Genomic DNA, 57,176 nt, shown 5'->3' with positions numbered 1-57,176 from the left:
ACTTCAGGCGTCACACTGTCACCAGATACCAAGCCACCTGCGTTTGACTCTTCCGCCTGGTCGCTATTTGTTGCTGAGGAGTCATCTTCAGCTGAGGAATCCTCTGATAATTTCTCAAAAAAGGAGGTAACCTTGCTTACCATACCCTGCTCACCAGAGCTTGAATCCTCTGTAGCAGCATCAGTTGCTGTAGCCTCTTCAGCTACAGCATTGGATGTATCGGTTCCAGAGGCCTCTTCTGCCACAGCATTGGATGTGTCAGCTACAGATGCCTCCTCTGTTGCGGTATTGATTGCATCAGATTCTGAAGCAGCCACTTCAGCTGCATCATCCCCTTCAGATTGAGATATAGTGGCCTCAACCTGCTCAGATTCTGTTACATCGCCAGTAGAATCTGTCACTGGGCTTTTCGCCAGCGAGCGGATATACATAAATCCAAGAATAATGATAATCAGCCAGAATGCGACTTTTATCCAAAAGCCACCCGAGCTTTTTGTTTCTGTTGACATTGGTGTTTCCTCCGAAGGTTTCTCTTTATCTTCTAATTTCATTTGAACCACAACATTCGATGAAGGCGCTTTGCTACTCTCATCAGCTGAGGATGAAGTCGACTTTGGTACCTCTGCTTGAGCACCTGCTGCGGCTACAGTCGTAGGTGTTGCCGCCTTGGTTTCAACAGTGGAAGACTTTTCCTCAACCGGGGCCGCTACTGCGCTGCTCTCAGTCGTCGATTTAGTGGTAACTTTTTTCTTCGCCGCAACCTTCTTCTTGGTTGTGGCTTTTTTCTTTGACGTGGCTTTTTTCTTCGCTACAACCTTTTTCTTGGCCACTTTCTTTTTAGCAGCTTTCTTTTTAACTGTGGTTTCGCTCTTTGCGGGTTGATTTTCTGCCTTTTCATCGGCGCTATTAGTCTCATCAGCCATCTTCACTCCCCTTTTAGCTGCTAGCTTCGTTACGACATTGTACCTTAAAACTTGTCGATTAAAGGAACCGCTGATCAAACCATGAATCTACGGTTTGTGACCTATTCAGGCCGCTTCTGGGTTGGATCATCGTAATAGCAGGCTATTACGGGCTATCCGCGCCTAGAATTGGCACATTTGGATCGAAAATCTGTTCAGCCCAGACTTATTCAGAGGTTCTCTTTAATAGAATATTACCACCACTATTAATCACTTAGCGTTGTTAACCAATCTGCAATCCAAGCTTGACTCAAATCCCCGGGATCAATGGTTCTGTACCATTTTCCATGGTGATCTATGGCAATCAGCTTAGTTCCCGCTTGAACGCTTTTCACGATTCGATGGTCAAGGCCAGGACCAGATCGTAAATTGACCTTATCTGCTTTAACAATCCTGAGTTCACCCAGCCAATCTTCCTGAATCACCTCTTTGAGCTGATCGAGCAGTTTTGTTTCAGGTTTGAGCAATTTGGATTTAACTATCTCCCGCGCATCTCCATGTCCACTATTCGCTGCCTTTCGATACCATTCGAAGGCCTGCCGATTATCCTTTTTAATCCCTTCTCCATTGGTATAGGCCAATGCCAAGGCAAACATTGCCTCACTATGATCATGAGCAGCAGCACGTTTCCACCAATAGATCGCCTTATCAATATTTACTCTAAGTCCATTACCATTAGCGTAGAGCCACCCCAGATGGAAAGCAGCTTCTACATGACCCTCCATGGCCAGTGGCCGCCAGAGACAAAATGCTTCTGCAAAGTCTCCCGACTTCAGCGACGCCATACCGAGTTCGAATGGGTCCCCATACGAGACGCGGCTATTAAATAGAATCAGGAGTAATAATAATCTATAACATATTGTTATTAAATAATTATTACTTTTTAAAACCATATTTAAACAATCTCAAACAAAAAAGTTAACAACCACTCTCCCGGAGTAGTGCTGTTAATAATAGTTTGACCTGTTCCATACCAAATATCAGATTTTTCTCAATCTCTTTCATACTGATAGGAGTCTGCTGTTTACCTGCAGCCCAGTTTGATACCACCGAACAGGATGCATAACAAAGTTCGAATTCTCTAGCCAATGCCGCTTCTGGCATCCCTGTCATACCTACAATATCACAACCATCCCGTTCCATTCGTGCAACTTCGGCAGCGGTTTCCAGACGTGGCCCCTGAGTAGCACCGTAGGTTCCACTTGAAACAGAGCCAACATCACTCGATTTTGCAGCCTCAATCAGCTGCTGTCTCAATTGCTCGCAATATGGATAGGTGAAATCTATATGTGTAACCTGCTGGAGGTCACTCTCATAGATGGTTTGATCCCGGCCAAAGGTATAATCAATGATCTGATCAGGGACAACAATATTACCAGGCGCCATCTCAGATGTGATGCCACCAACTGCAGCTACACCAATGACATTATCTATTCCCAGATGGTGTAAAGCCCAAAGGTTTGCTCGATAGTTGACGCGATGCGGGGGAATGGTATGAGTTGCACCATGGCGAGGTAAAAAAACCACTTCGCTACCGGCAATCTTCCCGTGGGTAAGCGCTGCGGAAGGCTCCCCAAAAGGAGTATGACAAACCTCACGATGAGTAATTTCCAGGTCAGGAATTTTGTTCAGCCCAGTACCGCCTATTATGGCCAGTTTCGTCATTTTACTCTTTATCTATTTCAGCCGAATTTGTTAATCCCTTTTGTAGCTGGTGCATATACCAGCCACAAAAGGAATAAAGGTGTTTTAGAGGCTTTTACTATGTGTCGCAAGATAGCTAGCTACACCCTCTGGTGTATCCTGCATACCCGCTTCCCCATTCTTCCAGCCTGCTGGACAAACCTCTCCATGCTCTTCATTGAACTGAAGTGCATCGACCATGCGTAGCATTTCGTCGATGTTTCTACCCAAAGGCAGATCATTGACCACCTGATGGCGCACGATACCCGACTTATCTATCAGAAAAGAACCGCGCAATGCAACGTTGCCGTCTGTTGTTTCTACATCATAGGCTTTACAAATGGCATGATTCAAGTCAGCAACCAACGGATATTTTACCGCTCCAATGCCGCCATCATTTACAGGTGTATTGCGCCAGGCATTGTGTGTGTAGTGAGAATCGATCGAACAACCCACCACTTCAACTTTCCGTTTTTTGAACTCATCCAGCCTGTGATCGAAAGCTATGAGTTCCGAAGGACAGACAAAAGTAAAATCGAGTGGATAGAAAAACAGTACGGCATAACTGTTCTTTATCGTCTTGCTGAAATTAAAATCATCGACTATCGTGCCGTCCCCAAGCACCGCTGCTGCTGTAAAATCTGGTGCCTCACGGCCTACTAATACACCCACAATCTACCTCCTGACAAATAAGTTAAGTTAAACCTAAAAAAATCAGTTGTCCGCTCCATTCTAATAGCAAGTTCCTGATTTTGTAGAATATAGCTTCGATGCACATGGTCACCCGTTGGGTGAATAACGCTACAGCGTGAATTGCACGCCGTCCTACTGACCTTTTCAGGTTAAAGGTGACTCTACACACTGGTTAGTTAAAGTCGGATGCTATCTTAGAGATTCTTTCGAAATGATGCCATGATTTATGTTATGCCCTATGAAGTAGGGAAAATCACTCCTACCATAGTCATGTAACAGTTTTTTCAATCTTGAGAGAAAATCAGGCTGGTCAGATACTACAGGTGGGATCTTCGTAAAGCGAACTATTGCTTGCAGGGAGTGGCTTCTTCCAGACAAAAAAATAGGGGGTTAAACAGCTACCCCCCATGACATTTCTCCTCCAACCGATCCTGATTTTATACGGCCTGGGCAAAAACCCCGGACTTTTCTAACGTTGGTATCAGGATCGTCTCTTCTCGCTGTATTCTGTCTTCGATCATGTCGAAAATCTCGAATGTGTCAGCAATAAACTCATCAGTAAAATTGAAATCGCAGTTCTTCAACCATTTTCCATGGTACTGCTCAAAATGTTTTCTTATTGGTTTTTGTCCGTTGAGGAAACCCCACGCCATCGATTTCAATTTTGGATCCTGGTGAGTCAACAGACCAGGATAAACACCCCTATCCTGTTCTGACATATGCCCCTTCATCAATTCTGCCAAATCACAAATCATCTTGTGGGTTGTCATTGCATTGGGGCGGATACTCAACTGCTCCTTAGTCATCATAGCTCTCAGGTCACTGATAATCTGTTGCATATCAGAATGGCTACCTTTCATGCTTTCCAGTGTACTCACTCTCTACCCTCCTTAAATTTAGGTACAGGCTCCGAGCATTTTCTTCGGAGACAAGTAATCTCTATGAATCGTCTCAGGACTACCCAATCTAAATGTTGAGTTTCGCCTATTGGAGTTAGCTTGTACCATTTATTGATAAATAGCAATAGGTGCCTAATATCTCTACTATTTTTCTAGGAAATTACGACAGGGTTTACCCTTGTATTGAATCTTTCAATATTAGGGATATTACTAACCCTGTGGGATGGCGTAGATACCAGGAGCATTTCTGTGATACCCCATATAGTCCATTCCATAGCCAAACACATAGCGATCTTCGACATACAATCCAACAAAATCAGCAATAAAACCAATACCTTTCTGATGTTGTTTCTCCACAAGAACAGCGCTCAATACTTTTTTTGCGCCCGCTTCCTGACAAGCTTTGACAATAGTTGAAAGTGTGATGCCGTGATCGAGAATATCGTCAACAACAAGTATCGTCTCGCCACTCAGAGATGCACTGGGACGTCCCTTCCACTCTAGCTCGGACCCACTCGTTCCACCCTGGTAGCGAGTTGCATGTATGTAGTCATGTCGCAAGGGAAAATCGAGGCGGGTCAATAGCTGTCCCGTTGGAATCAATGCACCATTCATAACACACAGCACCAGAGGGTCTTCTGTCGCCAGTTGCGCTGCAATCTCCTTAGCCATCTTATCCATTGCACGTTCTACCTCTTGAGTGCTATAGATCAGGTCTGCAGTTGCCAATACTTGAGCCGCTTGTTGTGCGTTTATAGTCATAACTCTTTACACTTAAACTTGTTAATTGATCAATACTTAGTAAGGCATTAGCAGTGGATGAAACAGTTCGCTATCCGATTGAAATGAACCGCGCTCATTAAGGGCTTATTCAAGATTCAGGTCGAGTCTATTCTCTTGAGGTATCACCGATAGTTTATTTACAGCCTGTTTCCAACGTGGGTCGAGATGAACCTGCTGTAAGGATCTATGCTTTCTGCCATGCATCCTCACCAGCCTTACGTGGGCAGCAGGATCATTGTAATCTTTCACTCTTTCCAGCACCTGCCACGCGGCCGGACGATTATTGCATACCAACACCATGTCACAGCCTGCATCAATTGCAGCTATGGCACGTTCTCCGTAGTTACCTGCTTCTTCGGCAGCTGCCATATCGAGGTCATCACTGAAGATCACTCCCTGGAAACCAAGCTGTTGGCGCAATACGTTCTTCAGCCAAAAACCAGAAAAGCCAGCAAGATTTTTATCTATTCGCTGATAAATCACATGGGCTGGCATTATTGCCTCCATACCCGCATCAATCATACGTTCGAATGGCCTGAGATCTTCCATTTTCAGGTCTTCAAAACGTCGCTGATCTATAGGCAAGGCATGGTGTGAATCGGCAGCAACACCACCGTGCCCCGGAAAATGTTTCCCTACTACGGCCATACCGGCTTCGTGACACCCCTGCATCCAGGATTGAGCCAAACGGGCAACTTCATCAGGTTGCTTGGAAAAGGCTCTGTCACCGATGACCTCACTAACCCCTAACCCAAGATCTAATACTGGGGCGAAACTGAAATCCACACCACAGGCACGTAGCTCAGAAGCCATAAGCCAACCACCCAGCTCGGTCAGTTTCAGCCCTTGCTCCTCATGCTGCCGGTACTGTTCTCCATACCATGAAGCAGGAGGTAACTCAGAAAAACCGGCTCTAAAACGCTGAACTCGTCCCCCTTCGTGGTCTACCGCGATCAACAAGTGGGGGTTTCTAACTTCATGGATCTGACTGCACAACTGGGTCAGCTGATCCATCGACTCATAGTTTCTAGTGAACAGTATCACCCCGCCTACCGCAGGATGATTAAGCATCTCCCGCTCTTCAGTGGTCATTTGCAACCCTTCCAGGTCAACCATTACCGGGCCGAGGCTCATACACACACCCCACAATAAGAGTCACAGAGGCGGATTCTGCAACTATCCGCGATGCGATTTTTGCACCGTTGTTGTGGTGGATTATTGTCAGCTATCGATTTAGTTCTCATTTAGATATATTCGGAGATTGCTTAATTTTTAACGCAGTATGCCGTAAACATAGGTGAAGTGAAAATCAAGGCTCAAACCATGCGATACCTACTCATTTTATGTTTCGTTTTTCTTTTCACCAGCCAGCCCCTTTGGGCAGAGGAGGAGGCTGAGGAGGAGGAAAAGGCGGCACCAACCATCAGTTATTATCAAATCAAACCATCCTTGGTTTCCAATCTGGCAAGTGGTGGAAAATATATTCGCTGCGACATTCAATTAATGACCCAGGACGAGGCATTCCTTGAAGAGCTAACACTTCATGGCCCGGCAATTCGCCATACACTACTACTTCTATTGTCCGAACAGGATGGTAAAACCCTTAAAACAGCTGCAGGTAAAGAGGCCTTACGCAAAAGCGCATTAGCTGAAATTCAGAAGCTGTTGCAAGAATCGAGCGGCAAGGCTGAAGTAAAAGCACTCTTCTTCACCACCTTTTTTGTGCAATAGCATATTCAATAGCTTAAGTACGCGTGGGCGACTGGCCTGCTATGGCAGCCATCAGAGGGGACGGTGATCCAGCCAATCCCGCAGTCGGTCTCCAAGCATATTCAGTGACAGCACAACCAACATAATCACTACACCTGGCGCCAACACCATATGCGGTGCCATTAACATATAGCTTGCGCCATCCCTGATCAGACTCCCCCATGAAGCATCAGGTGGTTGAATACCCAATCCTAAAAATGAGAGTCCCGCCTCAGCTATCACCATTCCAGCCATTCCGAATGTCGCTTCCACGATCAGAGGCGCCAGCAGTAGCGGTAAAAGATGGCGGGTCAGAATGTAACGACGAGGCGTTCCCAAGGCGATAGCAGCAGTCACATGATCACGTTGTTTGAGGGACAGAACCTGGCCCCTGGTCAAACGGGCGTAGCCTACCCAGCCGACTGCAGAAAGCGCTATGATCAGATTATCGACACCCGGCCCCATAACCCCTGCCAATGCAATTGCTAAAAGAATGCCAGGGAAAGCCAGAAACACGTCCATGATTCTGACTAGCAATAGATCGAACCATCCGCCTTGATACCCAGCCAGTAATCCAACTGTGGTTCCAATCAGTAAAGAGAGGGAAACCACACCAACTGAGACCAGGAATGAGATCTGAGCACCAACCCAGATTCTAGGCAGAATCGGACGACCCAAATCATCATATCCCAGTATCCCCTGAGCACCGGGTGTTAGCAAAATTCTCTCGAGATCTATCTGATTTGCAGATTCGTTGACCCACACGCCAGTGAGTGCAGCCAAACACCAAATGACCAGGATCGATAGTGGAAACCAGTACCTCAGCATCAGTCACTACCCAGACGAATCCGTGGATCAATAAGACCGTACAACAGGTCGGTCAAGGTATTTACCAGAACATACATTAGACTGATAAAAAGCACACAACCCTGTACTACCGGGTAGTCGCGCTTTTGAATCGCTTCGATCATCAATGAACCTATACCCGGCCAATCGAACACCACTTCTGTAACTACAGCACCACCCAGCAGAGCACCAAGCTGAAGTCCAACCAGTGTAGCCACAGGCAACCAGGCATTTCGCATCGCATGCCGCCAAATCACCTTTAACTCACTGAGACCCTTAGCTCTGGCTGTGCGTACGAAATCTTCTCCGAGTACTTCGAGCAAGCTGCTACGTACCATTCGAGCCAAAATTGCGGCAAACCCTGTACCGAGGGTAACTGCCGGCAATATCAGACTGGCCACACCTTCCCTGCCACTCACAGGTGTCCAGCCCAACCAAAGAGAAAAACAGAGTATCAACATCGGCCCCAGCCAGAAATTGGGAATTGAGACACCCAACATAGAGAAACCCATTGCCCCCCAGTCCCATGCCTTACCTCGCTCCACCGCTGCGATAATCCCTAGTGGAATGGCTAACAACATGGCGCATACCAGTGCCGCAATTGCTAATTCCAGGGTTGCTGGTATCCGTTCAGCAAGCATCTCACTTACCGCTCGTCTTGAATGGAGAGATTGACCAAGATCGAATTGGACGAGTCCAGTAAAGTAGTTCGTTAGCTGGGTGGCGATTGGTTGATCCAATCCCAGACTTGCTCGCAAGGCCTCTCTATCAGCCGGGCGTGCAGACTCTCCCAGCATCACATCCACAGGATCCCCTGGTACCAGGTGGATCAGAAAAAAAACAAGAGAAGCCACGCCAATCATTGCACCCAGCGCACTGAATAGACGTGACATTAAAAAACGTCCCATCAGTCGACAATCTCTACCAGCATGCCATTTTCAACCAGATCAAACAGCTGAATGAGATCCTGGTTGCGCATTCTGATACAACCATGGGATCGTGCAACACTCATAGGCTCGCTGTCAGGTGTGCCATGTATGTAGATATATCGACGAAGGGTATCGACCTCCCCTCCCCGATTGATGCCTGATTCTAATCCCGACAGCCAGATTATCCGTGTAAGCACCCAATCACGATCCGGCTGATACTCTGCCAGTTCGTTGCTATAAATCTCTCCTGTGGGACGCCGTCCCACGAAGACACTGTTTACAGGGCACCCCTCGCCAATTTTTATTCGCACACGATGCATGCCACGTGGCGTACAACCACTGCCGAAACACTCCCCTGCCCCGTTTAACCCAGTTGAAACAGGGTAGCTTGCTGCCACGAAATCTGCTTCGTGACAGATCAATTTTTGTCCGGAAAGCTCAATTCGTAGTTGCAGATTGGACATTATCCCTCTCCAAAGCTGTATTCAATTTTACTTGTGCGAGCCCATCATAATTACCATCCGGCATCAGTTGATAGCCGCTGATCCTTCTCCCTTGTGCTGAAATCTGATGTTCGTACCAGAGGGGTATATAGGGTAAGTCCCGATGTAACTCCCGTTCGACCAGCTGATATAGCGCTGCTTGCTCAGACAGCTTGGTCTGCTGCTCAGCCAGAGAGAGTAACTGATCAACCCGTTCGTTGTTGTAACGTCCTCTATTTGCCCCTTTCGGAGGTAGAGACTGACTGGCAAAAATATCCCGATAGATATCCGGGGTTCTGATTCCAACCCAGCTCAGACTGTAAAGTTGGAAATTACCCTGCTTGATATCACCGAAAAATGTTCCCCAGTCATAACTGCGTAGATCCACCTCGATACCTACGGCTTTAAGCTGGCTTTGTATTACCGTCGCAAGGCGTATCCGAAATGGATCGCTCGATGTTTTATAGGTCAACTTCAAGGGGCTATCGCTGTTGTAACCTAATTCTGAGAGAATCTTTTTCGATTTCCTCGGATTGAAGTCGTTTGCCTTTAAGTTGCCTGATGCCCAGTGTTCTGGCGGAAAAAGTGATTCTGCCGGACGTGCTGCACCCTGCATTACCCACTGAATAATAGCCTCTCTGTCAATGGCATGGGCAATGGCTTGACGTACACGCAAATCCCCAGTTACCGGATCCTCAAGATTGAAACCGATATAGGTGTAGTTACTACCTGGTGTCTGAGTCACTTTCATCTCGGTTTGATTACGTAGATAGCCAATCAATTCAGGTGATATATCGTTTTGCAGCAGATCTATCTCATTTCTCAGTAACTTCAACACTCTGACGGTGGGATTGTTGACACTGATAATCTCAAACATCTGTCTATCAGAGCGGCGTTGCAGATGAAGCTCACCCGGCTGCGGCCAGGAGATCAGGGTAAATGGACCACTGCCCACTGGCTCCCGGCCAAAATCATGCCCCTGGTTTATAAGTTCTGCAGGAAGAATGTCCAGGGTCAGGTAGGCGGGAAACAGGGGGTCAGCTCTCTTTAGGCTGAATTCTATGGTCTGTTCATCAATTTGATCAATTGATGCGATCAGCTTCAGGCTGGCCTGTTTTGGTGACCCATTGGCAGGATCAAGCACTTGTCTGTAGGTTGCAACAACATCATTGGCATCCAGCATCCGCCCATGACTGAATTGATTGGCTTGATCATTTAAATAGAAGCGATATTGTAAGGGTGTGATTGCTTCCCAGCGGGCAATGCCAGGCTTCGGCATACTTTTGGAGTCAAACTCAACCAGGCGTTGATAAAGAAGCCTGTTGATACGTTCTGATGTCGCATCAGCAGCAAACCTGGGATCAAGATTGAGCGGGGATGTGGCCACACCCATTCTAACCGTCTGATCAGGATGCCGCTGACATCCTACCATCAGAATCATGGCGATAAATAGCGTAACCAAGGCACGCCGACCAAGCATCTCTTTACCAGTCACAAAACGGATGTTTTACCAGACTGGCATTGTAATAGCGTGTATCCCCAGATACCTCTTCACCTGCCCATGCAGGCATTTCGAAAGACTCATCTTCATCGCTTAACTCAACTTCAGCGATCACCAGCCCATTGTTGGCGCCTTGAAACAGATCCAAGTCCCAGATGTGGTCACCACATTTAACTTTATAACGCACCTTATCGATAGCAGCCCCCGCAACTAAGTGCTGCAAAAGCTCTTCTGCATCCTGCATAGGTATGGGGTACTCATATTCACGGCGACTGATGCCTACAGTAGAACCCTTGATATTGATATTGGCCACATCACCATCCACCCTGACACGTACACTGGCTTTAGACGTCGTCGCCAGATAACCCTGCTTGAGCACCGCCTGGCTGACTACAGAGTCTTTCCATTTATCATTAATAACCAAGAATTTACGCTCTATTTCTAAAGCCATATATTATACCTTTTCAAATAGTGCGATTGACTCGACATGGGCAGTATGCGGAAACATATCCATCACCCCTGCACTCACCAGGCGGTAGCCATGTTCTTCGACGAGAAGCCCCGCATCCCGAGCCAAAGTGCCAGGATAGCAGGAGACATAAAGGATTCGTTCCGCACCCAGCTTGGGCAGATGGTGCAGGACCTCCTGAGCACCACTTCTGGGAGGATCAAGCAATACCTTGTTAAATGATTCCTGCAGCCATGGCTCATTTTCCAATGTTTCATAGAGATTCGCAGTATAGAAACTTGTGTTGGAAATCTGGTTTGAGAGGGCATTTTCTCTGGCTCTAGCCACCAACCCTGCATCACCTTCCACACCGGTAACATGCCCTGAATGACGGGCCAGAGGTAGTGTGAAATTCCCCAGACCACAAAACAGATCCAGCACCCTATCTTCAGGATCCAAAGCCAGCATTTCAACAGCTCGCAGGGTCATTTGCCGGTTGATGTCACTATTAACCTGGGTGAAATCATTAGGTAGAAAGTCCAAGCTCAGATCAAATGCGGGTAAGTCATAACTCAGAACTACAGAGTCTCCCTTAAGCGGCCTGACACTTTCCGGCCCTCCTTCCTGAATATAGATCTCAATTTTGTGCTGTGGTGCAAAGCGTTCGAGACACTCAAGATCCTCTTGGCTGGGCGGTTCAAGCATTCGAAAGATCAATACACAGAGTTCATCCCCCATCGCCATCTCAATCTGTGGAATCTGATTCCGAATAGAGAGCTGATCGATCAGTTGACTCAGCTCAGGAATTAGCTCGCCCACGCGGGGATGGAGAATATGGCAACAATCGATGTCAGTAATAAAGGATGAACCCCGCTCCCTGAAACCGACTAGTGTCCCGCCCTTTTTGGGTACATAACGTACACCTAATCTAGCCTTGCGCCGATAGCCCCATGTTGACTGACTGACCATCGGCGGCAGGATCTGCTCCGGAGTTACCTTGCCGATATGTTGTAAACTCTCCAACATCGATTGCTGCTTGGATAGCACCTGAGCCGAACCATCCTGGTGTTGCAAACTACAACCACCACATACCCCAAATTGGCTACAACGCGGTTCAACACGCTGTGGTGAAGGGCTCAATACTTCCACAACCCTACCCTCATCATATTTTCGCCAACGTCCGGTATAGAGGAAACGAACTTTCTCTCCGGGCAAAGAGCCATGAACAAAGGTAGCCTTACCATCAATATGGGTGACCCCTTTGGCATCGTGAGTTAGTGATTCGATCTCTGCTTCAACTGGCTCGGTCGGCAGCTGCTTTCGTCTACGTTTACGTGCCATGATCAGAATGCCGGAAAGACATCGGTGGAAAGGTAACGATCTCCACGATCACAGATGATTGCCACGATGACAGCATCTTCAACTGAAGCTGAGAGTTTAAGCGCTGCAGCAACAGCCCCGCCGGAGGATATACCGGCAAAGATGCCCTCTTTGGCTGCTAAATCCCGCGTAGTCTGCTCGGCATCCTGTTGGGATATATCTATGATCCTATCAACTCGACTGGCATCGTAGATCTTTGGCATATAGGCCTCAGGCCAACGTCGTATGCCTGGAATACTGGCACCCTCCATAGGTTGCACGCCAACAATCTCAATCTGAGGATTTTTAGATTTGAGATAGTTGGATGTACCCATGATCGTCCCGGTTGTCCCCATGGCACTGACAAAGTGAGTTATCTTGCCCTCAGTATCCCGCCAGATTTCAGGGCCGGTACCCGAAATATGGGCCTGTGGATTATCCTGATTAGAAAATTGATCAAGGATCAAGCCTTTACCAGCGGCTTCCAGTTCACGTGCCTTGTCGATTGCCGCCTCCATACTGCCCTCTTTGGGGGTCAATATCAGCTCTGCGCCATAGGCTCTCATCACTGCTCGCCGTTCAAGGCTCATGTGTTCCGGCATTACCAGAATCATCTGATAACCCTTGATCGCAGCGGCCATTGCCAGTGCAATTCCAGTGTTGCCACTGGTCGCCTCAATCAGGGTATCCCCCGGTTTTATGTTGCCACGCTCTTCCGCAAGACGGATCATGCTCAGCGCCGGCCTGTCTTTTACTGACCCAGCAGGATTGTTACCCTCCAGTTTCACCAGCACAGTATTGCTTGAGCCTGCCGCGAGTCGCTGCAGACATACCAGTGGCGTATTGCCAATAAAGTCTTCTATAGTTTTGTATTGCATAGGGCAATTCTACCCTGATTAAGGCAGAGAGATCAGCCCTATTTTTTCATATATTCTGGCCACAATTCAGCATTATCTGAAGCCGAACAGCAGTTGATGTTCTATTATTGAGGGAAAATCCGGCAACTGATACTGGTCTAAAGAGTTACACTGACTGGGAAGAACAATAAACATTAAGAGGGTCCAAATGCCTAGCATTAATCAAATATTGCAAAATAAGGGTTTCGACATTCACACTATCGATGCCAATGCGACTGTTTTCAGTGCACTTGAAAAGATGTCTGAGCACAGCATTGGTTCACTTTTAGTAATGGATAATGAGGAGGTGATTGGGCTGTTTTCTGAACGTGACTATGCCCGCAGTGTTATCCTAATGGGTCGAGCATCCAAGGAAACCAAGGTAAAAGAGATCGTCAGCAGTCAGGTAGCTGTGGTTACTCCTGAAGAGAGCGTCGAGGAGTGTATGGCAATCATGACCGATAAACGGGTTCGCCATCTTCCGGTCATGAAAGATGGGAAACTGGTTGGTATCATCTCAATCGGTGATCTGGTTAAAGCCATCATAGAAGAGCAGCAGTTTGTAATAGAACAATTGGTCAGTTATATCAATGGCTAACTCGTAGTTAGTAGCCATGAAATAACACTCTCTCTGCTATGCATTAACTCAATAAAAACGCCTTTGGAGTAATGATCCTGAGCAATTTAAAAAAATCATTCGCGTAAGGGTGCAGCCAGGTCTATATGCTGAATAGCAAGACACCGTTTATCGATCTCACCTGGATCGAACAAGCGCAAAGCAAGTCGAACCGACTTAACTGTTTATCACAACATAGTCGTGAAATATTAGAATATGATGGGTTCCGCTGGGTCAGTTCTCCAGATGGGGCCATACAGTCGATGATATCTCTTGATGATCACGCCTATCCTGTACTTCATTATGTCAAAGCCCTGCTCTGTTCCCTGGTGTTTGTGCAACACCCAAAAAAACTACTCAATTTAGGGCTTGGTTCAGGTGCCATCGAACGATTTGTAATCTCTTTACCTCATCAGATTCAGACAGTCTCAATTGAGCCTGAGGTCGATATGATCTCACTATCAAAAGAGTGCTTTTTTCTTAACACAGATTACCCGGTAAGAGAAGAGACAGCAGAATTATTTTTCTCTGAGAATAAACAGCAGTTTGACATAATCATTTGTGATATCCACCCGAAGCAAGGCGACATCAATCCAATTCAAAATGATCTTTTTTTACAGGACATAGAGAAATCCCTTACATCGAAAGGCGTCGCAGCAATTAATTTTTTACCTGAAAATAGTGATGATATCGTTAAAATGTTAGTAAGACTTCGCCATACATTCAGCTGGGTGATCGTATTCGATGTCCCTGCTCAACAAAACGTTGTGCTCTACTGCTCCAACTCTCAGTACCCTGATAAAACTGACCTCCAATCCAGGGCGATGATGCCTGATTTTAACAGCCTCGAAGCAGAGACAATCTGTTCACAACTGGTTTGGCTACCACACCAGTAATCAACTTCTCTTCTGCCTCCCCTCGGGTAGAATGGATTAATAATCAAAAATGATATTGAGTGAATGCAGTCATGAAGTTAATAGAAGTTATTGCCAAGGCAAGCAGCCAAAAAACCATCACCACAATTGCAGAAAAGTTTAAAGCGCGTGATTTTAGAATGGGTCGTGAAGGAGAAGATGGGCGTCAGGCAATAAGAATCCTGTTAACTGACGAGAATGTTCAGCCTGCGCTAGATGCGCTACAAATAGTTCTTGGAGCACAATCCACTGCAAGAATTATCGTCTTCCCGATTGATGCCACACTACCTCAGCCTTCAACTGAAAAAGAGAAGAACGAGGATAAAGCCATATCCTCCAGAGAATCGATGTACGCCACTGTAGACAGGAATACCCGTTTAGACAGTAATTTTGTTGTCCTGGTCATACTCTCCACACTGGTTGCCGCGATTGGACTGGTAAAAAATAATGTTGCTGTGGTTATTGGTGCTATGGTGATAGCCCCTCTATTGGGCCCAAATCTCGCATTTGGCTTGGGCACGGCACTGGGCGATATTCACTTGATGAAAAAATCACTGAAATCCCTTTTGTCAGGTATCTCTATCGCCATTCTCCTCGCCTACATCATCGGCCTTCTCTGGCCTTTTGAATTGACCAGCCCTGAACTGTTGGCCCGTACTGAGGTAGGACTGGACTCCATTGCATTGGCATTAGCTTCAGGCGCGGCGGCTGCTCTTTCTCTTACCAGTGGCCTGCCCAGTGTGTTGGTAGGTGTCATGGTCGCAGTCGCACTACTCCCTCCAGCTGCTGCACTAGGACTTACCTTAGGACATGCGCGAATCGATTTGGCGATGGGCGCAGGCTTATTGCTAGTGGCCAATATTGTCTGCGTCAACCTTTCGGCCAAATTGTTATTTCTTTTAAAGGGGATTCAGCCCCGTAGCTGGGCAGAAAAAGAGAAAGCCAAACGCTCTATGACCATCTACCTGGTAGTCTGGGCAATTACACTTGTATTGGTAGTTCTGGCCATAGTTGCACGATCCCATATTGATGGGTAAACCTAGTGTAGTGTCCTATATAAAACATACATTTAGACGAGGCCTATCTATAGGTTTGCGTTTAAATCGTATACCTCGCCCTGCGGGAAGCCACTCAAGCCACGATTGCGGCGTTGCACCCCTTGGTAAGGGAACAACCATTACCTGCGGGCTGCGCCTTGCACTCGCGGCTTGAGTGGCTTTCTAAATGCACGCTTTATATAGGACACTACACTAGAATCTGCAGTTGAGCATGGATTAGTGGTAAATATCAGCATTGAGTTACAGCCTGTTAACACTAATTTATTGTCATCTTGCCATTAGGTTCTTCATCTCCCGAACCGCCTGATCCAGACCAGTGAAGAGTGCCCGACAAATAATTGAGTGACCAATGTTCAACTCTGTTATGCCTTCAATGGCCACAACTGATGCCACGTTGTGATAATCAAGGCCATGTCCTGCATTCACTTGAAGTCCCAGACTGTTTCCATACTCAACAGCATCTACTATCCGTTTCAATTCAGTTTTTTGTGAAGCATCATGGCCTGCGTCAGCATAGTGTCCAGTATGAATCTCGACAACTTCTGCACCAGATGCCTTAGCTGCATCCAACTGCTTGAAATCGGCATCGATAAAGAGTGAAACACGAATCCCGGCTTCCTTCAGTTCACTACAATAGTCGGTCATGTAGTCAATGTTTGAAGCAACATCGAGCCCACCCTCGGTTGTTAACTCTTCACGTTTTTCTGGCACCAGGCAACAATCATGAGGTTGAAAGCGGGTTGCAATAGCAGCCATCTCTGGCGTCGCGGCCATCTCCAGGTTCATCCTTGTCTGCAAAAGATCTGTCAGAATCTCTACATCTCTATCCTGGATATGACGTCTGTCCTCGCGCAAATGCAGTGTTATGGCATTCGCACCCGCTTGTTCAGCCACCAGCGCAGCCTGTACAGGCTCAGGATAACGAGTTCCACGTGCTTGGCGCAATGTTGCAATATGATCAATATTGACCCCGAGTAACATTACATTTTTACCCATTTCTATACCTTTAATTCGATTACCGAAAGAGACAAATTTTTCGCCTTTGCGGTAAGCATATCTTATATGCCCTGATACTCAAATATATCCTTTGTCCATAATAGACAATCAAATATTTTGACCTGGAATTTCAGCCGGTAGGACCAATAAAAAGCTCTCTGCTCTTTAGAGGTTTGTCTCCCAGATAGTGTGACAGCACGAATCGCATTAATCGCTTTGCCTCATTTGCACTCTGTTTGTCCAGGGATTCACGTTGTTGCAGAGAAATTAATGTTCGACCATGTATTTTGAATCCCGGTTTATCAGATTGAGATAAAATTGGACCATGCTCAACAAAATACTCATAGAGCAGATCACTTTCCACTGGATCTCCTGTATCCGCGGTATGATCCAATAACAAGCCATAACCCAATTCAGTTAACAGCTCTATTTCAAATTCCCTCAGTATCTGATCCATGGCTTCTTCAGAGGCCAGGCGTGCCAGATTTTCGCAATAGTGCAGATAGAGAGAGGGATAAGGGTCTCCCCTTTCGATCAACCTCATGACTAATTCGTTGAGATAGAATCCGCAAAATATGCGGTCACCTGTGAGTTGGAAAGGGTGGCCATCATGCTCAACATCGGTGAGACTCTTTACCTCTCCACGTCCACTCAGAGAGATGCGCAAAGGAGAAAAGGGTTGCAGCAAAATAGCTTTGGTGGAACGACCGGATTTAGCGCCTCTGGATATAGCTGGCAAGCGACCCTCTGTAGGCGTAAACAACTCCAGTAGTAAACTGGAGTTTTGGTAGTCGCGCCTATGTAGTACGAAAGCAGGTGTTAATTCAATACGGGACATCTATGATGTCTCAAATATATCCGGTTGCTTTGTTATACCGGGTAGTAATCTTTATCGCCCACTACCCAGCAGACCAATAAGAGAAGAGAACTACTCTCCGTATCCGAGCCTGACCAATGCAGCCTCATCACTGGACCAGCTCTTTTTAACCTTGACCCAAAGTTCAAGGTGTACCTTACAGTCAAAGAAGGTCTGCATTGCTTTTCTAGCCTGTGTTGCAACCTCTTTCAAGGCCAGACCATCCTTACCGATAATTATGCCTTTCTGACCAGGCTTCTCAACCCATATCACCCCATTGATGCGATAGAGTCCGGATTGCTCTTCAAATCGTTCGATCTCAACTGAGACTGCGTATGGCAACTCTTTGGCATAGCGTCTGGTGATCTGTTCACGAATCAATTCAGCAGCGAAAAACTTTTCAGGTCTATCAGTCAACTGATCGTCCGGATAGACATTCTCACCTTCTGGAAGTGCCTTTAAGACCACCTCTTCGAGGGTTTCAAGATTACGCCCGTTTCTGGCTGATGATGGTATGATTTCCAGGAAGTCGAATCGTTCTGACAGTTCAGACAAATAGGGTAGCAACGCCTCTTTCTGCTTGATCAGATCAACTTTATTAACCACGGCAATGGCAGGAATACCACTCTCCTTGACCAGACTCAGTACCTTTTCATCCTCTTTTGTCCAACGTAATGCCTCCACAACGAAGATAAGAAGATCAACGCCAGTCAAAGCTGTTTTTGCTGTGCGATTCAGATAGCGATTCATCGCATTGTCGCTACGCTCATGAATACCAGGTGTATCGACATAGATAACCTGTCCACCACTGAGACTATTCACACCCAATATGGTATGACGTGTGGTTTGTGCCTTATGCGATGTGATAGCCAACCGAATTCCAAGGATTCGATTCAGTAAGGTGGATTTACCCACATTTGGGCGCCCCACGATTGCGGCATAACCACAGTGATTGTTTACCTTACTCATGACTCAGTTCCGTCAGCATATTCATTGCAGCATCTTGTTCAGCCTTTCTTCGGCTATTGCCCTGCCCGGTTACTTTCCTCCCAAGATCCTCGATAGCACACTCGACTTTAAAATGTTGCGCATGCGGATCACCACTCACATTCACTATTGTATAGCTTGGGAGTGAGACTTTGTTCGCCTGCAGGAACTCTTGTAGTTGGGTTTTGGGATCTTTTTGGTGGGTCTCAGGACTTAAAGTTGTTAGCCTGGTAGAAAAGACTCGCAGAATCACCGCCCTAGTCGCTTCATATCCTCCATCGAGATAGATTGCAGCAAGAACAGCTTCAAAACTATCGGCCAATATAGAGTCCCGGCTCTGTCCGCCACTGCGCAGCTCACCCTGTCCTAACTTGAGATAATCACCCAGTTTGAACTCTCTCGCCACGTCAGCAAGTGTTTCTCGCTTTACCAAAGCGGAACGCAAACGACTTAATTGACCTTCACTCGCCTCTGAAAAATGGTGGTAGAGCGCATCGGCAATAATAAAACCAAGAATTGCATCACCCAAATATTCCAGGCGTTCATTATTCTTTCCGCCTGCACTGCGATGGGTCAAGGCCTGATCTATCAACTCAGGATCATTGAAGGTGTAACCTAAATCACGACAGAATTTAGCGATATCTGCCTTCAATTCGAAGTTAACTCAACCGATTCATCAAATGTCATGACTACTTCAACGTTATAAGCAATATGGCGTCTAACCTCATATTTGATATTTACGTTAGTGCCATCACTGGAACGCTTGATAGTGATATGCTCCTTGGTCACATGTCTGATACTGTTTATATTGAGCCGCTTTAAAATCATATTACGTATTTCCACCTTCGATTTGCGCGCTGCAAATGGCTCACTCTTCACTGACTCAAGCGCTGTCTTGACCGCATAGTGATCGATATAGACAGGTACTAACTTTAGACCCACCATCACAAGAAAACCCGCAACGATTAGAATAACCAGCCAACTTATAAATGTAAGCCCGTACTGTTTCTTCATTGATTGCATATTAACTTCCTCAAATAATCTTCATTAGCGGCCCTTCAAGCCCATTCCATCGGCCACTCAGGCGTTAGCTTTACCAAACGATAGGCAACCTGCAGAATCCCACCCTTGTAGAATCTCCAGAATGTAAGTCCACTCTATCCCTGTTGAAACTATTATTAATCGATACCTTTACCCAGTCTCTCCCAGGCAATGGGAGGAAAACCACTGATATTGGAATCCCAGTTCATCCAAATTCCAAATGCCTTACCCACAAGATTCTCATCAGGCACTAATCCCCAACAGCGACTATCATTGCTGTTGTCCCGATTATCACCCATAACGAAATAATGTCCTTCAGGCACAGTTATCGGGCCCTGTCTGAGAACCTGGCACCCCATAGGTAAATCAGGCGCTAACGGATTGATTAGGATATTATGTTCAACGCCATCAAGATTCTCAACAGCTTGAACTGCACCAGTCATGCGAGTTCCACTACCTACACCGGTATATCTACCAACGAGTGTTTGAGTCATTGGTTCATTATTGATATAGAGCGTTTTATTTCGATAGTAAAGCGTATCCCCAGGTAGAGCCACTACCCGTTTGATGTAGTCAACCCAAGGCTGCTTAGGATAGCGGAATACGACCGGATCGCCCCGCTGAGGGTCTCCAAGGTCAACCACCTTTTTATTCAATACCGGCAGGCGAATGCCATAACTGAATTTATTGACCAGAATAAAATCCCCAACCAATAGGGTCGGCATCATTGAGCCAGAGGGGATACGAAATGGCTCTACCAGAAACGAACGCAGTATTAGAACGGCAAAAATCACAGGGAAGAATGACTTGGAGTATTCAACCAATATCGGCTCTTTTCTGACTACTCGGGTGCTATCATCAACCTCTTCCCCTACATCAGAAGCCAGCGCGTTGCGCTTATTGGCAAAGAAGATACTGTCTAAAAGCCAAATACCACCCGTAACCGCACTTGCGACTACAAGAAATGTTGGAAAATCAAAATTCATGGTCTACCTGCATCCTCTCCCGTTTAGTGCATTCAATTAAGGCCTGTCGACTCGTCCATCAGCCTTAATTATCCTTACCCACCTGAAGCACAGCAAGGAAGGCATCCTGCGGAATCTCCACCTTGCCTACCTGCTTCATGCGTTTTTTACCTGCCTTCTGCTTCTCCAGTAACTTACGTTTTCGGGTTATATCCCCACCATAACATTTAGCAGTTACATTCTTTCGCAGAGCCTTGACCGTTGTTCGAGCAATAATCTTACTGCCAATTGCTGCCTGGATCGCCACTTCGAACATCTGCCTGGGTATAATCTCTTTCATCTTCGAGGTCAGATCACGACCCCGGAATTGTGCTTGATCCTTGTGTACAATCAAAGATAAGGCATCAACCCGATCACCATTGATCAAAATATCGAGTTTAACCAGAGGCGCAGCCTGGAAATGGGTAAACTCATATTCAAATGAAGCATATCCTCTGCTAACCGACTTGAGTCGGTCAAAAAAGTCTAACACTACTTCATTCATCGGTATTTCGTAACTCAACTGCACCTGTCCAGCAAGGTATTGCATGTTTTTCTGGACACCACGCTTCTCGATACAAAGGGTGATTACATTACCCAGATATTCCTGCGGCACCAGGATGGTAGCCACAATAATGGGTTCACGAACCTCTTCAAATTTGCCCGGATCCGGAAGGGCTGCCGGATTTTCGATATGGATCAGTTCACCATCGTTTTTCAGTACTTGATATACCACCGATGGCGCTGTAGTGATTAAATCCAGATCGTATTCCCGCTCAAGTCGCTCCTGCACGATCTCCATATGAAGCATGCCCAGAAAACCACAGCGAAAACCGAACCCCAAGGCCTGTGAGGTTTCTGGCTCATAATGCAGTGCGGCATCGTTGAGGCGTAACTTCTGCAGGGCATCTCTCAGATCTTCGTAGTCGTCAGAACTGACTGGATAGAGGCCGGAGAATACTCTTGGGTGCATCTCCTCGAAACCGGGCAATGGAGTTTCTGCACTGCGGTTTTCCAGAGTTATGGTGTCACCGACGGGAGCACCATCAACCTCCTTGATACCGGCAATTACGTAGCCCACTTCACCAGCTTTCAATCCGGGCTGTTTTAGCTGTTTGGGGGTAAAAACACCAACCTGCTCCACCTGAAAGACCCGGCCGGTGGACATGATCTTCATCTTGTCTTTTGGCTTTATAGCACCATTGATCACCCGAATAAGGGATATGACACCAACATAGGGGTCAAACCAGGAATCGATGATCAGTGCCTGTAACGGCGCATCATAGTCCCCAGCGGGCGGTGGAATTGTGTCTACCAGTTGATCCAGAAGGTCTTTAATACCTATCCCGGTTTTAGCACTGACCCGGATAGATTCAGTGGCATCAATTCCTATGATCTCCTCAATCTCGTTTATCACCCTTTCAGGCTCAGCAGAGGGCAGATCTATTTTGTTGAGTACCGGTAGAACCTCCAGCCCCTGCTCAATCGCTGTGTAGCAATTTGCCACACTCTGAGCCTCAACACCCTGAGCGGCATCCACAACCAGCAATGCACCTTCACAGGCTGCCAGAGAACGGGATACTTCATAGGAGAAGTCTACATGTCCTGGGGTATCGATAAAATTGAGCAGGTAGGTTTCACCATCTTTAGCCAGATATTCCAGAGTTACACTCTGAGCCTTGATCGTGATACCCCGCTCCCGTTCAAGATCCATGGAATCGCACACCTGGTCGCCCATCTCACGGTCGCTCAAACCACCACAGGTCTGGATAAATCGATCAGCAATAGTAGATTTACCATGATCGATATGGGCAATGATGGAGAAGTTACGGATATGTTGCAGATCAGCCATAAAGCCTTATGTCGCTACTGAAAAAATGAGAAACGCCCCGTTTCGGGGCGTTTCAACGAATACGTGTTGCCACAGAGTCGCAGATGATAGCAAATCATAGGGCGCGCAAATAGCTCAGAAGTCGTGAACGGTCGAGATAGTGTTCACTGAGGGAGATTCCACCGGGCCCTTCCAGGCAGGGTATGCGGAGACGATAATCCTCCCTGATTTGAGGATTCCGGTCGATATCAACCATTGTGAGCTCAAATTTCTGTGCCTCATTGATCGCTTCAAGCTCCTGCCACATCTCATCACAGAGATGGCATCCCTGCCGGTGATAGAAGGTTAATTCAACCATTTCCAGGCACATGCAGGGCCAGGAAAATCGGGCCTGTGTTGCGATGCACAAGCAATGCTACGGTTTTTTCACCGGGTAACTCTTTTACCAATCGGTTGAAATGATCCACACCCTCAATATCGACATTATTAATCATGGAAATTACATCACCCTGCTGTATGCCTGCTTCACGGGCAGCCTGACCGGTTACGGATTCGACCACTACACCACGACGGGAAGTAAGGTTCTGCTGCTTTTTCAGTTGCTCGCTCACGCTCGAGACCATTAGCCCAAGACGGTTTTCCGATACTTTTGGGGCTGGATTTCTAGTCATACCCAGTTTGTCTTCGGCAGGCAGTTCCCCGATGTTAACTCTGATCTGTTTGATTTTACCCTTTCTCAAAATCTTAAGTTCTGCAGGCTTGTCGACATTACTGCGTCCAACCAATGGAGGTAGTTCTGAGGATGAACTGATGGAGGTGCCATTAAATGACAAAATTACATCACCCACCTGCAAATCTGCTTTTTCAGACGGACTCTCAGGAAGTACCCGAGCAATCAACGCCCCACGAGGATGATCCATACCAAAGCTATCAGCCAGATCCTTGGTCACATCCTGAATCAGAACGCCCAACCAGCCACGAGTAACCCGCCCACGTGTTTTCAGTTGATCAGCAACATTTATCGCCATTTCAATCGGGATAGCGAATGAAAGTCCCATAAATCCGCCTGAGCGACTATAAATCTGAGAGTTGACCCCAACCACTTCGCCTTCCATGTTGAACAGTGGCCCGCCAGAATTTCCCGGATTTATCGCAACATCGGTTTGAATGAAAGGTACGTAATTTTCACTCGGCAGGTTTCTGCCCTTGGCACTGACAATGCCTGCGGTTACTGAGTGGTCAAATCCAAAGGGGGAACCGATTGCCAATACCCACTCACCGACTCTCAGTGCATCAGAATCACCTATCTCTACCACAGGCAGATCATCAGCATTAATTTTGATCAAGGCAATATCGCTTCGCTCATCTTTACCAACCACCTCTGCAACAAACTCACGACGATCATTCATGCGTACCAATATCTCATCGGCTTCCTCTACGACGTGGTTATTGGTGAGGATATAACCGTCATCAGAAATAATGAATCCAGATCCCAAGGAGCGTTTTTGAACTTCACCCTCCGGCATACTATATCCATGATTACCAAAAAACTTACGCATCAACTCACCCAGAGGGCTACCTTCGGGCAGGCCTTGAAATTCAGGCATATTGAAAGGTGATACATCGCTCCGTGACGAAGTAGATCTGGTGCTTATATTAACCACAGAGGGTGCGTTTTGCTCGGCAAGGTCTGCAAACTGAGGTAGATCACGGGCGAACGATGACGTAGTTAGCACAAGCCCGGCAATAAGCGCCAATAGTATAAAAAACTGATATTTCTTATCTCTCATGAAACAACTCCTGGAGGAAAGAGTGATCTAACGCCCTGTAAGTGGGATATAACCAGCCTCAGACAAATTGCACAGGCACTTTATCAGCATGACGTAAAATGACGGCTTGATATCCTGAATCATGACGTTTTTTTTGAGCGAGTCCTCTAAGAAGAAAAAACCCGCTAATCAGCCCAAATAGACCACCAATAACTTGCGGGAGTTCCCCTGATGTCAGACCAAAATAATCTGCAAGTGACTGGGCCAGCATTGCAACCAAGATCATTGAGAAGAGAGGAAAAATATAGGCGAGAAATGAGATTTTCAGAAAGGCATGCTCTTGCATACCGATAATAACCTCTTCACCAGGCTTTGCAAAAACAGTATTGCGAACTTTCAGATGAAAGTAACGACGCTTGAAAAGTCCTGCCAAAACCGTCGTGCTGCAACTGCCTTGGCTTTGGCAAGAGCCACATGAAGCACGCTGCTCGGTCTCAACAAATGCGAATTCCCCATCAACCCGCATGACCCTGGCGGTCTCCTCAATCATTTGATTGCCTTTAACTTCATCCCCTGAACCACACCTAGCAGGGTGACTGCCGGCACTTCACCAACAGCGGTTACCTGATACCCTGAGACATCGCCGCCCCAGGCATTGATGGCACCTAATCTTGAAACGCCACTAAAGGCCTCATCTCTGGACTCAGCTTCGATGAACACAGATAACGAACCCAGTCCATCGCTAAAAACATACTGTTCAATCGGGGTGCTTTGGGTGGGATCATGCAACTGATGCTGCATACTGAGTCTAAAGCCCGCGGGAAGGCGTAGAAAATCCCATCGACTGTCAGTCTCATGGGAGAGATTAATCCCTTCACTATTTTTCAGACGATAGGTAAAAAGAGACTCTCTCTGATGCAATTCACTGATTTGTGCGACCCCAATCTGCAGGTTGGTGAACATGGTCTGTTCAACTGCATCACCATGTTCATTCATCAAGTCTGATTTCAGTGGTAAACCGCTCTCAGTATCTAGGTAGAAGCGATAGCCATAACGTAAACGGTCGTTGGGCATGATCACCACAACTTGGGCTTTGCGATTGGCAATCCGATCTTTACCCGCCATTTGGAAACTATAGTGATCTTTCAACTGAGTGAGATCTTGAGGAAGAATATCCAGAAATTTTTTACTAGGTGACCGCTTATCGACGGATACTTCGTTGCTATCAGGCAGGACACAGGTGACCGATTCCTCGTCGCGTATCACCTCTCGTGGGGCACCATTCAGAGACATCAGGCTCTCTCTTACTTTATCGCCTTTTACCTCATGGGCGATATTCATAATTTCAAGCTGATTATCATGAAGGTAGACAAATGTGCCCTGATAGTTCAGTTTTTGCACTGCCTCCATCATCCGCTCCAACCAATCTTTGGGTGTGAGCTCTTCACTGGCGAAGAGCGGCTGGCAGAGCGACAGCATCAAGTAGAAGAGAAAAGTCCGATAAATCACAGCATGATTAGTAGGTGAAAAACTCATCCAGTCGACTCTGAAGTGTTATTGCTTGTTTTCATCATAACTGACGAAATTGGCAAAAGGCATGATGCCCTTTATGTTACTCGATGGAGATCTTTCCTGGTGATTCACCAGATAACTATTGAGCCGGGACTCAACCTCAGGTTTCTTGAGCAGTTCCCAGCGAGTACCGTCTTCAGCAACATACAGGGTTTGGGTGTTCGGTTGTTGAGCCGCTGCGACACTGACCTGCGGCGCTTCCGATCCTACCGGATTGATCATTTGTGGTGCCATCACCACGGCTACAGCAGCCAATGAGGCGGCAACAGCCAAACCGGTATAGGTGCGTTTTTTCAGATGTCCGGGTCGCTTGATTGCCCCTGGAGCTAAAACAACAGGTTCCTCTTCGATCTTCTTGCTGATGGCCTGCGCCAACTTTGAATCATACAGGGAACCGGTCTCGCCACGCATGGAGTCTCCGATCAGATGATATCTGGACCAAAGGTCACGATTAGCCTGACTGTTAGATAACTTCTTAATTTCTAACGGAATATCATCTTCAGCAATTTCGTTATCAACTAGCGCTGATAGTCTTTCATACTCTTGATCAGTCATTTGTGCTATGCCTGAATTTAGGGTTTCAGTAATGGACTCAGTTTTTTGTCAATCGCTTCTCGAGCTCTGAAGATACGGGAGCGTACCGTGCCTACAGGGCAAGACATTGCATTGGCAATCTCTTCATAGCTCATACCTTCAAGCTCTCTCAATACAATTGCAGTTCGAAGGTCTTCCGGTAAATCATCGATCGCCTTCTGAACCGTCATCGTAATCTCTTCAGTCAACACGTGGTTTTCCGGAGTACCTGTCTCCTTTAGACGCACGCCAACATCCATTTGTTCAGCCACTTCCGCCTCAACATCGTCTGAGGGGGGGCGTCTTCCCTGGGCAACGAGATAGTTTTTCGCTGTATTTATGGCAATACGGTATAGCCATGTATAAAAAGCGCTGTCGCCCCGAAACTTGGGAATGGCCCGGTAGGCCTTGATAAAGGCTTCCTGGGTCACATCCAACACCTCGTGAGGATCCCGGATATAGCGGGAGATCAGATTGGTGATTTTCTGCTGATACTTCAGCACCAGCAGGTCAAACGCCTTTTTGTCACCCTGTTGAACTCTAGCAACGAGTTCCTGATCAATTAACCGCTCGCCCATCCGGGCACTTACCTCCTCGTGACCAACACATCCTGTGCACAGTCCCATTGACAGTGATAGTTTCGATTAGTTCTCGCAATTCCAGCTTAAATTGATCAATATCATTTTGAAGATGCATAGTTTCAACCTGACACCGATTTAAGCTAGGATGCATTACAACTGGAACCGCATTATCACCATAACGACCCTACCCCGCAAATATGACGACAGATCACGAGCATGATGTACTTATCGTAGGCAGCGGAGCTGCCGGACTCAGCCTTGCCCTCCATCTTGACGAAAACCTGAAAATTGCGGTGATCTCCAAGAAGGAACTGGAGGAGACCAACACCTACTATGCTCAAGGGGGCATCTCTGTAGTGTTGGATGAAGAGGACAGCATCGCCTCTCATGTCAAAGACACCTTGGATGCGGGAGCTGGACTGTGCGATGAGAAGACGGTGCAGCTGGTGGTGGAAAAAGGCCCCTCGAATATTGACTGGCTACTTAAGGGGGGCGTCAATTTTACCCGGGATGATAACTCTGCAACCAGCGGCGGGTATCACTTGACCCAGGAGGGTGGACATTCCCATCGAAGAGTCATTCATGCTGCGGATGCCACAGGCAGGGAGGTAGAAACCACCTTGCAGAGTCAGGTCAAGGCTCGCAGCAACATCGAAATCTTTGAACACCATATCGCAATCGATCTGATCACCAGTGAAAAAAGTGGTGAAATAAAGCAGCAAAAGCACTGCTATGGAGCTTATGTCCTTGATCATGAAAGCAACCATGTTCAGACTTTCAGGGCACGTTTTGTCGTGTTGGCAACTGGCGGAGCAAGTAAAGTATATCTATACACAAGCAATCCTGACGTCTCAACCGGGGATGGTATCGCCATGGCCTGGCGAGCAGGCTGCAGGGTTGCCAACATGGAGTTCATCCAGTTTCACCCCACCTGCCTCTACCACCCCGAAGCCAAGAGTTTCCTTATCTCTGAAGCCGTAAGAGGTGAAGGCGGACAACTCAAACTTCCCGACGGAAGTCGTTTCATGCCACGCTTCGATAAGCGCGCTGAACTTGCTCCCAGGGATATTGTTGCCCGAGCCATTGACCATGAAATGAAACGCATTGGTGCTGATTGCCTCTATCTCGACATAAGCCACAAACCCACCGAATTTATCCAAGAGCATTTCCCAACCATCTATAATCGTTGTCTGAATTTCGGCATCGATATGTCGAAACAGGCCATTCCCGTAGTACCAGCAGCCCACTATACCTGTGGTGGTGTCATGGCTGACCACAAGGCCAGAACAGATATTGCAGGTCTCTATGTGGTGGGAGAAAGTGCCTATACCGGCCTGCATGGTGCCAATCGCATGGCCAGCAATTCCCTACTTGAGTGCTTGGTTTTCGCCGAACTGGCAGCTAAAGATATCCATGAACTGGCGCCTGTTACGCCGCAACCTCCGACAATACCTCCCTGGGACGAAAGTCGGGTGACAGAACCTGATGAAGAGGTGGTTGTATCCCATAACTGGGATGAGTTGCGCCATTTCATGTGGGATTATGTCGGCATAGTAAGGAGCAACAAGCGTCTGGTACGCGCCCGTCGCCGAGTAGACCTGTTACAACGGGAAATCGTAGAGTACTACAGTAACTTCAGGGTCAGTATGGATCTGCTGGAACTGAGAAACCTGGTTGATGTAGCTGACATGATTATCCGTTCTGCTCAGTGCCGCCGTGAAAGCCGGGGGCTCCATTTCACCTTGGATTTCCCATATCGGGACGACCGGGTGCAGAATAAACCGACAATCCTGATTCCAGAGGCCTACTCTCCTTTTTGATGAAACGATCCGTGATTTAATAATATTCTTAAACGACGCATTTCATCTTCTGGCAGAGCATCCTGAAACAGAATCATCAATGGATGTCGCCAGCGATTTCTCACATCGAAGCGCAGTAGCACCAGCCATGGGGTAACCAAGCTGTCTGTTCGCAATTTTGCTGAAATTCGTTGCCCGTCGGTCAACAAAATCTTTGCATGTCCACTAGATTTTATATGCGCTTCAACGACCTCTATCTGAGGAATAAGCTTGTAGCCTTGTATCCGTGCATAGCCAAGCAGCAGAAGTAGAAAAACCAATGAAAATTTATAGTACCCGACAATTGGGGCAAGCGAGATTATCAAAAATGCCAGCGTATAAAGAAACAGATACCAATTGGCCAACTGCTTAGAATTACCTGGCCTTAATGTTATTGAGGGGATTGTTTTTTTCATATTTGCCGCCTCCCTGCGACTTTGACGTCACGCTATCTACACATCCCGATATGCAACTAGTGTGGTGCGTCATACTAGGGCCTGTTAACACTAAAATTAAAATTCGAATGTTACTTTTACGCCAAACCGATTTGATTCAGAAATATTAGCCTCATCATCCAGTTCAAAGTTTAAAAAATCACTCTCGTACGCAGCGCGAAGATACTCTATTGTCAAACTGGCATGTTTCCCTTCATATCTCGTGAAAGCGATACCATATTGTCGTTTTGGTTTCTCATCCAGTTCGCGACTTCCTTCATATCGAAAAGCGACCTCGATATTATACTCAGGTATGATGTGAACATATTCAGCATTCCATGCAATGGGTCTGTTTTTATGTTTCTCTAACTCTTGAAATTCTCCGGTGGCAGCAACATATTCTATTGAGACTTCGTACATTCTCCCTATCCAGAGCAGATATCCACTTACGGCTGAAACACGATCGGTATATCGATTATCGCTCTCCTCAAGTAATCTCTCATCAGCATCTGCAAGGTCAGATTGATAACTCAATCCAAGGGAGAGCATCTGTAATGGCCAGGTTTCCACTGATAGTGCCCAATCCCATTGATCATCATCACTCCATTCATTTGCACGACCTTGATAGAACGCGAGGGTCAAATCGAATTCATCACTAGGACCATACTTTAAACTAACAACCCTTCTCGACTGGGTCTCAGCAAATTCCAGCATTGGTCCCGAGACAAAATGGCTGAAATAGGTTCCAAATGGTGTGTACTGTTTACCAATCGATATCTCCCAAGGGTCATACTCAAAAGCAATAAAAGCTTCATCAGAAATGAATTTATCGATCTCTGTGTCATACTCCAATATCAATTCGGCTTCGAACAGCTCACTGGGATCCAGTATGAATCCAAATTGAAGCGAGGCCGAATCTTCACTCACATCTATATCCCGTGACAGCTCCTTGGATTTCAACACCTCATGTTGTATTTCACCTTCCAACAGAGTGGATAGGGTCAGCCACGGCGTTATCTCCCGTTGCAATCCCGCTTCCCGTTGTTCTTCCCTTGTACGATAAATTCGGCCTGAAGCCCCAATTTCATTTAGTTCTTGAATCTCCGTCTCTTCATCCTCATCATCCGCTTCAGGATCCATCTCTTCAGCAATTGCCATGGAGAGTGTCATCATCAGCATAATGGAAATAAAACCACAGCAGTGCTTAATTTTCCTCAACCTCATGCAGATTAACCTCTGTAATTCCCGGCCATCATAAAAAAAGCATATCTTGTATAAATATCCTACAAGATTTCCTGCGATTAACTGAAAATATTTCATAGTACATTTGTTATATAGAACCTGTTTCCAGCGGTCATTTACATACCCACACAAGAAAATCTGCAAATGCCAGCAGCAGTTATTGCCCTATTCACATATCTCTATCACTAAATTTTACATCACATTATCAGATAGTTAACTAGCTTCCCTCCCCTTATATAACCTTGTTTCTATATCCCCTAATCCGGAAACGGCATTAACTTAAGTCAACACATCGAAACAGCTGTCGTTGTGTATACCCACCCCTGATTTTATGGGATGACCGAAATCTTAAATTCCGAAAAAAACAGATGGGGGCACGGAACTGGAGAATTTAATCAGGATTCATGTCCTGACGATTGTGGAAAAACAGAACTGATACCGGAACTGATAGCGATATGGATTACGATGGCCAGCAGCAAAGTGGCTCTATTTAACTGCTCATCTCAAGTCATGAATGATCAGCTTCGGTCAATAATTAAATTATTAGGAGATTTAAAGATGAAAAACAGACTTCTGATGATGACCGGACTCTCTCTGGTTGCATCTTCCATGTTCACTTCGGAAGCAGTCATTGCAAATGATAGTGTTGTATCACCCTGTGTAAAAACTGCGAAATATATGTATCGTGCTTGCAGATCGGATGAGAGTGATGACTTTAAAACCAGCTTAGCGAACTGTCTGAACCTTGCTGAAGCCGGCGAAAGGCGAGCTTGTAGGAGAGAGGCACAAATGGTGCGTAAAGAGGATGCTGAATTCTGTCACGATCAGATGGATGCCAGGAGCGAAGCCTGTGAGGTGTTGAATGAACATCGATATGACTCAGATCCCCTGCTGGACCCCACATTGACCTTTCTTGACCCGGACGAGATAGATGAAAGCAATGCTAATCCCTATGTTTCTCTCGTCGCAGGTCATACCGCTGTAGTTCGAGCGGGGGAAGAGGCTGAAGAAACCGTCATCATTCATGTCACAGATGAATCAAGAGAGATTCAGGGTGTACTCTGCCGAGTTGTTGCAGATGCGGTTGTGGTTACTGAAACAGATGATGAAGATGGCTCTATTGATTATCAGCCTGTTGAGATAACGGATGACTGGTTTGCTCAGGATATCCATGGCGATGTCTACTATTGTGGAGAAATCTCGCGAAATTTTGAGGATGGGGTTCTGGTGGATATCGATGGCTCATTTGAGTCTGGCAGGGATTTTGCCAAAGCAGGACTATTGATCATGTCCATGCCACAAATAGATGTTGCCCATAGGCAGGAGTTTTCTCTAGGCGAAGCAGAAGATATTGTGCAATATGTAGACTTGGCAGCAATTCCTAATCAGGAAAATGAACTATATCCATGTTCAGATGCTGGAGGCTGTCTGATGACCTATGATTTTGCACCACTTGACCCTGAAGCCACAGAATTCAAGTACTACATACCTGGTATTGGTTTCGTTTTGGCCGAAGCAATGGAAGATGGCGAGCTGACTGGTGAGCGGGAAGAGTTGATTTGCGCTGGTGACTCCCTAGACATTCTTCATCAGCCACAATGTGGAATTGAGAATCCTGAAAAGTTGTTAGCGGAATTATGTAAACTCTCTCCAGACGCATTCTGCGAATAGAGAGCTAGCATCGGGGGATGTGGTTACAGCCTCCCCCGATAGGCATAAAACCAGCTGAAGGATAGCGACAAAAGAGATGATGAAATGAATAACATTTTCAAACAATTGGGGCATTGGAAGAGTATTCTCGCCATTGTGGGTGGCAGTGTGCTGCTTATGCTTTTGGAAATACTCGAAGACCCTGATCTCGGCTTCTGGGATATTGTTCTTGAGATGATACAACCAACGCTGATTGTCATTGTTGCTGTGGGAATGGTTCGCCTGATAGAACAGATCAATATCCAACACGAGACACAAATGCTGCTCATTAAAGATTTGGAAACTGCTCGGGTCGAAGGTATGCAGTGGCGTGGAAAAATGAGCGATTTGATCAAGGGACTCAGTGAAGGTATCGCCACCCAGTTTACTGAATGGGGTTTGACCCCTGCCGAGCGTGAGGTTGGTTTACTAATACTGAAAGGGTTGAGCTACAAAGAGATTGCCATCATACGTAACGTAAGCGAAAAAACAGTTCGACTACAGGCTCATACCATCTATCGAAAAGCAAAACTCAGTGGACGGGCTGCCCTATCGGCCTACTTTCTGGAGGATCTGCTATTGCCGTCAGAGCCTACTAATAAGACTCTGGGTTGACCAGAAACTCCTTATGGATCGCTTATACACGATTCAACACAACACGCACACGGAGTCCACCGTATTCTGGTGAGCGATCAAAATCTATCTGACCATGGTAGAGCTGAACCACATCATGGACAATCGCCAATCCCAATCCATGCCCTTCGACACTTTCATCAAGACGGCTTCCTCGCTGTGTCATACGCTTAATATCCCCCTCTTCCAGCCCCTTGCCATCGTCTTCCACAACAATCTGCATCTGCTCGGATCCTGACACGTGGCAAACAACCTGCTGATTTGCCCATTTGCATGCGTTATCCAGAAGGTTACCCAACAGTTCCAGCATATCCTCACGATCGCCAAATGGGGTACACTCCTGATCTACATGCAACGCCAGCTTTATGCCGCGACCTTGGTATATCTGTCTCAATGCTTCTATCAAGTCGTTTAAATCAACACTTGGATTGAAGCGTTGATTGATTGTTCCACCTCCTGTTAATCGAGCGCGTTTCAGCTCTCTTTCGATCAGAAGACGAATTCGATCAAGTTGCTGACTCGCTTGTTGATGTTCACTAGCCTGATGTTGTTTCTCTATCTGTTTGTCTAAATATCTGGTCAATAGATTGAGGGGGCCTTTGATTGCGTGCGCTAGATTACCTAGAGCATTACGTGAACGTTGATTACGTTTTGTAAGCAGTTGCAGTAGATGATTAACCTCCTTGACCAGAGGTGACATTTCGCTGGGCACATCTTCATTCAACAATTTCTCCTGGCCCAATGAGAGGCTATTGACATCCTCCAACAAGGGATCAAGACGACGAAATGATTGCCGAATCACTACACCCTGAACAATCAACAGAACAACCAGACCGGCAAAAGCCAATAGAGCAAAGTTCTTTATGAAAGCTTCTCGTTGTCTGTTGATTGGCAGAAGATCTTCTGCAACAGCAAGAATTAGATCCTCTCCCTGTTTCCTATAGCCATGGACCCATACCAATAGCTGCTGATCTTCAGGGCCTTGGAGATAGTGCCGTTCGCTCTGGCCAGGGTTAACCCAAGGTACAGATAGTTTAAAATCCCAGAGTGATCTAGAAGTAATTTCTCTGCCAGTTGCCTGGCGAATCAGATAGTAGTGACCTGAAAACGGTCGTTGATAGACTTGATTAATGTAGGCCGCATTGACATCGATTTCCGACTCTACAACGATCGCCCCTAGAATCGCCTCGCTGTCGTGTTCCAATCTCGAGGCAATAAAGTCTTCAGTTAATTTTTCTATAGAGCCTTCACCGAAAAACCACAGCAAAAGCATCAATAACGCCAGGCTGATGGTCAAGCCAATATGCAGACGATGTTCTATCGAGTTAAGGGCACCTCTATTAATTGCTTGTGCCCTCTGGCTTTACGGCCCGTTCAGAATCAAGGCGTGCTTTTGAAGTCATGCTTATTGCCTGTCGAAAAAGCGCAACGCAGAGTCTGGACGGGTCGTAAAGCCCCGTAGGGCACGACCTGAAGCATGCATCTGCTGGGTTGTGATGCTTGAGAATGGAACAATCATTCTGCTTCGACTCATGCCTTGCAGCTACACGCTTCAGGTCACGCAGAGAGCATAAGCAGTTAATAGAGGTGCCTTTAAGACTCAATACCGACATAGATGTAACCCTGACCACGACGGGTTTCGATTGCCTGTTTGCCTAATTTATCACGTAAACGGCGAATATAGACTTCAATCAGATTACTGTCACGATCAAAATCCTGTTCATAAACATGCTCTGTGAGCCGGGTCTTGGAGAGTATTTTTCCCTGGTTGAGAATAAAGAACCTCAACAGTCTGAATTCAGTGCCTGTGAGATCATAGCGATGTTGATCAGGTAGAATCATCTGTTGCTTCTCCTCATCGAGTTCCACGCCACCCGCCTTGAGACTGCTGCCAACCATCTCATGGCTACGACGTATCAATGCCTGAAGTCTGACAAGCAACTCTTCGAAATGAAATGGCTTTCCCAGATAATCATCCGCGCCCGCTTTAAATCCCGCCACCCGTTCATGCCAGGCATCCCGTCCAGTGAGAACAATCACTGGCGTATTATTTCCCTTGCTACGCCAGTTTTGCAACACATCGATGCCTGCGCGCTGTGGTAGCCCGAGATCTAAGATGATGAGATCGTATTCCGTTTCATCTCCCATGAATTCTGCCTCAATGCCCTGTTTTGCAAGGTCGACCGCATAACCTTGGTGCTCAAGATCCTGCTTGAGAGAAGCTGAAAGGAGTTCATCATCTTCAACCAGTAACAGACGCATACTCAATCCTCTAACTCACGCTTCAGAATCTGGCCATTGGCAGCATCGACAAGGTACTCCCATACCACACCCTGTTCATCAAGTATCTCTATTTCATATAGATATTGGGAACCTTTGCGTTCCAGCTCCACCTCAAGAACCCGCCCTTGTCGTTCAGCTTGAATAGCGTTCACAATCCCCTGCAATGGGAGAATCTCTCCAGCCTGTGTCAGGCGCCTGGCCTCTTGATAACTCTCCTCTTCATCAGCATGAGCCACAACCGATGTTATTAGCAAAGTCGAAATCAGCATTGTGCAACAAATCTTGACCATCAACTAATCATCCCATCGGCCATAACCAGGAATTTTAATCTCATGTTCATTAAATGACCCCTTTAAAGCCTGAGTATGGCAGGAATCACAATTACTGAAGCTGGTTTTCTCTCCTTTGTTCTGCAACATCCGTGGAGAAATTTCATCATGTTCATGTTTAAAAAAAGAGGTCTCAGTAATCCGCATGGGTACAGATGATGAACGAAGAGACCAGACTATTTTTTTTGACAATGCTCTATCACTGCCATCAGCTGAATTGATTTTCAGATAGTTCAAGATGTACTCCTGATCTTCATCAGTCAACTCAGCGTTTTCACCGAAATGGTCATCCAGCCCAGTCATGATCAACTGCCAGGAGGCTTCAGGTAAAAAGCCGGGTTGAAATGGAAAATGACAGCTGCCACACTCCTCAAGATAACGCTCACTTCCCAGTGAGTTCACCTGCATCGACTCAGAGTTGAACCAGCGTGAGAAGTATCCGCTACGCTCCTCATGTTCACGTTCATCCTCATGTTCGTCGCGATCGGCTAAAACCACACCGAAACCAAGTACCAATGGAGCAATCCCTAATAGTAACCAATAGTTTTGCTTTTTCACATCTCACCTCCTAATCACTGTTGCTGCAGATATTGCAGAATGTCGCCCTTTTCCTGAGCTGTACACGCCCTACCCCAGGTCCATTTGCAATTACGCTTAAACCACTTCTCAATCTTTTTCCCATCTCTCAGACGATCTGGATTAACCGATACTGACAAGGGCTCAATGGTTTTGCCTGTCTTCACATGACGCCCCGGCTTTCGCAGATCATCGCCGTGGCAGTCGTTACAAGTGCGGTTTTTGCCACTTTTTTCATCTCTTATCTTTTGCTGCCATAATATTTCACCTTGCGCAGCAGAAAATGGACCCGCCCCCATGCTTTGATAGCTGCTGAGTCTCTCTTGCAACGCATTGGCATACAGTAGAGCAGGAAAACAAAACAGGATTAATGGAATTGTGATTACTGTTTTCATAGAATCAACCTCTTTTAGTACCGGTAATCATTGAGCGCAGCAGATTTTCCTGATGCAGAAGCGAACCAAACACAACACCAGCCAAATGAAATACCACTAAGAAAAGGGTTAGATTGGCAAAGAATTCGTGAACCTCTTCAAACAGCTCTCCACCATATGGGGTATTGGAAAAAAATGGCTCAGCCAACGGACCCAATCCCTCAGCACCATAGGCCAACATGCCGGAAAATGTGGTTATCAGGAGAGATATCAGCAGAGCAACAATCATTGCGCCACCAGCAGGATTGTGGCCAATCGTGCGTTTGGCTTTAAAACTGATGAGATCCTTAAGGTAATCCAGCACCTTGCCAGGAGAGACTACAAAATCACTGAATCGAGCATAGCGTGTCCCAACCATGCCCCAAACAATACGCAGCGAAACCAGAATGGCAATTAAGTAACCGGCATAGACATGCAGGGTCATCAACTCGTCTTCCGTCACCCAGGTGACTAAAAACGAACCCACCAGTGTCCAATGAAAAAGGCGTACGAAGGGATCCCAAACTTTAATCTCGCGCTTTTTTCTCATCTTCAATCTCTCTGTTTAGCTATTTGATGGTAAGCATGACTGAAGAAAATGAAATCAAGCTGAAAATAGAAAAATTATTTGAAACCAGATCGAATTGAATGAGTCAGTTGAAATTATGTAGGGTTGAAAAAACGGAAAATTGGTGGTTCTGTTCATGGCGTGGCAGGAACAAATCCTGTATTACGAGCTCAATATGTTTCTACCGTAGGGTGGGGCCATGCCCCACCATTTAGCCTAGGCGATAGTATAAAACCATCTAGATTTTCAATCGCGACCCAGTCATATCTTCCGCTAGCAGTGAACGCTTAACACCATATGGTGGGGCATGGCCCCACCCTACTGAAACGCAAAGTTGGCACTCAATATCATGCTGAAGTTTGTGACGGGGACAAATCCTGCATTACAAGCTCAATATGTTTCTACCGTAGGGTGGGGCCATGCCCCACCATTTAGCCTAGGCGATAGTATAAAACCGTCTAGATTTTCAATCGCGACCCAGTCATATCTTCCGCTAGCAGTGAACGCTTAACACCATTTGGTGGGGCATGGCCCCACCCTACTGGGACTCAATATCATGCTGAAGTTAGGGATACTGTGAGATATTAGTGAGGATGAATAGCGTGATATTACATGACCGGCAGTGCCGCACCCCAGATTACAGAATCTAGTATGTCAGGTGGGGCGATTGCCCCACCTGATGTTGTGTCAGCTCATGTGACCTTTAACTGCAACATCTCCTCTCCATCTTCATCGGAGAGATGCACGGCACAGGCAATACAGGGATCGAAACTATGTATAGTTCTGAGTATCTCAACAGGCTGCTTGGCATCAGCCAACTGGTGATTGTCCTGCAACGCTGCCTCATAGGCGCCAGGTTGACCGTTGGGATCCCGTGGACCAGCATTCCAGGTACTGGGCACCACTGCCTGGTAATTTGCGATCTTACCATTCTCGATTACAATCCAGTGTCCCAATGCCCCTCGTGGGGCCTCCATGAAACCTACACCTCGACACTCACTTGGCCAGGTGGAAGGATCCCATAGGGTCTCATTGAAGGTCTTTGTATCACCCCCCTTGATGTTGGCAATCAGTTGGTCATACCAACCTTGCATGGCATCTGCAAGAATCTTGGTCTCCAATGTCCTGGCCGCTGTACGACCTAAGGTTGAGAAGAGTGCCCGAGTCGGTAGATCCAACTTACTGAGCGTCATACCGACCAACTCTTTAGTTTGCTCATGCCCATTGGCATACATCATCAACACCCGTGCCAATGGACCGACTTCAACCGCCTTACCTTTCCAGCGAGGCGCCTTCAGCCAGGAGTATGACTGATCCACATCCAGATGTTTATAGGGTGGCTCTGGCCCAGTGTAGTTCAGCGTTGTCTCGCCATCGTAAGGATGTAAACCCTGTTCCTTACCACCGCTATAGTCATACCAGGAGTGAGATATATGCTCTTGAATCTCGTCAGCGTTATTCAGATCGAGAGGATGTACGGTTGAGAGATCCCTGTCCAGAATTACGCCACTGGGGAAGAAAAAGCTGTCGGGGTCATCCATCGAAGTACCCGGAAGATCCCCATAGCACATAAAGTTACCTAAGCCTTCTCCCCGCTCACCCCAATCCTTATAGAAACCAGCCACAGCCAGCGTATCAGGAACATAGACCTGGTCGGTGAATTCACGCATCTTGGTGATGACATCCTGCACCTGGGAAAGCTTCTTGGTATTGATAGCTGAATCAGAGTTGAGATCAATCGCTGAAGCAACACCACCTACCAGAAAATTGGGATGTGGGTTCTTGCCACCAAAGATGGTATGTAACTTCACCACATCTCGCTGCCAGCTTAAGGCCTCAAGATAGTGGGCAACCGCCATCAGGTTGGCCTCAGGTGGCAGTTTATAGACTGAATGCCCCCAATAAGCCTTAGCGAAGATACCCAGTTGCCCTGCTTCAACAAAGCCCTTTAGCTTCTTCTTAACATCAGAAAAGTAACCGGGTGAAGCCTTTGGCCAATTGCTCAGGGATTGGGCAAGTGCTGAGGTCTGACCCGGATCAGCCGATAAGGCAGAAACCACATCCACCCAATCCAGGGCATGCAGATGATAAAAATGCATCACATGGTCATGGATATACTGGGCACCAATCATCAGATTGCGAATTAATTGTGCATTTTGCGGAATCTGGTAGTTAAGAGCATCCTCAACCGACCTGACCGAAGCAAGTCCATGCACCAGGGTACAGACACCACAAATTCTCTGTGCAAAAGCCCAAGCATCTCTCGGATCCCTACCCTTAAGTATGATCTCGATACCTCGAACCATGGTGCCTGAAGAATAAGCACTGCTTATCTGATCGCCTTCCATCTGGGCTTCAATGCGCAGATGACCTTCGATTCTGGTGATGGGATCCACGACGATTCTTTCACTCATTTTTTCTCGTCTCCTATCGGTACGAATGGCGCTACTTTTTTAGTGTTACTCTTCATCTTCAACCAGATGCTCAGCAATCATCTCTGTCAATCCGACGACTGGCATCTCCATGCGATACTCTTCCAGCCCTTCTTCGATAATCAACCGACAATTGGCGCAGGCGGTCACCAGGGTCTCTACATTGAGTTCATCCAACTGGGTTTTCTTACGCTTGAAAACTTTGATACGTAACTCTTCGGCTCGCTCGTTGGCACTGACGCCTCCGCCACCACCGCAACACCAGTTCATCTCTCTGTTATCATGCATATCGACAAAGTTACTGGCCACCATATTCAACAGATTGCGTGGCGGCTCCAATACGCCCCCTTTACGCACAATCTGACAAGGATCATGAAAGGTCAAACGTTCATCTTCAGTACCCTTTGTCTTTAAACGACCGCTTGAGCGCAGTTCATCCAGCAGTTCAAGGATGTGTACCACTTTAAAGTTATAGGGCCGACCGATGAGGTTGGGGCCCTCCCAGCGAATTGCAGTATAAGCATGACCGCACTCAGGACTGATGACATAGTTGACTTTCAGCTTTTCTGCGGCAACCACGACTCGGTTCACCAGCTCCCTGGCAATATCAGAAGAGCCGATCTGAATACCTGAATTGGTAGCCTCGTAAGCCACAGAACTAATAGTCCAGGTTACTCCAGCCTGCTTGAAAATGCGTGCAAGCGCCTCGAGATATTCAGGGAAATTCATGATCTCCATGGATGACAAAAGCGCCATGTAATCAACACCCTCTACATCCACGGGTATGGTCAAACCGGTATCGGCTTCGATATGTTTGATCTGTGCAGCCACCGCGGGAAATTTAACCCCCATAGGACTGCCGATCGTAACAGCTCGTTTGCTAGCGCCTTTTATGCCTTCGGGCGCGTAGCCTGCAGCCACAAATCCTTCCCGGGCACGCCGAATCATGTAGCTGATATCATTGCCAACCGGGCAGACCATTGAACAACGCCCGCAGAGTGTGCAGCCGTCATAGATAAGTTCTTCCCACTCCGCTAACAATTCATTTGTCACCGGTTTACTCAGACCCACAAGGGATTTCACTCTGCCCCACAGGGTATACTCTTGCTCCCAAACCCTGCGCAGCGGCTCCAATTTATGGATAGGAGTATATTTTGGATCACCAGTCTCGGTATAGAAGAGACAGGCTTCAGCGCACATTCCACAATTAACACAACTGGAAAAAAACGACGCCACAGGGGCATTAATCTGTTCACGAAAGGCATTCATGCCTCTTTCAAGTGTTGCCTCGCTCATGACTGAACTCCTCTGCGCCCTGCCATAGCGCCGTTATACCAACGGGCAATAATAAAGGTGAAGGCATGCATCAGCTTGGTAAAGGGAAAGAGCACCATCAATATTTCAATACTCAGAATGTGTAGCCCCAAAACCAGCGGATAGGGATCGATCATACGATGGTAGGCCAGATATCCGCTAAGCATTGGAAGAAAGGTAACCAACCAGGTCAGATAATCTTCCGGGCCACTGAGAAAACGCTTCACCGGATGGGTCAGACGACTGAACAACATTGCCACCAGGGTAACGATAGTGACTGCAGCAACAGCATCGACAAGATTACTGGCTATACCTGGCCAACGAATACCAAAAATAGATTCAATGAATTCGATATGGGGCACAAACAAAAACAGAGTAACTAGAAAGCCAATGTGCCAGATATATCCACCAACAACAGTGAATGGGGAACGATTGAATGTACCAGATTCTGGTGCAGTACGAGTCACCAGGGTCAGTAACCCTGCCCCAAGCTCAGCACCTCTGGGTTCAGAATAATCCGGCTTACGACCCAATATCAATACTTCAAGCAGCCGGATTAAAACGCCAACAATAAATATCACCAGAGCTATATCAAACCCTGGCCCTCTAACCCATAAAAGAAAATCAATTGGTGTGCTCATGATTTCTTATCCAAATCGTCGATGGTAACGGTTTCGTGGTTTGCAGCCGCCTTGGACTGAGTGCTTCGATTTATCGCACCGGCAGCTGCCCCCAACGCAACACCTGCACCTACTACATAGCCTGCATTGCGGGAGATATCGCTATCGGGAATGGAGAGTGCATTATAAAATCCACCTGCATCCCAAAAGTCTGGTTCGGAACATCCCAAACATCCATGACCGGACTCTACCGGCCAACTGGTACCCTGATTCCACTTGGTGGTGGCACAGGCGTTATAGGTCATCGGACCTTTGCAACCCAATCTGAACAGACACCAGCCTTTGCGTGCACCTTCGTCATCAAAGGTTTCGGCAAACAATCCCTTGTCATAGAAGGGACGACGATAACATCGGTCATGAATACTTTGGCCATAGAAGACCATTGGGCGTCCTAACTCATCCAACTCTGGTAACGCACCAAAGGTCAGAAAGTGGGCCAGTACGCCGGTAATTACTGTCGGAATGGGTGGACAGCCAGAAACATTTACAACAGGTTTATCTTTAACAATCTCCCCAACTGATACAGCCCCGGTTGGATTGGGATCGGCATGGGGTAGACCACCAAAGGCAGCACAACTTCCAACAGCCACAACTGCTGCAGCCCCGGCAACAGTCTCTTCCAGCATCTGTAGATTACTGATACCGGCTATTGCGGAGTAACCTGGATTCCCTAGCGGAATAGAGCCGTCGACTACAACGATATATTTTCCTTCATTTTCATGCATTGCTGCTTCCCGGGCAGCTTCTGCGGCATCACCTGATGCAACCTGCAGGGTATGGTGATAGTCGAGTGAAATGTGGTCGAAAATGAGATTTTCAACGCTCGGGGAGTGGCTGCGGGTCAGCGATTCTGTGCAGCCTGTACACTCTTGAAAAGAGAGCCAGATAACCGATGGACGTCTGGCTTTTTCCAACGCTTGAGCAATCGCTGGAACCATTGATGGTGGCAATGCCATCAAGGAAGCAGTGGCAGCACAATACTTGAGAAACCCTCGTCGTGAGATGCCCTGTTCACGTAAGCTTTCACCAAGTGTCTTGGTCATTTTTTTTAAGTCATCAGCCATCACAACTCCTACCGCTTAGCTCAAAGTGCGGAATTATCGGTATTTAACTCTTTTTCAAGTTGGCCTATAGCATCAAGAATATCTTCCTGCTGAGAGAGTACGATTTGTGGAATTCGACCAATCTCAACCTGCAAAGCAACGCGCTCCCCTTCAGCATTACGATGATCTATTACCCAAACACCTGAAAAGGCTGTCTCCCAGATCTTGCTCTTACCCAGGGAATCCATGGTCAAACTTATTTCGCCTTCTCCCAGCTTGCTCAACAACAGCTCTTCATCCCCTGGCCCGAATGGTATGGCACGTAGATCTATACACCATGGCTCAGTGTCAGTGGTGAATCGTTGAAGCGCATGAAGAATTTCATGCAAAATGGGGATTGCATTTGAGTGGTTGTTTTGAGTGCCCTCAGAAGGCACTACTTTTACGGCGATGTCCTGGAGTCTTTGCATCAGGTAAGCTCTAAACTTTAGCTTATATACAAGAATATCACTGATTTCTGATAAAGGTGCTGATCTGGATCATCATTGCGTTGGAAGAGTGTTAATATTTTTTGCATATAGGTTCTCTTATTGTTTTTTAATCACATTATGTGGTGATGTTTTTATGAGAAGGATAAAAAGTAAAAAGTAACTAAAGTAGTAAGCTATTGCTGAGTAATTAAACGCTGAGCCAAAGCATTCCGACACCAGTTATTACCACGCTGGCACTCAGGTTTTAAAACCCCACCCCCCCAGTATAGACACTATTTCATCAATGCCCTTATCGATTGTCGGCTCAACAACCTCACTCAAAGTCTCTCCCCAATCAAGCTCTTTGGGTTCTATCCCCACCAGGCAACGGGGATCGGGTAAGGTTTCTGATAGACGGGCAATATCCAACAGATCGCCCAGGCTGACTTCATGAACACTGGATCGGTTACCCATTAGATATTTGTCCATCTGCTCATTGTGAAACACCTTCAAGCTACCCGGAGGCAAGTTCATACGTGCCGCATCCACTACAATCAGGCCTTCAGACTCTGCTATAGGCTCTGCCAGAGTGAAACTGAGGGTGCCACCATCCAGAAAGTTGACACCATCTATTTCGCCAAACCTCTGTTGCATACGGTTTACCAGATGGACACCTATACCCTCATCACTTAAGAGGTTATTTCCAATTCCGAGGATCAATACAGATTGTAATGACATTTTTTTACCTTGAAGGAGCATATGACTCCCTGAGAGAATAAACTAATTGTTTTCTGAAAGTGCAGGTTACACTATGTGTCTCGGCATACCCATGCAGATAAAAGAAATTAATGGCTTTACCGCACGCTGCGAAGCCAAAGGTATAGAAAGGGATGTCAGTCTGTTCATGCTACAACATGAAGAACTGGCTGCGGATGACTTCGTAGTGGTGCATGTCGGTTACGCTATCCAAAAAGTCTCTCCCCAGGAGGCGCAATCTGCCTGGGAGATCTATGACGAAATGTTAGCCAAGATGGATCAACAATCGGATGCATGAGTTGGCAGTCTGTCAATCCATGCTGCGCCAGGTTGAAGAGATAGCATCCCGGGAAGAGGCCGTATCGGTTGAGCGCATCATCATCCAGATTGGACCACTCTCTGGCGTGGTGCCGGATCTACTGAAGCAGGCCTTCACCATTGCCCGTGCAGGGACTAAAGCTGCGAACGCAGAGCTGGTTACTGAAACACAAAAGATTCGAGTCCATTGCCTACAATGTGGATATGAGTCTGATGCCCAGCCCAATCGCCTGATCTGCTCCCAGTGCGGAGACTTTCGAACCCAACTCATCAGTGGCGATGAACTTTTGCTGTCCAGTGTTGAACTCATCAAGAGAGAATATTAGGAGTACCATCAAAATGTGTGACACCTGCGGATGTAATATCACTCACGGCAACCGGCATCTCATTGAAGAGGGAGGCAAGCATGCCCATACACACGGTGACCATGTCGCAATCGAGGTTTTAGAGAACCTGTTAAGTGAGAATGACCACCAGGCAGCGCACAACAGAGAACACTTCAATCAACATGGGGTTTTGACCATCAATCTTATGTCTTCCCCTGGCAGTGGTAAGACCCGCCTGTTGGAACGCACCATCGATAAGCTCAAACAGCGCTACCGGATCGGTGTCATCGAGGGAGATCTCGAAACTGAAAATGATGCAGAACGTATCCGTCGAAAAGGCGTTCAGGCGGTACAGATCACTACCGGAACTGCCTGTCATCTCGATGCACATATGATTCATCAGGTGTTGCACCAGACCCAGCTTGAAGCGCTGGATATATTGTTTATCGAGAATGTTGGTAATCTTGTCTGCCCTGCCAGCTTTGACCTTGGGCAGCATCTCAATGTCACCTTGTTGTCGGTAACCGAAGGGGATGACAAGCCAGCCAAGTACCCGGTGATTTTCCGTGTTGCAGATCATGTGCTGATCACAAAGTCTGACCTGCTACCTCTACTGGACGACTTTAATCCAGACAGGGCAACTCAGGCACTGCAACAACTCGCCTACAGCAACCCAATCACCCTAGTCTCAGCAAAATCAGATCAGGGTCTCGACAGCTGGCTCAGTTGGCTGGAGGAAAAGATCAAATTGCAGCGGGCAACACCAGAACCTGAATCGCTTCAAACGGCACCTATCGGGTAGACAAAAGCACCATGTCCCTCTCAGCTAAAACCTGGTTGTCAGAGCTGCACAAACTCCCCCTCAAGGGACGATTCAGGATCATGAATGTATGTGGCGGTCATGAACGGTCGATCACACAGGCGGGACTGCGTGGCGCCCTACCCTCACAGATTGAGCTCATTCCAGGACCAGGCTGTCCGGTATGCGTCTGCCCCGAAGAGGATATCTATCAGGCGATACAACTGGCACTGAATGAAAAGGTCACTCTCCTTGCATTCGGAGATATGTTGCGGGTACCTGTGAATGTTCCCAAGCAGGAGCCACGATCATTGGATCAGGCTCATGCTGCTGGCGCTGATATCCGTCCAATTGCCTCTCCCATAGAAGCACTGAAGCTCGCCCTCTCTGATCCAGCTGGTGACTATGTATTCTTCGCCGCAGGATTCGAGACCACCACAGCGCCTGTTGCCTCTCTGCTGGTGCAGGGAATTCCTGAAAACCTCAGCATACTTTTATCAGGTCGCCTGACCTGGCCAGCCGTATCCATGCTACTCGATTCCGATACTCCAGGATTCGATGCATTGGTGGCACCTGGGCATGTCGCTACCGTCATGGGCCCTGAAGAGTGGACATTTGTCGTCGATAAACACCAACTCCCCGCAGCCATCGCCGGATTCACAAGTGAAAGCCTACTTGCCGCCACCTACTCAGTATGCCGCCAACATCTGGATGGAAAACGTTTCCTGGATAACTGCTATCCGGAGTTGGTTAGGCCTGGTGGTAATCCAAGTGCAATAAAACATCTAAATACCGCTCTGGATGTTGTGGATGCAACCTGGCGGGGTATTGGAACTATTCCCAAATCAGGCTTCGCCCTGCATCAGAACTACTCCAACTGGGATGCAAAAATCCGCTACCCGGAATATGATAAACCTGAACGGAAACGAGCTGGGGAAATGCCCCCAGGTTGTGACTGCGCCAAGGTAGTGCTGGGAAAAAAATATCCCAATCAATGCCGACTCTATGGAGAGGCCTGCACCCCGAGAAACCCGATTGGCCCCTGTATGGTCTCTGATGAAGGGGCTTGCCGTATTTGGTGGAGCAGTGGGCTCAGAACACAGGATCGAAGTCTGGTTGATTGAATTTCTCTGAAGTTAATCTGGATAAATAAACTTCATCAGCTCATTTCTGATATAGATATCAATCTGTCTAATTTTGGACAACCCAGATCAACATCAACAATAATTTTTTTGGGCTAAGTCGACAAACCATCGAAGTTGCCCGAACAGGACTAACTGTCAAATTGGATCAAGCGTTATCATGCTCCAGATGACAACCTGACTGATAAAAAACTGCTAATCCAATCCCTCACCCGCCGACTGTTTAACCACATGGAGCATGGTATCAATATCCCGGGCCGTCTGTTAGACAAGGTTAGGACGGATTACGAGAATGAAACCAATCCCGGTAAGAAACGGGTAAGAGGTGCGATGTTAGCAGGTGCATTGTTCAATCGAGCTGCAGATATCTTCAAGGAAGATGCATGCTTCAGGTCGCGCCCTACGAGGCTTTACGACCCGTTCAGACTCTGCGTTGCGTTTTTCGACAGGCAATGAGCATGGCTTCAAAGCACGCCTTGATTCTGAACGGGTCGTAAAGCCAGAGGGCACAAGCAGTTATTAGAGATGCCCTTAACTTGACCGTAGTGTTTTTAAATTCCTTATTACAACTGTTCGTTCAATAAGGTAAGTAAATTACATACTACAATCTACTTAAGGGTACTGATTCTTGAAGTGTTGAACCAATTCATTATGTCGATCAATCAAATCTCTTTTACATCTTACATCTGCATCCTGTCACTACTAGCATTCAGTAACACTGTTTTATCAGATGATTTTCAGTCTGCCCTGGTATCTGCCGCCATGGAGCGAACACAACACAGTGTACGTTATGACGGATCTTACTATTCGATCGATTATCCTGGTGGGGATGTACCACCCCATATCGGAGTCTGTACCGATGTTGTTATTCGTAGCTACAGGTCGTTGGGCACTGATTTACAGCGATTGGTACATGAGGATATTTCAACTCATTTTAGTGAATACCCATCACGTCGGATTTGGGGTTTGAATCGGCCTGATCCCAATATTGATCATCGTCGGGTGCCAATTCTTCAGACCTTCTTTTCTCGCAAGGGTGTTTCTTTGCCCGTTACTGATCGTATTGATGATTATATAGCTGGTGATCTGGTTACCTGGATGTTACCCGGCAATCTGCCTCATATTGGTATTGTCAGCGATAAGATAGATGCAAATAGTGGCGTACCTCTTATTGTTCATAACATTGGCTCCGGGCCTGTTGTTGAGGATGTATTGTTTGATTTTATTGTTACTGGGCATTATCGCTATGTGCCAGCAGGGTATTCAGGGACGGGTTCTGCGGAGTGATAGCAGTTTCAAACATGTGGAATCACCTCATACACCGGCTGTCTTGACTACTGATGACGGAACAACAAGCCCTTCATTGAGGTGACACTCGATGTAACAGCTATCCAACAACCCGCATACTTTACATTACAAACATTTTTGACATCGAAATCAGTAATATGGCCACCTTGTGGATACCACTGATTTGGTTTGAATTACTACCCTACTCTATATTGTTTCAGCTATTTTTTGTTTATTTTTGGGATTACTAAACAAGTGTTCAACTAAAAAAACGTAGACTATTGAATTGGCAAAGAAAAGAGAAAATAGAACCCGTCACTTCCCGCTTCAACTGGTGACCGATCACAGCTCTGCCATTGTAGAAAACTTATATAATGCCAGAGAGTTGGTAGATGAGAATCGTCTTCCCTTGATCTGATCACAAGATGAAAATAAGCACCTGATTCAGACTCGTTGAACCCTCAATTGAAACTCACTTCGCCCGATTAGGTCTATACTCATATCAATACTGACTGTTTTACTAGGTTTTGAACATGCGTAAAATCGGGCAGAGCATTATGCAATGGATAGCAGACTGGCTGACCAAAGAGGGTCCGCCGTCCTCTTCCCCTTTGTGTGATTTCAATCGACTTATCTATGAACTTCGACCAGGCGATGTGTTACTGGTAGAGGGCCGCAGTCGTGTCAGTAATGTCATCAAAACAATAACTCAGAGCACCTGGACCCACTCAGCCCTCTATATTGGTCGTATCTATGACATTCGTGATCCCCAGCAGCAGCAAAAGGTCAGGATGGCCTACAAAGGTGACCTGAGCGAACAGTTGATGGTCGAGGCCTTGCTGGGTGAAGGCACTATCATCGCCCCCGTCTCAAAGTACCGCAAAGACCATTTGCGTATCTGCCGCCCTGCAGGTCTGGAGCCGGAAGATGCACATACTGTTGTCGCCCATGCTATTCAGCATATCGGTATCGACTATGATGTTCGCCATCTACTCGATCTAGCACGCTTTTTCTTTCCCTGGACATTTCTACCGAGACGCTGGCGTTCCAGTCTGTTTGAACACAATGCTGGCATGCCGACCAGAACGGTCTGCTCATCGCTGTTGGCCTCAGCGTTTAACAGTGTCAATTTTCCAATACTTCCGTTCATAGACCGGGACGATGACGGTAGCCTGCGTTTTTTTAAACGTAACCCAAGGCTTTTTACACCCAAGGATTTTGATTACTCACCCTACTTCGACATCATCAAATACCCCTTTTTAGGTCTTAATGATCTTGGAGTTTATCGACGTCTTCCCTGGTGCGAAGAAGATATTCTTTATAACGATGATGAACGCGCCTTTGTTGCCGCGACGCGTGGCGAAACGGCGAGTTGCGTTGATGACCGTACCATCTTCTCTTTCAGAGCCAACAAAAAAGCAAAGCAGACAACCAAGCCTGCTGAAGACAACACGCCCTCAGATCTCAATACCACCGCAAGGGAGGCAGACCAATGACACTACTTGGACTCATTTTGTTGCTTATGACCTTCTGGGGACTTGCCTATGGATCTGCAAGGGCAATTGTTTGGATCATCACACCCCCTGTGTTACTGGTCAGCCTGTTAATGGCAAATCTTATTTCTCTGAGCGGATGCCTGGTTATCGGCCTGCCCTACGCCGTTGCCCTGTTTTTCCATCTGATGCCTGAACAGCGTCGGCAGTGGATCAGTCAGCCTTTATTGAAAGCATTCCGAAGTGTAATGCCCTCTATGTCGACAACAGAAAAGGAGGCACTAAACGCCGGCAATGTCTGGTGGGATGGTGAACTCTTTTCCGGTCAACCCAATTGGCAGGAACTGCTGCATCAACCCGCCTGCACGCTAACCGAACGCGAGCAGGCCTTCCTCGATGGGCCGGTAAATGAGTTGTGCAACAAGCTTGATGATTGGCAGATAACCCATGAAGATAAAGACTTATCTCCAGAGGTTTGGGAATACATAAAGAGTTCAGGCATGTTCGGCATGATTATTCCTGAATCCTATGGTGGTTTGGGATTCTCCGCTTATGCGCATTCCCAGGTGGTGATGAAAATCGCCAGCCGCAGTATTACCGCGGCAGTTACCGTAATGGTTCCAAACTCTCTTGGTCCAGCCAAACTGTTGATGGTTTACGGTACCCAGGAACAGAAAGACCGTTATCTCAGAAGTCTCGCCAAAGGCGAAGAGATCCCCTGCTTCGCACTCACCAGCCCAAAAGCCGGTAGTGATGCAGGCGCCATACCGGACAGTGGTGTGGTCTCCTATGGCAAGTATCAGGGAAAGGAGGTACTTGGCATTCGCCTGAATTTCGAGAAGCGCTATATTACTCTGGCACCTGTTGCTACTCTGATTGGTCTTGCATTCAAGTTGGAGGATCCAGAGCGACTGCTCAGTGATGATCCCTTGCCAGGGATAACCGTGGCATTGATTCCCAGGGATACTGCAGGAATAGAGGTAGGTAAGCGGCATATGCCCCTAGATATCCCTTTTCAGAACGGACCGATCTACGGACGGGATGTTTTCATTCCTATCGACTGCTTGATTGGTGGCGTTGAGGGTGCAGGTCGGGGTTGGCAGATGCTGGTTGAATGTCTCTCTGAAGGTCGAAGCATCTCACTACCAGCCCTATCCACCGGAGCAGGTAAACACGCCAGCCGTTATACCGGTGCTTATGCTGCAGTACGTAGCCAATTTAATCAACCGATAGGTCATTTTGAAGGTGTGGAAGAGGCCTTGGCCAGAATCGGTGGTCTAACCTATGAGATGGATGCTGCGCGTAAACTAACCCTAACTGCCCTGGATAGCGGCGAAACCCCATCCGTCATCTCCGCCATCGTCAAATACCATTTGACTGAACGTTATCGCCAGGTGATCAATGATGCCATGGATATCCAGGGTGGCAGCGGTATCTGTCTTGGACCGGACAATCTTTTAGGCAAGGCCTATCAGGCAATCCCCATAGGTATTACGGTTGAAGGCGCCAACATACTCACCCGCAGCATGATCATATTTGGACAGGGTGCGATACGAGCACATCCATTTGTGCTCAAGGAGTTCGAAGCCGCAGAAAATCCGGATCGCAATGTTGGCCTGGTTCAGTTTGATAGTGCGCTATTCAGTCATGTTGGATTTGTGGTGACCAATTTCGCACGTACCCTTTGGCTCGGCATTACCCATGGTCGAATTTCTGAAAGCCCAAAAAGTGGCCCCTCACGTCGCTACTTCCAGCGTCTCAACTGGATGTCATCTGCTTTTGCGTTGACTACAGATATTGCACTGATGACATTGGGTGGTTCTTTAAAACGCAAGGAGCGTCTATCTGCAAGGTTGGGAGATATACTCAGCAATCTATACATCGCTAGCGCCTGTCTGAAACGTTATGTAGAAGAGGGAGAAAAACCTGAAGACCTACCACTGATGCAGTGGGCCCTGGATGATTCACTCTACCGTATACAACATGCATTGAGAGGTCTGCTGCGTAATATGCCTGCAAGGCCACTGGCCTGGCTGTTACGAGTAGTGATCTTTCCAACCGGGTTGCCATTTCATAAGCCTACAGACCATTTGGATCATCAGGTCGCACGTAGTCTGTTGAAGCCTGGGGAAGTACGCGATCGTCTGACTCAAGGCATATTTACTACTGATGATCCGAATCAGCGAGTCGCTCAACTTGAAAAAGCTTTAATCGCAGTCACTGCCACAATCCCACATGAGAAGACCTTGAAGCGTGCAAAAAGGGCTGGACAACTACACGGCCATAAGATGCCCGACCTGATCAATGAAGCCATCAAATTGGGTATATTGAGTGAAACCGATAGAGCCGCATTGGAAGAGGCTGATCGTCTGCGTAACCAGGTTATAGAGGTAAATGCCTTCGACCATTTGACGCCTTCTGGAACTGAAAAAACCAAGCAGAGCGCCCGTATCTCAACAATAAATAAGTTGGGTGCCGCTTAACCCGGGAACCAAAGATCTATGCAGGAGTGAGGAACCACTTATGTACAAGAATAAAAATGTCAAAAGTAAAGTCTATGTAGTTGATGGAAGTCGTACACCTTTTATCAAAGCGAGAGGCAAGCCAGGCCAATTTCTGGCCTCTGATTTAGCCGTCTCAGCAGGACGGCCTCTACTCACCAGACAACCCTTCCCAGCTGAAGCCTTGGATGAGGTGATTGTAGGCTGCATTGCACCAGGTCCCGACGAGGCCAATATAGCGCGCATTATTGCCCTTCGGCTCGGTTGTGGTGACAAAGTCCCCGCCTGGACCGTGCAGCGCAACTGTGCCTCAGGACTCCAGGCGATTGACAGTGCAGCACTTGATATCTCCACAGGGCGAGCCAATTTAGTTTTGGCTGGTGGCACTGAATCGATGAGTCATCACCCCGTACTACTCAACCAGACAATGGTTGCCTGGCTGGCAGACTGGAACAGAGCTAAGAGCTTTACTGCTAAAAGCAGACAACTTGCTGCACTACGCCCACAACATCTGCAACTGGTGATTGCACTGCTAAGAGGTCTCACCGACCCCCTGGTGGGGCTTACCATGGGTCAAACCGCTGAAAAGCTGGCGTGGCGATTTAATATCGACCGCCAGACTATGGATGAGTTCGCGGTACGCAGTCATCAGCGACTGGCAGAAGCTATTGATGCAGATCGTTTGAATGAGATCGAACCCCTCTACACAAATGACGGTGAGTTATTTGAATACGATGACGGATTGAGACGGGACAGCACAGTGGATAAGCTGGCCAAACTAAAACCGGCCTTTGATCGCCCGGTGGGCAAGGTCACAGCCGGCAACAGCGCGCAGATTACTGATGGTGCAGCCATGTTACTGCTGGCATCTGAAAATGCTATTGAACAGTATGATCTTCCCATCCTCGGTCAAGTGATCGATTGCCAATGGTCAGCGCTCGATCCCTCACAGATGGGGTTGGGCCCTGTACATGCCATGGGTGAGCTACTCACAAGACAACAGATGGATGCCAGTGCAGTAGATTATTGGGAAATCAACGAAGCCTTTGCTACACAGGTAATTGCCTGTCAAACCGCATGGCAGGACGCTGACTACATGCAGAAGGAGCTCGGTCTCGAGGCCCCCCTTTCACCAATTCCTGATGACCGACTGAACGTTGATGGCGGTGCAATCAGTATTGGTCACCCTGTAGGTGCAAGCGGAGCACGACTGGTACTTCATCTGCTCAAAACACTTCAACAACGTGAAGCAACACGGGGAGTGGCAACTCTTTGTATCGGAGGCGGCCAGGGCGGCGCCATGTTATTGGAGGCGGTGAAATGAACAAGCACTGGAAAATCGAAACAGACTCGCAAGGAATCAGCTGGCTTCATTTCAACCATGCCGACAGCCCGGTCAACATCCTCTCCCAAGAGGCATTTGCCGAACTTGGGGAACAGCTTGATGAACTTGAGGCAAAGACACCGAATGGACTTATCTTTATCTCTGACAAACCCAGTGGATTTATTGCCGGTGCTGACGTCAACAGCTTCCGCAGCGGCATGCATCAAAGAGAAGCCGAGGCCCATATAGAGCAGGTTCATGCGCTCTTTGAACGAATTGAAAATCTGAATTTCCCGACTCTGGCACTGATTCATGGATTCTGTCTGGGTGGCGGATTGGAGCTGGCACTCAGCTGCAATATTCGTATCGCGCAAGATGATGACTCAACCCGACTTGCCTTTCCGGAAGTCAGGCTGGGTATCTTTCCCGGTTATGGTGGCACTGTACGGGCCATCCATCGGATCGGCGCCCTGCCCGCTATGCAGCTGATGTTGAGCGGTCGTAGCATCAGTGCCCGCCAGGCAAAAAAGATGGGGATGGTGGATCAGATCGCCCCACAAAGACAGATCAGGGCGTTAGCTCTGGATATGATTCAACGAAATGCGAAATCAAATCGACCCAATCTTTTAAACCGCTTGGCCAACACCCTCCCAGGGCGCCTGATCATTGCACCCTACCTGAAACATGAAACTGCCAAACATGCCAAGCCCAACCACTATCCCGCTCCCTTTACATTAATTGACCACTGGAAGCAGCATGGCGGAGACCCTGGGGCTATGTATCGCAGTGAAGCCCGAGAAGTAAGCCGTCTGCTGGTTGGGGATACTGCTCAAAACCTGATCCGGGTCTTCTTTCTACAGGAACGACTAAAATCCCTTGGCAGTAAAAATGACTTTATGCCCAAACATGTACATGTTGTTGGTGGAGGCATTATGGGGGGCGACATTGCAGCTTGGTGTGCACTGAAAGGTCTACAAGTCACCCTACAGGATCGGGAGGCAAAGTTTCTGACCCGAGCCATTGAACGAGCTCATAAACTATTCAGCCGCAAACTGCGCAAACCTCGACTGGTCAGAGCTGCAATGGATAGATTGATTCCCGATCCAAAAGGTCATGGTGTCGCCCAAGCGGATGTTGCCATTGAAGCCATCTTCGAAGATATCGAAGCAAAACAGCGACTGTTCCTTGAGCTTGAGTCGCAAATGCGTCCAGATGCCCTGCTTGCCTCGAATACTTCAAGCATCCCCCTGGAAACCATCAGCGAGGCACTAGACAACCCAAGTCGATTGATTGGTCTGCACTTCTTTAACCCTGTTGCTAAGATGCAGCTGGTTGAAGTGGTTCATGGAAAAGATACCGATCAGGATCTGATTCATAAGGGTGCCGCTTTCGTTCGACGCATTGATCGTCTGCCACTTCCAGTAAAAAGCAGCCCAGGCTTTTTGGTCAATCGTATCCTCATGCCCTACCTGTTGGAAGCGATGAAGATGATTGATGAAGGTATACCTGCCCCTGCAATCGACCAGGCAGCGGTGGATTTCGGTATGCCTATGGGACCAGTGGAGCTGGCAGATGCGGTTGGGCTGGATATCTGTCTGGCTGTCGCTGACAAATTAGCCCCGCTGTTCGATCTGGAGATTCCAGAAAAGCTCAAGCAACAAGTCGAACAGCAGCAACTCGGTAAAAAAAGTGGCCGAGGCTTCTATGCCTATGAGAAAGGTCGAATTCGTAAAGAAAAAATTGAGAGTGGATTTACCCCACCGGAAGACATCACTGACCGGATGATATTCCGTCTACTCAATGAGTCGGTTGCCTGCTTGCGAGAAGGTGTAATTGAGGATGAGGATCTGTTGGATGCCGGTGTGATATTCGGAACCGGATTCGCCCCATTTCGTGGTGGCCCGATGCACACCATACACACTGGCGGACTGGACAGTCAGCGCCATCAACTTGAGATATTAGAAAAACGTCACGGTAATCAGTTTCATCCTGATGACGGATGGGCTAACTTAAGGGGTGTGTAATGTTATTTTTTGAAAACACACATCACAATAAAGAAAAAGGGTCTCAGGAAGAGAGTGAACTGAATAACAACGATAACTTCGGCATGAATAAATTAAACACTGACTATATTAACCTCGATCAAGCTGACACACTGGCAGGCGTATTTCAGGAGCGAGTCAGACGATCACCTGACGATATTGCCTATATTCAATACGATAGAGCCAGCGAGCAGTGGCAAGAGAGCAGCTGGCGTGAAATGGCGCTCAAGGTAGCCCAGTGGCAGGCAGCTTTTCGCAACGAAGATCTCAAACCGGGAGATCGTGTTGCGGTGATGATGAAAAACAGCAAGGAGTGGGTAACCTTCGATATCGCTGCATCAGGTCTCGGCCTTGTCACGGTGCCCCTCTATACCAACGACCGGGCGGAAAATATTGGTTATATATTGCAGGATGCAGGTGTACGACTGCTGCTGCTCGAGACTGATCAGCAGTGGCGTGATCTACAGCAGATCCGTAATCAACTTGCCGGTCTTAATCGCATTGTGACGATGGAGAAGGTTGACCCCCTCGGTCTGCAACCACGTTTGGTACACATTGATGAGTGGCTATCAGATTTGAATGACGCAGAGTTGCAGGTATTAAATGTACCAAGCGAGGAGCTTGCAACGATTGTCTATACCTCTGGTACCACCGGTCGATCCAAAGGGGTTATGCTCAGCCACAGGAATATTCTGTGGGACATAGAGAGTGGCGTCAAAATCATCGACATATTCCCGGATGATACCTTTCTCTCTTTTCTGCCCCTGTCACATACCCTTGAACGCACAGTTGGCTATTACCTGGCGATGGTCTCTGGGGCCAAAACAGCATACGCTCGTTCCATCCCAGAATTGGGCGAAGACCTACAAATCATCAAGCCGACAATTATTGTCTCTGTACCCAGAATCTTCGAGCGAGTCTATACAAAGATACAGGACAAGTTGGCTTCCGACTCTGCAATAGCCAACAAACTCTTCAATCTTGCTGTAGATACTGGCTGGAAAAAGTTTGAATCTGAACAGGGTCGACAGGCCTGGTCTTCAAGTCAGCTTCTCTGGCCTCTGTTGAATAAACTTGTCGCCAGCAAGATACAGCAGAAACTGGGGGGAAGGCTGCGGATTGCCGTATCCGGTGGCGCACCTCTATCTGCAGAGATTGCCCGGGTATTCATTGGTCTTGGGGTACCAATTCTTCAGGGATATGGATTAACTGAAACCAGTCCGATCATCGCTGCAAATACGCATGAAAACAATATTCCATCGAGTGTTGGCATCCCCTTCCCAGGTGTAGAGATCAAGATCAATGAGCGTGAGGAGCTGTTATGTAGAGCACCCAATGTGATGCTGGGATACTGGAATAATAGAACAGCCACTGCAGAAACAATTGATGAAGAGGGGTGGTACCATACCGGTGACAAAGCCAAGATAGAATCCAACCACATCTTCATCACCGGCCGACTTAAAGAGATCATTGTTCTGGCAAATGGTGAAAAAGTACCCCCTGCAGATATGGAGATGTGCATCAGCATGGATACGTTATTTGAGCAGGTGCTGATCATAGGCGAAGGAAAACCCTATCTGAGTGCACTTATCTACCTCGATCCTGAACATGAGAATGCCCAGGGTTATGAAGCCAACAGCCTGAGTGAACAGCAAGAGCAGGTGTTACTCGATAGAATCAACAGTCATCTGGATAACTTTCCAGGGTATGCAAAGATAGTACGTGTGACCTTGACAAACGATCCCTGGACAGTAGAAAACGGATTGATGACACCCACCTTAAAACTACGCAGAAGTAAAATACTCACCACACATGAGGAGCAACTCAAAGCTCTATATAAAGGCCACTGAGATCTGCATCGAAAAATTGTAGGGTGAGAATTCTCCAATAATCCCAGATAGTTTGTTCGTTACCAGCAGCGTCTATACACCGACTCGTCAGGTGGTTTTTGTTTTAGTTGGGCATGGTGCGGCAGGGCCGCACCCTACATTGGATTGATGGTTCATACATTGAAACTGCACTGAAGTAGAATACTCACCACTCATGAGAAGCAACTCAAAGCGTTCACTGTGACCTGTATCGGAATATTTGTAGGGTGCGGCCCTGCCGCACCATGCCCCACTGAAACGAAAACCACTTAATGAACCGGTGCTACCGACTTCAGATTCTGTGGAAGGTAACCAGGGTTCCTGAGCAATTCTTACCATCATCATCGA

Annotated in this window: 61 protein-coding genes (1 of these 61 running past the window's edge); 18 read left to right on the top strand and 43 right to left on the bottom strand. The window is 47.3% G+C overall.

Going from position 1 to position 57,176, the window contains the following annotated elements:
- From AC4IE7_RS08785 to nagZ, 7 genes are all read right to left on the bottom strand, one after another.
- On the bottom strand, positions 1-923 hold the 5' portion of the coding sequence (locus tag AC4IE7_RS08785) for a hypothetical protein (protein WP_490776452.1). Its footprint begins 355 nt before the window's first position; the window shows 923 of its 1,278 coding nt (coding positions 1-923); the start codon lies at positions 921-923; the stop codon falls past the left edge of the window.
- Positions 924-1,168: 245 nt separating this feature from the next.
- Positions 1,169-1,747 (bottom strand): SH3 domain-containing protein, encoded by a 579-nt coding sequence (locus AC4IE7_RS08780; protein ID WP_490776451.1) that lies wholly within the window; start codon positions 1,745-1,747, stop codon positions 1,169-1,171.
- A gap of 133 nt (positions 1,748-1,880) precedes the next feature.
- Entirely contained in the window at positions 1,881-2,627 is a 747-nt protein-coding gene (locus AC4IE7_RS08775; protein ID WP_490776450.1) for an S-methyl-5'-thioinosine phosphorylase, read from the bottom strand.
- An 84-nt stretch (positions 2,628-2,711) separates the two neighbouring features.
- Complete coding sequence (locus AC4IE7_RS08770) at positions 2,712-3,317, bottom strand: peroxiredoxin (RefSeq protein WP_490776449.1); 606 nt, start codon at positions 3,315-3,317, stop codon at positions 2,712-2,714.
- Positions 3,318-3,775: 458 nt separating this feature from the next.
- Positions 3,776-4,216, bottom strand: coding sequence for a hemerythrin domain-containing protein (locus AC4IE7_RS08765; RefSeq protein WP_490776448.1), 441 nt, complete (start codon positions 4,214-4,216; stop codon positions 3,776-3,778).
- A gap of 231 nt (positions 4,217-4,447) precedes the next feature.
- Entirely contained in the window at positions 4,448-4,999 is a 552-nt protein-coding gene (locus tag AC4IE7_RS08760) for a hypoxanthine-guanine phosphoribosyltransferase (protein WP_490776447.1), read from the bottom strand.
- A 105-nt stretch (positions 5,000-5,104) separates the two neighbouring features.
- Positions 5,105-6,154, bottom strand: coding sequence for a beta-N-acetylhexosaminidase (gene nagZ, locus AC4IE7_RS08755; protein ID WP_490776446.1), 1,050 nt, complete (start codon positions 6,152-6,154; stop codon positions 5,105-5,107).
- A gap of 189 nt (positions 6,155-6,343) precedes the next feature.
- On the opposite strand from nagZ, the gene AC4IE7_RS08750 reads away from it, so the two are divergent.
- A complete protein-coding gene (locus AC4IE7_RS08750; protein WP_490776445.1) occupies positions 6,344-6,751 on the top strand; it encodes a flagellar basal body-associated FliL family protein in 408 nt (135 codons plus the stop codon).
- Positions 6,752-6,802: 51 nt separating this feature from the next.
- Here the strand turns inward: AC4IE7_RS08750 and AC4IE7_RS08745 are convergent, their stop codons facing one another.
- From AC4IE7_RS08745 to cysM, 7 genes are read right to left on the bottom strand one after another with little or no spacing between them, the layout of a single operon-like run.
- Positions 6,803-7,597, bottom strand: coding sequence for an ABC transporter permease (locus AC4IE7_RS08745; RefSeq protein ID WP_490776444.1), 795 nt, complete (start codon positions 7,595-7,597; stop codon positions 6,803-6,805).
- Positions 7,597-8,523: a nickel ABC transporter permease gene (nikB, locus tag AC4IE7_RS08740; protein WP_490776443.1), complete on the bottom strand. Its 927-nt coding sequence runs from the start codon at positions 8,521-8,523 to the stop codon at positions 7,597-7,599. The genes AC4IE7_RS08745 and nikB overlap by 1 nt, the downstream gene beginning before the upstream one ends.
- Positions 8,523-9,008 (bottom strand): L,D-transpeptidase family protein, encoded by a 486-nt coding sequence (locus AC4IE7_RS08735; protein ID WP_490776442.1) that lies wholly within the window; start codon positions 9,006-9,008, stop codon positions 8,523-8,525. Before AC4IE7_RS08735 ends, nikB begins: the two co-directional genes overlap by 1 nt.
- Positions 8,983-10,506, bottom strand: a complete 1,524-nt coding sequence (locus AC4IE7_RS08730) for an ABC transporter substrate-binding protein (RefSeq protein ID WP_490776441.1) — start codon at positions 10,504-10,506, stop codon at positions 8,983-8,985. The genes AC4IE7_RS08735 and AC4IE7_RS08730 overlap by 26 nt, the downstream gene beginning before the upstream one ends.
- A gap of 4 nt (positions 10,507-10,510) precedes the next feature.
- Positions 10,511-10,978 carry a CYTH domain-containing protein gene (locus AC4IE7_RS08725; protein WP_490776440.1) on the bottom strand — a complete coding sequence of 156 codons (468 nt, stop codon included), beginning with the start codon at positions 10,976-10,978 and terminating at the stop codon, positions 10,511-10,513.
- 3 nt (positions 10,979-10,981) lie between these two features.
- Entirely contained in the window at positions 10,982-12,316 is a 1,335-nt protein-coding gene (rlmD, locus tag AC4IE7_RS08720; protein WP_490776439.1) for a 23S rRNA (uracil(1939)-C(5))-methyltransferase RlmD, read from the bottom strand.
- 2 nt (positions 12,317-12,318) lie between these two features.
- Complete coding sequence (gene cysM, locus AC4IE7_RS08715; RefSeq protein ID WP_490776438.1) at positions 12,319-13,212, bottom strand: cysteine synthase CysM; 894 nt, start codon at positions 13,210-13,212, stop codon at positions 12,319-12,321.
- A 187-nt stretch (positions 13,213-13,399) separates the two neighbouring features.
- Between cysM and AC4IE7_RS08710 the strand changes: the two genes are divergently transcribed.
- The 3 genes from AC4IE7_RS08710 to AC4IE7_RS08700 all read left to right on the top strand — a co-directional run bounded on the left by AC4IE7_RS08710 (position 13,400) and on the right by AC4IE7_RS08700 (position 15,797).
- On the top strand, positions 13,400-13,828 hold the full coding sequence (locus AC4IE7_RS08710; RefSeq protein ID WP_490776437.1) for a CBS domain-containing protein: 429 nt from the start codon (positions 13,400-13,402) through the stop codon (positions 13,826-13,828).
- Positions 13,829-13,953: 125 nt separating this feature from the next.
- Positions 13,954-14,742, top strand: coding sequence for a class I SAM-dependent methyltransferase (locus AC4IE7_RS08705; protein ID WP_490776436.1), 789 nt, complete (start codon positions 13,954-13,956; stop codon positions 14,740-14,742).
- A gap of 71 nt (positions 14,743-14,813) precedes the next feature.
- Positions 14,814-15,797 (top strand): TIGR00341 family protein, encoded by a 984-nt coding sequence (locus AC4IE7_RS08700; RefSeq protein WP_490776435.1) that lies wholly within the window; start codon positions 14,814-14,816, stop codon positions 15,795-15,797.
- 288 nt (positions 15,798-16,085) lie between these two features.
- On the opposite strand, the gene pdxJ is transcribed toward AC4IE7_RS08700, so the two are convergent.
- The 13 genes from pdxJ to rpoE form a co-directional block, all read right to left on the bottom strand.
- Entirely contained in the window at positions 16,086-16,814 is a 729-nt protein-coding gene (pdxJ, locus tag AC4IE7_RS08695) for a pyridoxine 5'-phosphate synthase (RefSeq protein WP_490776434.1), read from the bottom strand.
- Positions 16,815-16,944: 130 nt separating this feature from the next.
- Positions 16,945-17,652, bottom strand: coding sequence for a DNA repair protein RecO (recO, locus tag AC4IE7_RS08690; protein ID WP_490776433.1), 708 nt, complete (start codon positions 17,650-17,652; stop codon positions 16,945-16,947).
- Positions 17,653-17,742: 90 nt separating this feature from the next.
- Complete coding sequence (era, locus tag AC4IE7_RS08685; protein WP_490776432.1) at positions 17,743-18,639, bottom strand: GTPase Era; 897 nt, start codon at positions 18,637-18,639, stop codon at positions 17,743-17,745.
- Positions 18,632-19,309 carry a ribonuclease III gene (gene rnc / locus AC4IE7_RS08680; RefSeq protein WP_490776431.1) on the bottom strand — a complete coding sequence of 226 codons (678 nt, stop codon included), beginning with the start codon at positions 19,307-19,309 and terminating at the stop codon, positions 18,632-18,634. The genes era and rnc overlap by 8 nt, the downstream gene beginning before the upstream one ends.
- Positions 19,306-19,680 carry a DUF4845 domain-containing protein gene (locus AC4IE7_RS08675; RefSeq protein ID WP_490776430.1) on the bottom strand — a complete coding sequence of 125 codons (375 nt, stop codon included), beginning with the start codon at positions 19,678-19,680 and terminating at the stop codon, positions 19,306-19,308. The genes rnc and AC4IE7_RS08675 overlap by 4 nt, the downstream gene beginning before the upstream one ends.
- Positions 19,681-19,835: 155 nt before the next feature.
- A complete protein-coding gene (gene lepB, locus AC4IE7_RS08670; protein ID WP_490776429.1) occupies positions 19,836-20,684 on the bottom strand; it encodes a signal peptidase I in 849 nt (282 codons plus the stop codon).
- Positions 20,685-20,748: 64 nt separating this feature from the next.
- The gene (gene lepA, locus AC4IE7_RS08665) at positions 20,749-22,554 is read right to left on the bottom strand and encodes a translation elongation factor 4 (protein ID WP_490776428.1); all 1,806 of its coding nucleotides are present in this window, start codon (positions 22,552-22,554) and stop codon (positions 20,749-20,751) included.
- Positions 22,555-22,648: 94 nt separating this feature from the next.
- Positions 22,649-22,891 (bottom strand): glutaredoxin family protein, encoded by a 243-nt coding sequence (locus AC4IE7_RS08660; RefSeq protein ID WP_490776427.1) that lies wholly within the window; start codon positions 22,889-22,891, stop codon positions 22,649-22,651.
- The gene (locus tag AC4IE7_RS08655) at positions 22,884-24,323 is read right to left on the bottom strand and encodes a DegQ family serine endoprotease (protein WP_490776426.1); all 1,440 of its coding nucleotides are present in this window, start codon (positions 24,321-24,323) and stop codon (positions 22,884-22,886) included. Before AC4IE7_RS08655 ends, AC4IE7_RS08660 begins: the two co-directional genes overlap by 8 nt.
- A gap of 58 nt (positions 24,324-24,381) precedes the next feature.
- Positions 24,382-24,852 carry a SoxR reducing system RseC family protein gene (locus AC4IE7_RS08650; RefSeq protein ID WP_490776425.1) on the bottom strand — a complete coding sequence of 157 codons (471 nt, stop codon included), beginning with the start codon at positions 24,850-24,852 and terminating at the stop codon, positions 24,382-24,384.
- Positions 24,849-25,838: a MucB/RseB C-terminal domain-containing protein gene (locus AC4IE7_RS08645; protein ID WP_490776424.1), complete on the bottom strand. Its 990-nt coding sequence runs from the start codon at positions 25,836-25,838 to the stop codon at positions 24,849-24,851. The genes AC4IE7_RS08650 and AC4IE7_RS08645 overlap by 4 nt, the downstream gene beginning before the upstream one ends.
- Before the next feature lie 18 nt (positions 25,839-25,856).
- On the bottom strand, positions 25,857-26,429 hold the full coding sequence (locus AC4IE7_RS08640) for a sigma-E factor negative regulatory protein (protein WP_490776423.1): 573 nt from the start codon (positions 26,427-26,429) through the stop codon (positions 25,857-25,859).
- Between the two features lie 17 nt (positions 26,430-26,446).
- Positions 26,447-27,025 (bottom strand): RNA polymerase sigma factor RpoE, encoded by a 579-nt coding sequence (gene rpoE, locus AC4IE7_RS08635; RefSeq protein ID WP_490776422.1) that lies wholly within the window; start codon positions 27,023-27,025, stop codon positions 26,447-26,449.
- A gap of 200 nt (positions 27,026-27,225) precedes the next feature.
- Here rpoE and nadB point away from each other — a divergent pair, with 200 nt between their 5' ends.
- The gene (gene nadB / locus AC4IE7_RS08630) at positions 27,226-28,848 is read left to right on the top strand and encodes an L-aspartate oxidase (protein WP_490776421.1); all 1,623 of its coding nucleotides are present in this window, start codon (positions 27,226-27,228) and stop codon (positions 28,846-28,848) included.
- Here the strand turns inward: nadB and AC4IE7_RS08625 are convergent.
- Positions 28,833-29,282, bottom strand: coding sequence for a protein YgfX (locus AC4IE7_RS08625; protein WP_490776420.1), 450 nt, complete (start codon positions 29,280-29,282; stop codon positions 28,833-28,835). The genes nadB and AC4IE7_RS08625 overlap by 16 nt on opposite strands.
- Positions 29,283-29,378: 96 nt before the next feature.
- Positions 29,379-30,524 carry an LbtU family siderophore porin gene (locus tag AC4IE7_RS08620; RefSeq protein ID WP_490776419.1) on the bottom strand — a complete coding sequence of 382 codons (1,146 nt, stop codon included), beginning with the start codon at positions 30,522-30,524 and terminating at the stop codon, positions 29,379-29,381.
- Positions 30,525-31,100: 576 nt separating this feature from the next.
- Here AC4IE7_RS08620 and AC4IE7_RS08615 point away from each other — a divergent pair.
- Complete coding sequence (locus AC4IE7_RS08615; RefSeq protein ID WP_490776418.1) at positions 31,101-32,213, top strand: hypothetical protein; 1,113 nt, start codon at positions 31,101-31,103, stop codon at positions 32,211-32,213.
- Positions 32,214-32,297: 84 nt separating this feature from the next.
- A complete protein-coding gene (locus AC4IE7_RS08610) occupies positions 32,298-32,846 on the top strand; it encodes a helix-turn-helix transcriptional regulator (RefSeq protein WP_490776417.1) in 549 nt (182 codons plus the stop codon).
- A 22-nt stretch (positions 32,847-32,868) separates the two neighbouring features.
- Here the strand turns inward: AC4IE7_RS08610 and AC4IE7_RS08605 are convergent, their stop codons facing one another.
- The 13 genes from AC4IE7_RS08605 to AC4IE7_RS08545 form a co-directional block, all read right to left on the bottom strand.
- Positions 32,869-34,137, bottom strand: coding sequence for a sensor histidine kinase (locus tag AC4IE7_RS08605; RefSeq protein WP_490776416.1), 1,269 nt, complete (start codon positions 34,135-34,137; stop codon positions 32,869-32,871).
- A gap of 132 nt (positions 34,138-34,269) precedes the next feature.
- Positions 34,270-34,398 carry a hypothetical protein gene (locus tag AC4IE7_RS08600; RefSeq protein ID WP_490776415.1) on the bottom strand — a complete coding sequence of 43 codons (129 nt, stop codon included), beginning with the start codon at positions 34,396-34,398 and terminating at the stop codon, positions 34,270-34,272.
- Positions 34,399-34,457: 59 nt separating this feature from the next.
- Positions 34,458-35,126 carry a response regulator transcription factor gene (locus AC4IE7_RS08595; protein WP_490776414.1) on the bottom strand — a complete coding sequence of 223 codons (669 nt, stop codon included), beginning with the start codon at positions 35,124-35,126 and terminating at the stop codon, positions 34,458-34,460.
- A gap of 2 nt (positions 35,127-35,128) precedes the next feature.
- Positions 35,129-35,416: a PepSY domain-containing protein gene (locus AC4IE7_RS08590; RefSeq protein WP_490776413.1), complete on the bottom strand. Its 288-nt coding sequence runs from the start codon at positions 35,414-35,416 to the stop codon at positions 35,129-35,131.
- 24 nt (positions 35,417-35,440) lie between these two features.
- Positions 35,441-36,034 (bottom strand): diheme cytochrome c, encoded by a 594-nt coding sequence (locus AC4IE7_RS08585; protein WP_490776412.1) that lies wholly within the window; start codon positions 36,032-36,034, stop codon positions 35,441-35,443.
- Positions 36,035-36,048: 14 nt separating this feature from the next.
- The gene (locus tag AC4IE7_RS08580) at positions 36,049-36,447 is read right to left on the bottom strand and encodes a DUF1924 domain-containing protein (protein ID WP_490776411.1); all 399 of its coding nucleotides are present in this window, start codon (positions 36,445-36,447) and stop codon (positions 36,049-36,051) included.
- A 4-nt stretch (positions 36,448-36,451) separates the two neighbouring features.
- Positions 36,452-37,015 (bottom strand): cytochrome b/b6 domain-containing protein, encoded by a 564-nt coding sequence (locus AC4IE7_RS08575; RefSeq protein ID WP_490776410.1) that lies wholly within the window; start codon positions 37,013-37,015, stop codon positions 36,452-36,454.
- 710 nt (positions 37,016-37,725) lie between these two features.
- Positions 37,726-39,447 (bottom strand): nickel-dependent hydrogenase large subunit, encoded by a 1,722-nt coding sequence (locus AC4IE7_RS08570; RefSeq protein ID WP_490776409.1) that lies wholly within the window; start codon positions 39,445-39,447, stop codon positions 37,726-37,728.
- Positions 39,448-39,492: 45 nt separating this feature from the next.
- On the bottom strand, positions 39,493-40,761 hold the full coding sequence (locus AC4IE7_RS08565) for a (Fe-S)-binding protein (RefSeq protein ID WP_490776408.1): 1,269 nt from the start codon (positions 40,759-40,761) through the stop codon (positions 39,493-39,495).
- Complete coding sequence (locus AC4IE7_RS08560; protein ID WP_490776407.1) at positions 40,758-41,420, bottom strand: hypothetical protein; 663 nt, start codon at positions 41,418-41,420, stop codon at positions 40,758-40,760. Before AC4IE7_RS08560 ends, AC4IE7_RS08565 begins: the two co-directional genes overlap by 4 nt.
- Positions 41,417-42,523, bottom strand: coding sequence for a hydrogenase small subunit (locus AC4IE7_RS08555; RefSeq protein WP_490776406.1), 1,107 nt, complete (start codon positions 42,521-42,523; stop codon positions 41,417-41,419). The genes AC4IE7_RS08560 and AC4IE7_RS08555 overlap by 4 nt, the downstream gene beginning before the upstream one ends.
- A 20-nt stretch (positions 42,524-42,543) precedes the next feature.
- Positions 42,544-42,972, bottom strand: coding sequence for a hydrogenase expression/formation C-terminal domain-containing protein (locus AC4IE7_RS08550; RefSeq protein WP_490776405.1), 429 nt, complete (start codon positions 42,970-42,972; stop codon positions 42,544-42,546).
- A gap of 258 nt (positions 42,973-43,230) precedes the next feature.
- Positions 43,231-43,710 (bottom strand): HyaD/HybD family hydrogenase maturation endopeptidase, encoded by a 480-nt coding sequence (locus tag AC4IE7_RS08545; RefSeq protein ID WP_490776404.1) that lies wholly within the window; start codon positions 43,708-43,710, stop codon positions 43,231-43,233.
- 73 nt (positions 43,711-43,783) lie between these two features.
- Between AC4IE7_RS08545 and AC4IE7_RS08540 the strand changes: the two genes are divergently transcribed.
- The 11 genes from AC4IE7_RS08540 (at position 43,784) to AC4IE7_RS08490 (ending at position 56,810) form a co-directional block, all read left to right on the top strand.
- Complete coding sequence (locus AC4IE7_RS08540; protein ID WP_490776403.1) at positions 43,784-44,026, top strand: HypC/HybG/HupF family hydrogenase formation chaperone; 243 nt, start codon at positions 43,784-43,786, stop codon at positions 44,024-44,026.
- A complete protein-coding gene (locus tag AC4IE7_RS08535; RefSeq protein WP_490776402.1) occupies positions 44,019-44,372 on the top strand; it encodes a hydrogenase maturation nickel metallochaperone HypA/HybF in 354 nt (117 codons plus the stop codon). Before AC4IE7_RS08540 ends, AC4IE7_RS08535 begins: the two co-directional genes overlap by 8 nt.
- Positions 44,373-44,385: 13 nt before the next feature.
- Positions 44,386-45,174: a hydrogenase nickel incorporation protein HypB gene (gene hypB / locus AC4IE7_RS08530; RefSeq protein ID WP_490776401.1), complete on the top strand. Its 789-nt coding sequence runs from the start codon at positions 44,386-44,388 to the stop codon at positions 45,172-45,174.
- 11 nt (positions 45,175-45,185) lie between these two features.
- On the top strand, positions 45,186-46,295 hold the full coding sequence (gene hypD / locus AC4IE7_RS08525; protein WP_490776400.1) for a hydrogenase formation protein HypD: 1,110 nt from the start codon (positions 45,186-45,188) through the stop codon (positions 46,293-46,295).
- Positions 46,296-46,653: 358 nt separating this feature from the next.
- Positions 46,654-46,836 (top strand): hypothetical protein, encoded by a 183-nt coding sequence (locus AC4IE7_RS08520; protein ID WP_490776399.1) that lies wholly within the window; start codon positions 46,654-46,656, stop codon positions 46,834-46,836.
- 128 nt (positions 46,837-46,964) lie between these two features.
- Positions 46,965-47,600 carry a DUF1287 domain-containing protein gene (locus AC4IE7_RS08515; protein WP_490776398.1) on the top strand — a complete coding sequence of 212 codons (636 nt, stop codon included), beginning with the start codon at positions 46,965-46,967 and terminating at the stop codon, positions 47,598-47,600.
- A 557-nt stretch (positions 47,601-48,157) separates the two neighbouring features.
- Entirely contained in the window at positions 48,158-49,096 is a 939-nt protein-coding gene (locus AC4IE7_RS08510; protein ID WP_490776397.1) for a YiiX/YebB-like N1pC/P60 family cysteine hydrolase, read from the top strand.
- On the top strand, positions 49,093-51,576 hold the full coding sequence (locus AC4IE7_RS08505) for an acyl-CoA dehydrogenase (protein WP_490776396.1): 2,484 nt from the start codon (positions 49,093-49,095) through the stop codon (positions 51,574-51,576). Before AC4IE7_RS08510 ends, AC4IE7_RS08505 begins: the two co-directional genes overlap by 4 nt.
- Before the next feature lie 40 nt (positions 51,577-51,616).
- Positions 51,617-52,918, top strand: coding sequence for an acetyl-CoA C-acetyltransferase (locus tag AC4IE7_RS08500; RefSeq protein ID WP_490776395.1), 1,302 nt, complete (start codon positions 51,617-51,619; stop codon positions 52,916-52,918).
- Complete coding sequence (locus AC4IE7_RS08495) at positions 52,915-54,942, top strand: 3-hydroxyacyl-CoA dehydrogenase NAD-binding domain-containing protein (protein ID WP_490776394.1); 2,028 nt, start codon at positions 52,915-52,917, stop codon at positions 54,940-54,942. The genes AC4IE7_RS08500 and AC4IE7_RS08495 overlap by 4 nt, the downstream gene beginning before the upstream one ends.
- On the top strand, positions 54,942-56,810 hold the full coding sequence (locus AC4IE7_RS08490; RefSeq protein ID WP_490776393.1) for an AMP-dependent synthetase/ligase: 1,869 nt from the start codon (positions 54,942-54,944) through the stop codon (positions 56,808-56,810). Before AC4IE7_RS08495 ends, AC4IE7_RS08490 begins: the two co-directional genes overlap by 1 nt.
- 87 nt (positions 56,811-56,897) lie before the next feature.
- Here AC4IE7_RS08490 and AC4IE7_RS08485 read toward each other — a convergent pair.
- On the bottom strand, positions 56,898-57,176 hold a 279-nt coding region (locus AC4IE7_RS08485), incomplete at its 5' end, for a hypothetical protein (protein ID WP_490776392.1).

The organism is Candidatus Thiodiazotropha sp. AKAK3, from assembly GCF_058244645.1.
The sequence above is the reverse complement of the archived record's forward strand: the minus strand, read 5'-3'. Positions and strand labels throughout refer to the sequence as shown.

Bases quoted from the DNA above. Each gene is read 5' to 3' on its own strand.
- AC4IE7_RS08535 (WP_490776402.1), top strand. From the start codon at position 44,019: ATGCATGAGTTGGCAGTCTGTCAATCCATGCTGCGCCAGGTTGAAGAG.
- AC4IE7_RS08760 (WP_490776447.1), bottom strand. From the start codon at position 4,999: ATGACTATAAACGCACAACAAGCGGCTCAAGTATTGGCAACTGCAGAC.
- AC4IE7_RS08545 (WP_490776404.1), bottom strand. From the start codon at position 43,710: ATGTCATTACAATCTGTATTGATCCTCGGAATTGGAAATAACCTCTTA.
- AC4IE7_RS08580 (WP_490776411.1), bottom strand. From the start codon at position 36,447: ATGAAAACAGTAATCACAATTCCATTAATCCTGTTTTGTTTTCCTGCT.
- AC4IE7_RS08565 (WP_490776408.1), bottom strand. From the start codon at position 40,761: ATGAGCGAGGCAACACTTGAAAGAGGCATGAATGCCTTTCGTGAACAG.
- nagZ (WP_490776446.1), bottom strand. From the start codon at position 6,154: ATGAGCCTCGGCCCGGTAATGGTTGACCTGGAAGGGTTGCAAATGACC.
- AC4IE7_RS08550 (WP_490776405.1), bottom strand. From the start codon at position 42,972: ATGCAAAGACTCCAGGACATCGCCGTAAAAGTAGTGCCTTCTGAGGGC.
- AC4IE7_RS08555 (WP_490776406.1), bottom strand. From the start codon at position 42,523: ATGGCTGATGACTTAAAAAAAATGACCAAGACACTTGGTGAAAGCTTA.
- AC4IE7_RS08605 (WP_490776416.1), bottom strand. From the start codon at position 34,137: ATGCTTTTGCTGTGGTTTTTCGGTGAAGGCTCTATAGAAAAATTAACT.
- AC4IE7_RS08595 (WP_490776414.1), bottom strand. From the start codon at position 35,126: ATGCGTCTGTTACTGGTTGAAGATGATGAACTCCTTTCAGCTTCTCTC.
- pdxJ (WP_490776434.1), bottom strand. From the start codon at position 16,814: ATGGGTAAAAATGTAATGTTACTCGGGGTCAATATTGATCATATTGCA.
- AC4IE7_RS08540 (WP_490776403.1), top strand. From the start codon at position 43,784: ATGTGTCTCGGCATACCCATGCAGATAAAAGAAATTAATGGCTTTACC.
- AC4IE7_RS08735 (WP_490776442.1), bottom strand. From the start codon at position 9,008: ATGTCCAATCTGCAACTACGAATTGAGCTTTCCGGACAAAAATTGATC.
- AC4IE7_RS08745 (WP_490776444.1), bottom strand. From the start codon at position 7,597: ATGCTGAGGTACTGGTTTCCACTATCGATCCTGGTCATTTGGTGTTTG.
- AC4IE7_RS08675 (WP_490776430.1), bottom strand. From the start codon at position 19,680: ATGCAATCAATGAAGAAACAGTACGGGCTTACATTTATAAGTTGGCTG.
- AC4IE7_RS08490 (WP_490776393.1), top strand. From the start codon at position 54,942: ATGTTATTTTTTGAAAACACACATCACAATAAAGAAAAAGGGTCTCAG.
- recO (WP_490776433.1), bottom strand. From the start codon at position 17,652: ATGTCCCGTATTGAATTAACACCTGCTTTCGTACTACATAGGCGCGAC.
- AC4IE7_RS08560 (WP_490776407.1), bottom strand. From the start codon at position 41,420: ATGAGCACACCAATTGATTTTCTTTTATGGGTTAGAGGGCCAGGGTTT.
- lepA (WP_490776428.1), bottom strand. From the start codon at position 22,554: ATGGCTGATCTGCAACATATCCGTAACTTCTCCATCATTGCCCATATC.
- AC4IE7_RS08590 (WP_490776413.1), bottom strand. From the start codon at position 35,416: ATGCTGATTTCGACTTTGCTAATAACATCGGTTGTGGCTCATGCTGAT.
- AC4IE7_RS08620 (WP_490776419.1), bottom strand. From the start codon at position 30,524: ATGAGGTTGAGGAAAATTAAGCACTGCTGTGGTTTTATTTCCATTATG.
- AC4IE7_RS08780 (WP_490776451.1), bottom strand. From the start codon at position 1,747: ATGGCGTCGCTGAAGTCGGGAGACTTTGCAGAAGCATTTTGTCTCTGG.
- AC4IE7_RS08710 (WP_490776437.1), top strand. From the start codon at position 13,400: ATGCCTAGCATTAATCAAATATTGCAAAATAAGGGTTTCGACATTCAC.
- nadB (WP_490776421.1), top strand. From the start codon at position 27,226: ATGACGACAGATCACGAGCATGATGTACTTATCGTAGGCAGCGGAGCT.
- hypB (WP_490776401.1), top strand. From the start codon at position 44,386: ATGTGTGACACCTGCGGATGTAATATCACTCACGGCAACCGGCATCTC.
- rpoE (WP_490776422.1), bottom strand. From the start codon at position 27,025: ATGGGCGAGCGGTTAATTGATCAGGAACTCGTTGCTAGAGTTCAACAG.
- AC4IE7_RS08775 (WP_490776450.1), bottom strand. From the start codon at position 2,627: ATGACGAAACTGGCCATAATAGGCGGTACTGGGCTGAACAAAATTCCT.
- AC4IE7_RS08610 (WP_490776417.1), top strand. From the start codon at position 32,298: ATGAATAACATTTTCAAACAATTGGGGCATTGGAAGAGTATTCTCGCC.
- AC4IE7_RS08615 (WP_490776418.1), top strand. From the start codon at position 31,101: ATGAAAAACAGACTTCTGATGATGACCGGACTCTCTCTGGTTGCATCT.
- AC4IE7_RS08650 (WP_490776425.1), bottom strand. From the start codon at position 24,852: ATGATTGAGGAGACCGCCAGGGTCATGCGGGTTGATGGGGAATTCGCA.
- AC4IE7_RS08570 (WP_490776409.1), bottom strand. From the start codon at position 39,447: ATGAGTGAAAGAATCGTCGTGGATCCCATCACCAGAATCGAAGGTCAT.
- hypD (WP_490776400.1), top strand. From the start codon at position 45,186: ATGTCCCTCTCAGCTAAAACCTGGTTGTCAGAGCTGCACAAACTCCCC.
- era (WP_490776432.1), bottom strand. From the start codon at position 18,639: ATGAGTAAGGTAAACAATCACTGTGGTTATGCCGCAATCGTGGGGCGC.
- cysM (WP_490776438.1), bottom strand. From the start codon at position 13,212: ATGCAATACAAAACTATAGAAGACTTTATTGGCAATACGCCACTGGTA.
- AC4IE7_RS08600 (WP_490776415.1), bottom strand. From the start codon at position 34,398: ATGAGTCGAAGCAGAATGATTGTTCCATTCTCAAGCATCACAACCCAG.
- AC4IE7_RS08510 (WP_490776397.1), top strand. From the start codon at position 48,158: ATGCAATGGATAGCAGACTGGCTGACCAAAGAGGGTCCGCCGTCCTCT.
- lepB (WP_490776429.1), bottom strand. From the start codon at position 20,684: ATGAATTTTGATTTTCCAACATTTCTTGTAGTCGCAAGTGCGGTTACG.
- rlmD (WP_490776439.1), bottom strand. From the start codon at position 12,316: ATGGCACGTAAACGTAGACGAAAGCAGCTGCCGACCGAGCCAGTTGAA.
- AC4IE7_RS08725 (WP_490776440.1), bottom strand. From the start codon at position 10,978: ATGGCTTTAGAAATAGAGCGTAAATTCTTGGTTATTAATGATAAATGG.
- AC4IE7_RS08645 (WP_490776424.1), bottom strand. From the start codon at position 25,838: ATGAGTTTTTCACCTACTAATCATGCTGTGATTTATCGGACTTTTCTC.
- AC4IE7_RS08505 (WP_490776396.1), top strand. From the start codon at position 49,093: ATGACACTACTTGGACTCATTTTGTTGCTTATGACCTTCTGGGGACTT.
- AC4IE7_RS08640 (WP_490776423.1), bottom strand. From the start codon at position 26,429: ATGACTGATCAAGAGTATGAAAGACTATCAGCGCTAGTTGATAACGAA.
- AC4IE7_RS08515 (WP_490776398.1), top strand. From the start codon at position 46,965: ATGTCGATCAATCAAATCTCTTTTACATCTTACATCTGCATCCTGTCA.
- AC4IE7_RS08625 (WP_490776420.1), bottom strand. From the start codon at position 29,282: ATGAAAAAAACAATCCCCTCAATAACATTAAGGCCAGGTAATTCTAAG.
- AC4IE7_RS08730 (WP_490776441.1), bottom strand. From the start codon at position 10,506: ATGCTTGGTCGGCGTGCCTTGGTTACGCTATTTATCGCCATGATTCTG.
- AC4IE7_RS08495 (WP_490776394.1), top strand. From the start codon at position 52,915: ATGAACAAGCACTGGAAAATCGAAACAGACTCGCAAGGAATCAGCTGG.
- AC4IE7_RS08700 (WP_490776435.1), top strand. From the start codon at position 14,814: ATGAAGTTAATAGAAGTTATTGCCAAGGCAAGCAGCCAAAAAACCATC.
- nikB (WP_490776443.1), bottom strand. From the start codon at position 8,523: ATGGGACGTTTTTTAATGTCACGTCTATTCAGTGCGCTGGGTGCAATG.
- AC4IE7_RS08655 (WP_490776426.1), bottom strand. From the start codon at position 24,323: ATGAGAGATAAGAAATATCAGTTTTTTATACTATTGGCGCTTATTGCC.
- AC4IE7_RS08750 (WP_490776445.1), top strand. From the start codon at position 6,344: ATGCGATACCTACTCATTTTATGTTTCGTTTTTCTTTTCACCAGCCAG.
- AC4IE7_RS08705 (WP_490776436.1), top strand. From the start codon at position 13,954: ATGCTGAATAGCAAGACACCGTTTATCGATCTCACCTGGATCGAACAA.
- AC4IE7_RS08500 (WP_490776395.1), top strand. From the start codon at position 51,617: ATGTACAAGAATAAAAATGTCAAAAGTAAAGTCTATGTAGTTGATGGA.
- AC4IE7_RS08660 (WP_490776427.1), bottom strand. From the start codon at position 22,891: ATGGTTGAATTAACCTTCTATCACCGGCAGGGATGCCATCTCTGTGAT.
- AC4IE7_RS08575 (WP_490776410.1), bottom strand. From the start codon at position 37,015: ATGAGAAAAAAGCGCGAGATTAAAGTTTGGGATCCCTTCGTACGCCTT.